General features: G+C 69.8%; 44 protein-coding genes and 2 pseudogenes. 27 read left to right on the top strand and 19 right to left on the bottom strand.

From position 1 onward, the window contains the following. The first annotated feature begins 168 nt into the window (after nucleotides 1–168). The 5 genes from fasR to JHN63_RS28040 all read left to right on the top strand — a co-directional run bounded on the left by fasR (nucleotide 169) and on the right by JHN63_RS28040 (nucleotide 5,116). Nucleotides 169–1,374, top strand: coding sequence for a fatty acid biosynthesis transcriptional regulator FasR (gene fasR, locus JHN63_RS28020; RefSeq protein ID WP_200685731.1), 1,206 nt, complete (start codon nucleotides 169–171; stop codon nucleotides 1,372–1,374). 89 nt (nucleotides 1,375–1,463) lie between these two features. After that, the gene (locus JHN63_RS28025) at nucleotides 1,464–2,381 is read left to right on the top strand and encodes an ACP S-malonyltransferase (protein ID WP_200685733.1); all 918 of its coding nucleotides are present in this window, start codon (nucleotides 1,464–1,466) and stop codon (nucleotides 2,379–2,381) included. A gap of 17 nt (nucleotides 2,382–2,398) precedes the next feature. Continuing rightward, on the top strand, nucleotides 2,399–3,397 hold the full coding sequence (locus JHN63_RS28030) for a ketoacyl-ACP synthase III (RefSeq protein ID WP_200685735.1): 999 nt from the start codon (nucleotides 2,399–2,401) through the stop codon (nucleotides 3,395–3,397). Nucleotides 3,398–3,480: 83 nt separating this feature from the next. After that, nucleotides 3,481–3,729, top strand: coding sequence for an acyl carrier protein (locus JHN63_RS28035; protein WP_019067091.1), 249 nt, complete (start codon nucleotides 3,481–3,483; stop codon nucleotides 3,727–3,729). Nucleotides 3,730–3,844: 115 nt separating this feature from the next. Further along, complete coding sequence (locus JHN63_RS28040; RefSeq protein WP_200685737.1) at nucleotides 3,845–5,116, top strand: beta-ketoacyl synthase; 1,272 nt, start codon at nucleotides 3,845–3,847, stop codon at nucleotides 5,114–5,116. Nucleotides 5,117–5,188: 72 nt separating this feature from the next. Here the strand turns inward: JHN63_RS28040 and JHN63_RS28045 are convergent, their stop codons facing one another. Continuing rightward, nucleotides 5,189–5,683, bottom strand: a complete 495-nt coding sequence (locus tag JHN63_RS28045) for a DUF3145 domain-containing protein (protein WP_200685739.1) — start codon at nucleotides 5,681–5,683, stop codon at nucleotides 5,189–5,191. A gap of 248 nt (nucleotides 5,684–5,931) precedes the next feature. Here JHN63_RS28045 and JHN63_RS28050 point away from each other — a divergent pair, with 248 nt between their 5' ends. Both JHN63_RS28050 and JHN63_RS28055 read left to right on the top strand, forming a co-directional pair. Further along, nucleotides 5,932–6,831, top strand: coding sequence for an SGNH/GDSL hydrolase family protein (locus tag JHN63_RS28050; RefSeq protein ID WP_200685741.1), 900 nt, complete (start codon nucleotides 5,932–5,934; stop codon nucleotides 6,829–6,831). A gap of 10 nt (nucleotides 6,832–6,841) precedes the next feature. After that, nucleotides 6,842–7,822: an aldose epimerase family protein gene (locus JHN63_RS28055; RefSeq protein ID WP_200685742.1), complete on the top strand. Its 981-nt coding sequence runs from the start codon at nucleotides 6,842–6,844 to the stop codon at nucleotides 7,820–7,822. An 88-nt stretch (nucleotides 7,823–7,910) separates the two neighbouring features. Here JHN63_RS28055 and JHN63_RS28060 read toward each other — a convergent pair whose 3' ends face one another. Then, nucleotides 7,911–10,334 carry a glycoside hydrolase family 3 C-terminal domain-containing protein gene (locus tag JHN63_RS28060; protein WP_200685745.1) on the bottom strand — a complete coding sequence of 808 codons (2,424 nt, stop codon included), beginning with the start codon at nucleotides 10,332–10,334 and terminating at the stop codon, nucleotides 7,911–7,913. A gap of 119 nt (nucleotides 10,335–10,453) precedes the next feature. Between JHN63_RS28060 and JHN63_RS28065 the strand changes: the two genes are divergently transcribed. Further along, on the top strand, nucleotides 10,454–11,053 hold the full coding sequence (locus tag JHN63_RS28065; RefSeq protein ID WP_200685747.1) for a TetR/AcrR family transcriptional regulator: 600 nt from the start codon (nucleotides 10,454–10,456) through the stop codon (nucleotides 11,051–11,053). 83 nt (nucleotides 11,054–11,136) lie between these two features. Here JHN63_RS28065 and JHN63_RS28070 read toward each other — a convergent pair whose 3' ends face one another. The 3 genes from JHN63_RS28070 to JHN63_RS28080 all read right to left on the bottom strand — a co-directional run bounded on the left by JHN63_RS28070 (nucleotide 11,137) and on the right by JHN63_RS28080 (nucleotide 13,206). Next, nucleotides 11,137–12,126, bottom strand: coding sequence for a CU044_5270 family protein (locus JHN63_RS28070; protein ID WP_200685749.1), 990 nt, complete (start codon nucleotides 12,124–12,126; stop codon nucleotides 11,137–11,139). Continuing rightward, entirely contained in the window at nucleotides 12,123–12,773 is a 651-nt protein-coding gene (locus JHN63_RS28075) for an RNA polymerase sigma factor (RefSeq protein ID WP_200685751.1), read from the bottom strand. Before JHN63_RS28075 ends, JHN63_RS28070 begins: the two co-directional genes overlap by 4 nt. A gap of 85 nt (nucleotides 12,774–12,858) precedes the next feature. Further along, a complete protein-coding gene (locus JHN63_RS28080; protein WP_307782001.1) occupies nucleotides 12,859–13,206 on the bottom strand; it encodes a YrdB family protein in 348 nt (115 codons plus the stop codon). A 167-nt stretch (nucleotides 13,207–13,373) separates the two neighbouring features. On the opposite strand from JHN63_RS28080, the gene JHN63_RS28085 reads away from it, so the two are divergent. After that, the gene (locus JHN63_RS28085) at nucleotides 13,374–14,672 is read left to right on the top strand and encodes a pyroglutamyl peptidase (RefSeq protein WP_200685753.1); all 1,299 of its coding nucleotides are present in this window, start codon (nucleotides 13,374–13,376) and stop codon (nucleotides 14,670–14,672) included. 73 nt (nucleotides 14,673–14,745) lie between these two features. On the opposite strand, the gene JHN63_RS28090 is transcribed toward JHN63_RS28085, so the two are convergent. Together JHN63_RS28090 and JHN63_RS28095 are read right to left on the bottom strand one after the other, a co-directional pair. Further along, nucleotides 14,746–15,540, bottom strand: a complete 795-nt coding sequence (locus JHN63_RS28090; protein WP_200685755.1) for an EI24 domain-containing protein — start codon at nucleotides 15,538–15,540, stop codon at nucleotides 14,746–14,748. Between the two features lie 68 nt (nucleotides 15,541–15,608). Continuing rightward, a complete protein-coding gene (locus JHN63_RS28095; protein ID WP_200685758.1) occupies nucleotides 15,609–16,478 on the bottom strand; it encodes a hypothetical protein in 870 nt (289 codons plus the stop codon). A 424-nt stretch (nucleotides 16,479–16,902) separates the two neighbouring features. Here JHN63_RS28095 and JHN63_RS28100 point away from each other — a divergent pair, with 424 nt between their 5' ends. Then, on the top strand, nucleotides 16,903–18,063 hold the full coding sequence (locus JHN63_RS28100; RefSeq protein ID WP_200685759.1) for a serine hydrolase domain-containing protein: 1,161 nt from the start codon (nucleotides 16,903–16,905) through the stop codon (nucleotides 18,061–18,063). 58 nt (nucleotides 18,064–18,121) lie between these two features. On the opposite strand, the gene JHN63_RS28105 is transcribed toward JHN63_RS28100, so the two are convergent. Beyond that, nucleotides 18,122–19,120 (bottom strand): NADP-dependent oxidoreductase, encoded by a 999-nt coding sequence (locus tag JHN63_RS28105; protein ID WP_200685762.1) that lies wholly within the window; start codon nucleotides 19,118–19,120, stop codon nucleotides 18,122–18,124. Between the two features lie 121 nt (nucleotides 19,121–19,241). Between JHN63_RS28105 and JHN63_RS28110 the strand changes: the two genes are divergently transcribed. Beyond that, nucleotides 19,242–19,679, top strand: a complete 438-nt coding sequence (locus tag JHN63_RS28110; protein ID WP_200685764.1) for a MarR family winged helix-turn-helix transcriptional regulator — start codon at nucleotides 19,242–19,244, stop codon at nucleotides 19,677–19,679. A 56-nt stretch (nucleotides 19,680–19,735) separates the two neighbouring features. Here the strand turns inward: JHN63_RS28110 and JHN63_RS28115 are convergent, their stop codons facing one another. Then, nucleotides 19,736–20,455 (bottom strand): hypothetical protein, encoded by a 720-nt coding sequence (locus JHN63_RS28115; protein ID WP_307782002.1) that lies wholly within the window; start codon nucleotides 20,453–20,455, stop codon nucleotides 19,736–19,738. A 356-nt stretch (nucleotides 20,456–20,811) separates the two neighbouring features. Between JHN63_RS28115 and JHN63_RS28120 the strand changes: the two genes are divergently transcribed. The 8 genes from JHN63_RS28120 to JHN63_RS28155 all read left to right on the top strand — a co-directional run bounded on the left by JHN63_RS28120 (nucleotide 20,812) and on the right by JHN63_RS28155 (nucleotide 31,307). After that, entirely contained in the window at nucleotides 20,812–21,972 is a 1,161-nt protein-coding gene (locus JHN63_RS28120; protein WP_200685768.1) for a mandelate racemase/muconate lactonizing enzyme family protein, read from the top strand. After that, complete coding sequence (locus JHN63_RS28125; protein ID WP_200685770.1) at nucleotides 21,969–22,973, top strand: zinc-binding dehydrogenase; 1,005 nt, start codon at nucleotides 21,969–21,971, stop codon at nucleotides 22,971–22,973. The genes JHN63_RS28120 and JHN63_RS28125 overlap by 4 nt, the downstream gene beginning before the upstream one ends. A gap of 121 nt (nucleotides 22,974–23,094) precedes the next feature. Continuing rightward, a complete protein-coding gene (locus JHN63_RS28130; RefSeq protein ID WP_200685772.1) occupies nucleotides 23,095–24,069 on the top strand; it encodes a hypothetical protein in 975 nt (324 codons plus the stop codon). Nucleotides 24,070–24,244: 175 nt separating this feature from the next. Then, nucleotides 24,245–25,354 (top strand): multiple monosaccharide ABC transporter substrate-binding protein, encoded by a 1,110-nt coding sequence (gene chvE, locus JHN63_RS28135; RefSeq protein WP_200685774.1) that lies wholly within the window; start codon nucleotides 24,245–24,247, stop codon nucleotides 25,352–25,354. A gap of 46 nt (nucleotides 25,355–25,400) precedes the next feature. Beyond that, the gene (gene mmsA / locus JHN63_RS28140) at nucleotides 25,401–26,951 is read left to right on the top strand and encodes a multiple monosaccharide ABC transporter ATP-binding protein (RefSeq protein ID WP_200685776.1); all 1,551 of its coding nucleotides are present in this window, start codon (nucleotides 25,401–25,403) and stop codon (nucleotides 26,949–26,951) included. After that, the gene (gene mmsB, locus JHN63_RS28145; protein WP_200685778.1) at nucleotides 26,948–28,192 is read left to right on the top strand and encodes a multiple monosaccharide ABC transporter permease; all 1,245 of its coding nucleotides are present in this window, start codon (nucleotides 26,948–26,950) and stop codon (nucleotides 28,190–28,192) included. The genes mmsA and mmsB overlap by 4 nt, the downstream gene beginning before the upstream one ends. A 73-nt stretch (nucleotides 28,193–28,265) precedes the next feature. Further along, nucleotides 28,266–29,420: an aldose epimerase family protein gene (locus JHN63_RS28150; RefSeq protein WP_200685780.1), complete on the top strand. Its 1,155-nt coding sequence runs from the start codon at nucleotides 28,266–28,268 to the stop codon at nucleotides 29,418–29,420. A gap of 180 nt (nucleotides 29,421–29,600) precedes the next feature. Further along, nucleotides 29,601–31,307 (top strand): histidinol-phosphate transaminase, encoded by a 1,707-nt coding sequence (locus JHN63_RS28155; RefSeq protein ID WP_200685782.1) that lies wholly within the window; start codon nucleotides 29,601–29,603, stop codon nucleotides 31,305–31,307. Between the two features lie 55 nt (nucleotides 31,308–31,362). Here JHN63_RS28155 and JHN63_RS28160 read toward each other — a convergent pair whose 3' ends face one another. The 4 genes and pseudogenes from JHN63_RS28160 to JHN63_RS28175 all read right to left on the bottom strand — a co-directional run. After that, entirely contained in the window at nucleotides 31,363–32,961 is a 1,599-nt protein-coding gene (locus JHN63_RS28160; RefSeq protein WP_200685784.1) for a methyltransferase, read from the bottom strand. Nucleotides 32,962–33,009: 48 nt separating this feature from the next. After that, a complete protein-coding gene (locus JHN63_RS28165; protein ID WP_307782003.1) occupies nucleotides 33,010–34,218 on the bottom strand; it encodes a 4-hydroxybenzoate 3-monooxygenase in 1,209 nt (402 codons plus the stop codon). Between the two features lie 109 nt (nucleotides 34,219–34,327). Continuing rightward, nucleotides 34,328–35,668: a DUF3500 domain-containing protein gene (locus JHN63_RS28170; RefSeq protein WP_200685786.1), complete on the bottom strand. Its 1,341-nt coding sequence runs from the start codon at nucleotides 35,666–35,668 to the stop codon at nucleotides 34,328–34,330. A gap of 62 nt (nucleotides 35,669–35,730) precedes the next feature. After that, nucleotides 35,731–36,186 (bottom strand): annotated as a pseudogene (locus tag JHN63_RS28175) (ATP-binding protein); the annotation flags it as partial. A gap of 130 nt (nucleotides 36,187–36,316) precedes the next feature. On the opposite strand from JHN63_RS28175, the gene JHN63_RS28180 reads away from it, so the two are divergent. Both JHN63_RS28180 and JHN63_RS28185 read left to right on the top strand, forming a co-directional pair. Next, nucleotides 36,317–37,141 carry a helix-turn-helix transcriptional regulator gene (locus JHN63_RS28180; RefSeq protein ID WP_200685790.1) on the top strand — a complete coding sequence of 275 codons (825 nt, stop codon included), beginning with the start codon at nucleotides 36,317–36,319 and terminating at the stop codon, nucleotides 37,139–37,141. Next, nucleotides 37,138–37,374 (top strand): DUF397 domain-containing protein, encoded by a 237-nt coding sequence (locus tag JHN63_RS28185; protein ID WP_200685792.1) that lies wholly within the window; start codon nucleotides 37,138–37,140, stop codon nucleotides 37,372–37,374. The genes JHN63_RS28180 and JHN63_RS28185 overlap by 4 nt, the downstream gene beginning before the upstream one ends. Here JHN63_RS28185 and JHN63_RS28190 read toward each other — a convergent pair. Further along, entirely contained in the window at nucleotides 37,364–37,957 is a 594-nt protein-coding gene (locus JHN63_RS28190) for a hypothetical protein (protein WP_307782004.1), read from the bottom strand. The two genes, JHN63_RS28185 and JHN63_RS28190, sit on opposite strands and share 11 nt — an antisense overlap. 514 nt (nucleotides 37,958–38,471) lie before the next feature. On the opposite strand from JHN63_RS28190, the gene JHN63_RS28195 reads away from it, so the two are divergent. Next, a complete protein-coding gene (locus JHN63_RS28195) occupies nucleotides 38,472–38,942 on the top strand; it encodes a hypothetical protein (protein WP_200685794.1) in 471 nt (156 codons plus the stop codon). A 97-nt stretch (nucleotides 38,943–39,039) separates the two neighbouring features. Here JHN63_RS28195 and JHN63_RS28200 read toward each other — a convergent pair whose 3' ends face one another. Next, nucleotides 39,040–40,032 carry a helix-turn-helix transcriptional regulator gene (locus JHN63_RS28200; protein WP_200685796.1) on the bottom strand — a complete coding sequence of 331 codons (993 nt, stop codon included), beginning with the start codon at nucleotides 40,030–40,032 and terminating at the stop codon, nucleotides 39,040–39,042. Between the two features lie 251 nt (nucleotides 40,033–40,283). Here JHN63_RS28200 and JHN63_RS28205 point away from each other — a divergent pair, with 251 nt between their 5' ends. Then, the gene (locus JHN63_RS28205; RefSeq protein ID WP_200685798.1) at nucleotides 40,284–41,066 is read left to right on the top strand and encodes an intradiol ring-cleavage dioxygenase; all 783 of its coding nucleotides are present in this window, start codon (nucleotides 40,284–40,286) and stop codon (nucleotides 41,064–41,066) included. Nucleotides 41,067–41,140: 74 nt separating this feature from the next. Here JHN63_RS28205 and JHN63_RS28210 read toward each other — a convergent pair whose 3' ends face one another. Continuing rightward, the gene (locus tag JHN63_RS28210) at nucleotides 41,141–41,797 is read right to left on the bottom strand and encodes a DUF4360 domain-containing protein (protein WP_200685800.1); all 657 of its coding nucleotides are present in this window, start codon (nucleotides 41,795–41,797) and stop codon (nucleotides 41,141–41,143) included. Between the two features lie 268 nt (nucleotides 41,798–42,065). On the opposite strand from JHN63_RS28210, the gene JHN63_RS28215 reads away from it, so the two are divergent. Further along, on the top strand, nucleotides 42,066–42,905 hold the full coding sequence (locus JHN63_RS28215; protein ID WP_200685802.1) for an intradiol ring-cleavage dioxygenase: 840 nt from the start codon (nucleotides 42,066–42,068) through the stop codon (nucleotides 42,903–42,905). Between the two features lie 158 nt (nucleotides 42,906–43,063). On the opposite strand, the gene JHN63_RS28220 is transcribed toward JHN63_RS28215, so the two are convergent. Then, nucleotides 43,064–43,621, bottom strand: coding sequence for a TlpA disulfide reductase family protein (locus JHN63_RS28220; RefSeq protein ID WP_200685804.1), 558 nt, complete (start codon nucleotides 43,619–43,621; stop codon nucleotides 43,064–43,066). Then, on the bottom strand, nucleotides 43,618–44,091 hold the full coding sequence (locus JHN63_RS28225) for an Rrf2 family transcriptional regulator (RefSeq protein WP_200685806.1): 474 nt from the start codon (nucleotides 44,089–44,091) through the stop codon (nucleotides 43,618–43,620). Before JHN63_RS28225 ends, JHN63_RS28220 begins: the two co-directional genes overlap by 4 nt. Before the next feature lie 118 nt (nucleotides 44,092–44,209). On the opposite strand from JHN63_RS28225, the gene JHN63_RS28230 reads away from it, so the two are divergent. Next, nucleotides 44,210–47,185, top strand: coding sequence for a beta-galactosidase (locus JHN63_RS28230; RefSeq protein WP_200685809.1), 2,976 nt, complete (start codon nucleotides 44,210–44,212; stop codon nucleotides 47,183–47,185). Nucleotides 47,186–47,190: 5 nt separating this feature from the next. On the opposite strand, the gene JHN63_RS28235 is transcribed toward JHN63_RS28230, so the two are convergent. Then, nucleotides 47,191–48,705, bottom strand: a complete 1,515-nt coding sequence (locus JHN63_RS28235; protein WP_200685811.1) for an alpha-N-arabinofuranosidase — start codon at nucleotides 48,703–48,705, stop codon at nucleotides 47,191–47,193. Between the two features lie 319 nt (nucleotides 48,706–49,024). Between JHN63_RS28235 and JHN63_RS28240 the strand changes: the two genes are divergently transcribed. Together JHN63_RS28240 and JHN63_RS28245 are read left to right on the top strand one after the other, a co-directional pair. Beyond that, nucleotides 49,025–50,251 carry a DUF6545 domain-containing protein gene (locus JHN63_RS28240; protein WP_200685819.1) on the top strand — a complete coding sequence of 409 codons (1,227 nt, stop codon included), beginning with the start codon at nucleotides 49,025–49,027 and terminating at the stop codon, nucleotides 50,249–50,251. Between the two features lie 47 nt (nucleotides 50,252–50,298). Further along, a pseudogene (locus JHN63_RS28245) lies at nucleotides 50,299–50,403 on the top strand (toxin); the annotation flags it as partial. Nucleotides 50,404–50,470: the final 67 nt, after the last annotated feature.

A 50,470-nucleotide genomic window follows, 5' to 3' on the forward strand; every position in this document is an offset into this window, starting at 1 on the left:
ACCCACCGAGTCGGGTGGTGGGTGGGCAAAGGCCGGGGGGCTGGGGGCGGAGCCCCCAGGGACGTCGGCCGTAACCCCGGCCACGCCGGCCACGCGCCCCACGCCGCAAAGGCCCGGCGCAGCCACCCGCACCGCACACCCCCGCCCGGATAAGGCAGTCTTGTCCCCGTGCCCGAACCCGAAACCAGCAGACCCGCAGGCCCCGCGCCCCGCGCCCACTCGCACCCGGCGACTCTGAAGCGGCTGGAGCAGTCGTCCGGGAGTCTCGCCGCCCAGGCCATCGCGCGCATGGACGAGACGCTGTCGTGGTACCGGGCGATGCCACCGGAGAACCGTTCCTGGATCGGACTGGTCGCACAGGCCGGTATCGCCGCCTTCACCGAGTGGTTCCGGCATCCGGACGCCCCGCAGGCCATCTCCACCGACGTGTTCGGGACCGCGCCCCGCGAACTGACCCGGGCCATCACGCTCCGCCAGACCGTCGAGATGGTGCGCACCACCATCGAGGTCATGGAGTCCGCCATCGACGAGGTGGCCGCCCCGGGTGACGAGTCCGTGCTGCGCGAGGCCCTGCTCGTGTACGCCCGGGAGATCGCGTTCGCGACCGCCCAGGTGTACGCGCAGGCCGCCGAGGCGCGGGGCGCGTGGGACGCCCGGCTGGAGTCGCTCGTCGTGAACGCCGTACTGAGCGGTGAGGCGGACGAGGGGGCGGTAAGCCGGGCCGCGGCCCTGGGGTGGAGTTCGCCCGAGCATGTGTGCGTGGTGCTGGGGACCGCGCCGGACGGCGACAGTGAACTGACCGTCGAGGCGATCCGACGGGCCGCCCGCCACGCCAAGCTCCAGGTGCTGACCGGGGTGCTCGGCGACCGGCTCGTCGTCATCGCCGGTGGCAACGACAACCCCCTCGCCGTCGCCAAGTCGCTGATCGGCCCTTATGCGGCCGGACCCGTGGTCGCCGGGCCGATCGTGCCCGACCTGCTGGCCGCCACCCGGTCCGCGCAGGCCGCCGCCGCCGGGCTCAAGGCGTGCTCCGCCTGGCAGGACGCCCCGCGCCCGGTACTGGCGGACGACCTCCTTCCGGAACGCGCGATGGCCGGTGACCCGGGCGCGCGGGACCAGTTGGTGGAGGAGATCTACAGACCGCTTGAGGAGGCCGGGTCCGCGCTCCTGGAGACACTCAGTGTCTATCTGGAGCAGGCGAGTAGCCTCGAAGGTGCCGCGCGGATGCTGTTCGTGCATCCCAACACCGTGCGCTACCGGCTTCGACGTGTGACTGACGTCACCGGCTGGTCGCCATCCGATGTACGGTCCGCGTTCACGCTGCGGATCGCGCTGATCCTGGGGCGTCTGGCCGATGGAGATCCCCAGAACTAGCCTTTTGTCGGGGCTCCACAAAACCCCTTCCCGTTCTTCGTCCCTGTCCCCACGGGCGTCCGTGCCCGTCCCCAAGAGAGAGTGTGAGAGTGCTCGTACTCGTCGCTCCCGGCCAGGGCGCCCAGACGCCCGGCTTCCTGACTCCCTGGCTCGACCTCCCCGGTGTCGAGGACCGTCTGCGTGCCCTCTCGGCCGCCGTCGACCTCGATCTGGTGCACTACGGCACGGACGCCGACGCGGACGAGATCCGTGACACCGCGGTCGCCCAGCCGCTCCTCGTCGCCGCCGGACTGGTCTCCGCCGCGGCACTCGGTGACGTGTCACCGGGCGCGGTCGCCGGTCACAGCGTCGGCGAGATCACCGCCGCCGTCCTCGCGGGCGTCCTGGACGACACGGCCGCCCTGACCCTCGTACGCAAGCGTGGTCTGGCGATGGCCGAGGCCGCCGCGATCACCGCGACCGGGATGTCCGCGCTGCTCGGCGGCGACCCGGACATCACGATCCCGCACCTGGAGAAGCTGGGCCTGACCCCGGCGAACGTGAACGGCGCGGGCCAGATCGTGGCCGCCGGCACGCTGGAGCAGCTCGCCGCCCTGGAGGCCGACAAGCCCGAGGGCGTACGGCGGGTCGTGGCGCTGAAGGTGGCCGGCGCGTTCCACACGCGGCACATGGCCCCGGCGGTCGACACGCTCGCCAAGGCCGCGCAGGAGCTGACCCCGGCCGACCCGACGATCACGTACGTCTCGAACAAGGACGGCAAGGCCGTCGCCACCGGTGCCGAGGTGCTGGAGCGGCTGGTCGGCCAGGTCGCCAACCCGGTCCGCTGGGACCTGTGCATGGAGACCTTCCAGGAGCTCGGCGTCACCGCGCTCCTGGAGGTGTGCCCCGGCGGCACCCTGACCGGCCTCGCCAAGCGCGCCCTGCCGGGCGTGCAGACGCTGGCCCTGAAGACCCCCGACGACCTCGACGCGGCCCGCGAGCTCATCGCCGAGCACGCCAACGCCTGAAGAAGGAGCCGTAGGAAATGTCGACGAAGATCAAGCCGAGCAAGGGCGCACCGTACGCGCGCATCCTCGGCGTGGGCGGCTACCGTCCGGTCCGGGTGGTGCCGAACGAGGTGATCCTGGAGACGATCGACTCGTCGGACGAGTGGATCCGCTCCCGTTCGGGCATCGAGACCCGGCACTGGGCGAACGACGAGGAGACCGTCGCCGCGATGTCCATCGAGGCGTCGGGCAAGGCGATCGCGGACGCGGGCATCTCCGTCGAGCAGATCGGCGGCGTGATCGTGTCCACGGTCTCGCACTTCAAGCAGACCCCGGCCGTCGCGACGGAGATCGCGGACAAGCTGGGCACGAACAAGGCCGCCGCGTTCGACATCTCGGCGGGCTGCGCGGGCTTCGGCTACGGCCTGACCCTCGCCAAGGGCATGGTCGTCGAGGGCAGCGCCGAGTACGTGCTGGTCATCGGCGTGGAGCGGCTGTCCGACCTGACCGACCTGGAGGACCGCGCGACGGCCTTCCTGTTCGGTGACGGCGCGGGCGCGGTCGTGGTGGGCCCCTCGACGGAGCCGCACATCGGCCCGACCGTGTGGGGTTCGGAGGGCGACAAGTCCGACACCATCAAGCAGACCGTGCCGTGGACCGAGTACGACTCCACGGGCAAGTTCCCTGCGATCACGCAGGAGGGCCAGGCGGTGTTCCGCTGGGCCGTGTTCGAGATGGCGAAGGTCGCCCAGCAGGCGCTGGACGCGGCCGGGATCACCCCGGACGACCTGGATGTCTTCATTCCCCACCAGGCCAACGAGCGGATCATCGACTCGATGGTGAAGACGCTGAAACTGCCGGAGCACGTCACGGTCGCGCGTGACGTACGCACCACCGGCAACACCTCGGCCGCCTCGATTCCGCTCGCTATGGAGCGGCTTCTGGCGACCGGCGAGGCGAAGAGCGGCGACACCGCGCTCGTCATCGGCTTCGGGGCGGGTCTTGTGTACGCCGCGACGGTCGTTACCCTCCCCTAGGCACTCCGTGCCGGATCATCATCGGATCCGGTGCCGGAGAAGCACTGCCACACCCTCTGGATCACAAAGAAGGAGCGCCTGACATGGCCGCCACTCAGGAAGAGATCGTCGCCGGTCTCGCCGACATCGTGAACGAGATCGCCGGCATCCCGGTTGAGGACGTCCAGCTGGACAAGTCCTTCACCGACGACCTGGACGTCGACTCGCTGTCCATGGTCGAGGTCGTCGTCGCCGCCGAAGAGCGCTTCGACGTCAAGATCCCCGACGAGGACGTCAAGAACCTCAAGACGGTCGGCGACGCGACCGACTACATCCTCAAGAACCAGGGCTGAGCCACCTCGTAGGCCCGGACCACCCGGTCCGAGCCACGTCGTAGGCCCGGCTGCATGGCCCCGCCACCCGGCGGTGGCGCCGCTTAATCCTCGTACCGTTGGAGAGAGAATTCCCGTGAGCCCGACCAATCGCACCGTGGTCGTCACCGGTATCGGCGCAACCACACCGCTGGGTGGCGACGCAGCCTCGACCTGGGAGGGTCTGATCGCCGGCAAGTCCGGTGTGAAGCCCCTGGAGCAGGAGTGGGCCGCCGAGCAGGCGGTCCGTATCGCCGCGCCGGCCGCCGTGGACCCCTCCGAGGTCATCCCGCGTCCGCAGGCCCGCCGGCTGGACCGCTCGGCGCAGTTCGCGCTGATCGCGGCCAAGGAGGCCTGGGCGGACGCCGGTTTCACCGACAAGGCCGGTGACGACGCCTCCGTCGACCCCGACCGGCTCGGCACCGTCATCGCCTCCGGCATCGGCGGTGTGACGACCCTGCTCGACCAGTACGACGTGCTGAAGGAGAAGGGCGTCCGCCGCGTCTCCCCGCACACCGTCCCCATGCTGATGCCGAACGGCCCGTCCGCCAACGTGGGGCTGCTCGTCGGCGCCCGCGCGGGTGTGCACACGCCGGTCTCCGCCTGCGCGTCGGGCGCCGAGGCCATCGGCTACGCCATCGAGATGATCCGCACCGGCCGCGCCGACGTCGTCGTCGCGGGTGGCACGGAGGCGGCCATCCACCCGCTGCCCATCGCCGCGTTCGGCAACATGATGGCGATGTCCAAGAACAACGACGACCCGCAAGGCGCCTCGCGTCCCTACGACACCGCCCGCGACGGCTTCGTCCTCGGCGAGGGCGCCGGTGTCCTGGTCCTGGAGTCCGCCGAGCACGCCGCGAAGCGCGGTGCCCGGGTGTACGCCGAGGCGGTCGGGCAGGGCATCTCCGCCGACGGCCACGACATCGTGCAGCCGGAGCCGGAGGGGCGCGGCATCTCGCAGGCCCTGCGGAACCTGATGGACAACACCGATCTGGACGCGGCGGAGATCGTGCACGTGAACGCGCACGCGACGTCGACGCCGGCGGGTGACGTGGCCGAACTGAAGGCGCTGCGCAAGGTGTTCGGCGACGACACGGACCACATGGCGGTCTCCGCGACCAAGTCGATGACCGGTCACCTGCTGGGTGGCGCGGGCGGCGTCGAGTCGGTCGCGACCGTCCTCGCGCTCTACAACCGCATCGCCCCGCCGACCATCAACGTCGAGAACCTCGACCCGGAGGCGGAGGCCAACGCGGACGTCGTCCGCGGCGAGGCCCGCAAGCTGCCGGTCGAGGGCCGTATCGCCGCCCTGAACGACTCGTTCGGGTTCGGTGGGCACAACGTGGTGCTGGCGTTCCGGACGGTCTGAGAATTGTCCGTACGACGCTGAAGGGCCCCCACCGGCTGGTGGGGGCCCTTCGCGTGTCCTCGGGTCCGGAACTCAGACCACCTGGTGCAGCCAGCGCACCGGCGCGCCCTCGCCCGCGTATCGGAACGGCTCCAGCTCGTCGTCCCACGGCTTGCCCAGGAGCTTGGCGATCTCCGACTCCAGGTCGGTCTCGCCCTGTTGAGACCTCGTCAGGGCCGCGCGGAGGCGGTCCTCCGGGATCAGGATGTCGCCGTGGATGCCGGTGACGGCGTGGAAGATGCCGAGTTCGGGGGTGCAGCTGTAGCGCTCGCCCTCGGCGGTGGGGCAGGGCTCCGCGGTGACCTCGAAGCGGAGGAGGTGCCAACCGCGCAGCGCGGACGCCAGTTTGGAGGCGGTGCCCACCTCGGCCTGCCAGGAGAATTCGGAGCGCCATGTTCCGGGCGCGGCGGGCTGTCGGATCCAGTCGAGGCTGACGCGTGTGCCGAGCACCCCGGCGACGGCCCACTCGACGTGCGGGCACAGCGCGCGCGGCGCGGAGTGCACGTACAGAACTCCACGTGTCGTCACCGGGACCTCCGGACAGAGCGGGGCATCTTGCAGACTGGCGAACGGCGGCGGCAGGGCAGCCACGTTGAGGGCGAGGCTACCGTGCGGCGGCGCGCGGAGTGTGACGTACCGTCCGTCCCGCCACCAGGAAACGCCGCCATTCACCCATGGGGACGCTTGTACGGGGGTGTGGCGTTGCATCGCACAGGTGCGGGAACCATGGCGCGTTGTTATGGGTTGAGACCGTTATGGAGGGGATGGGTCTCAACATGCGAATCCGACGTCTTCGTTCACGGGCCGCGCTCGCCGTCGTCACGGCGGCCGTGCTGGGCGCGGCCGGCTGCGACGGGGGCGGGGGTGCGTCCTCCGGCGCCCACAGCAAGAGCGGTACGGCGGCCAAGGCGAAGCCCGCCCCGCTGTGGGACTCCAGTCCGTCCTCGGTGGCGGCGGTCGGCGACTCCATCACCCGCGGTTTCGACGCCTGTACGGTCCTGTCGGACTGCCCGGAGGTGTCCTGGGCGACGGGCAGTTCGGCCGAGGTCGACAGTCTCGCCGTACGGCTGCTGGGGAGGACGGGCGCGGCGGAGCGCAGTTGGAACTACGCGGAGACCGGGGCGCGGATGGCCGACCTGCCCGCGCAGATGACTCAGGCGGCGGCCCGCAGGCCGCAGTTGGTCACGGTGATGGTCGGCGCCAACGACGCCTGCCGGGCCTCGGCCTCGGCGATGACCTCCGTGGCCGACTTCCGCACCGGGTTCGAGGAGTCGCTGAGGACACTGCGCCGGGCACTGCCGAAGACGCAGGTCTACGTCGCGAGCGTGCCGAACCTCAAGCGGCTCTGGTCGCAGGGGCGGACGAACCCGCTGGGCAAGGAGATCTGGAAGCTGGGCATCTGCCCCTCGATGCTGGCCGACGCGGACGCCCTGGACTCGGCGGCGACCGAGCGGCGGGACACGGTGCAGGACCGGGTCGAGGCGTACAACAAGGTGCTGGAGCAGGTGTGCGCGACGGACGAGCGGTGCCGCTTCGACGGCGGCGCGGTCTACGACTACCGCTTCGGCACGGACCAGTTGAGCCACTGGGACTGGTTCCACCCGAGCACGAACGGCCAGGCCCGGCTCGCCGAGATCGCCTACCGGCGCGTCGTCGCGCGCACGCCCGTGACCTAGGGTTTCCCTCATGAGCGAACTTTTCGGCACCCTTCCCGACGGCACGCCCGTGCACCGCTGGACCCTGGAGCGGGCCGGTGTGCGGGTGCGGGTGCTGTCGTACGGCGGGATCGTGCAGTCGGTGGAGGTGCCGGACCGGGCGGGGCACACGGCGGACGTGGTGCTCGGGTTCGCGGATCTGGACGGCTATCTCGCGCACCCGGAGCCGTATCTCGGCGCTCTGGTGGGGCGGTACGCGAACCGGATCGCGGGCGGCCGTTTCCCGCTGGAGGGCGTCACGTACGCGTTGGCGCGGAACAACGAACCGAACTCGCTGCACGGCGGCGAGCGCGGTTTCGACAAGCGGGTGTGGGACGTCGAGCCGGTCGAGCACGGGCTGCGGCTGAGCCGGGTCAGCGCGCACGGCGAGGAGGGTTTTCCGGGGCGGCTGGTTGTGTCGGCGACGTACACGCTGGACGCGTCGGGCGCGCTGCACATCGCCTACGAGGCGACGACGGACGCGCCGACCGTCGTGAACCTCACCAACCACAGCTACTTCGACCTGAGCGGCGCGGGCAGCTCCGGCGGCCCGGGCGGTCATGAACTGCGTCTCGCCGCCTCGCGGTTCACCCCCGTCGACGCCGACCTGATCCCGACCGGCACGCTCGACGAGGTGACGGGCACGCGCTTCGACTTCCGCGAGGCGCGGAAGGTGGGCTCCGGCTACGACCACAACTTCGTGCTCGACAAGGGCCTGACCCCGGCCCCGGTCGAGATCGCCGAGCTGTACGACCCGGCGTCCGGGCGGGTGCTGACGGTGGCGACGACCGAGCCCGGCATCCAGCTCTACACCGGTGAGCATCTGGGCGAGCCGTTCGGCCCGGGGGCCGGGATCGCCCTGGAGACCCAGCACTTCCCGGACTCCCCGAACCGCCCGGAGTTCCCGAGCACGGAGCTGCGCCCGGGCGCGAGCTACCGCTCGGAGACGGTGTACGGCTTCTCGGCCCGCTGAGCCGATCGTGCTGACGCGGGCATGAATGAGCCCCGGTCCAGGGGTCAGGTCCCGGACCGGGGCTGTCTGAGGGGGACGGCATCCCGGATCAGACGTTAATCGTCGTCGAGACCCTGCGGTCGGTGATCGAGCGCCCGGCCTGGATCTCGTACGAACCCTTTACAAATGCCCACGCGTTCGCCGTCTCATCCCACATCTCGAAAGATCGGCGCGGAAGTTCGACGAGCACGTCGACGCTCTCGCCGGGTCCGGCCTCGACCCCGGCGAATCCGGCCAGCCAGCGGGCCGGACGCTCCGGGTCGAGCTCGGTCGGGGCGAGATAGACCTGGACGACCTCACGACCGTGCCGGGCACCGGAGTTGGTGACACGGACGGTGACGAACGAACCATCCGCCTTGATCTCGTCGTAGGTCCAGTCCGTGTAGCCGAGGCCGTGCCCGAAGGGGTACGACGGGCTGCGGCCCTCCTTCTCCCAGGCGCGGTAGCCGATGAACACGCCCTCGGTGTACGGGAGTTCGCCGTTCTCGGGGACGACCTGGGTGACCGGGGCGTCGGTGAGGGAGCCCCAGGTGGTGGGGAGCCGGCCGCCGGGTTCCTGGGCGCCGGTGAGGACGTCGGCGAGGGCGGCGCCGCCCTCCTGGCCGGGGAACCAGCTCAGCAGGACGGCCGCGACCTCGTCGCGCCACGGCAGTTCGACCGGCGAGCCGGAGTTGACGATCACGACGGTGTTCGGGTTGGCGGCGGCGACGGCGTGCACCAAGTCGTCCTGGCGGCCGGGGAGTCGGAGGTCTTTGCGGTCGTAGCCCTCCGACTCGACGCGCTCGGTGGTGGCGACCACGACGACGGCGGTGTCGGCCGTACGGGCCGACTGGACCGCTTCGGCGATGAGTTCGTCGGGGTCGCGCTGCGGTTCCTGGTGGACGAGTGTGAAGCCGATGACCTTGAGGTCGCCGTTCTCGGAGAAGTTCACGACGTAGGTCAGGGACACCTCGACCGGGGTGCCGGCGGTGAGTTCGACGCGGGCGCGGGGTTCGGGGGCGCCGAAGAAGGAGCTGAACGGGTCGTCCTTGACCGGGCGTTGGACGTCGTCGTAGTACGTCGTGCCGCCGACGGTGAGGGTGAAGGCGCCAAGTCCCTTGATGCCGAAGGTGTGGTGGCCGGTGTCGCGCGGGGTGAAGGTGCCGGCGAGTTCGACGGTGCGGAGGGTGTCGTGGGTGACGCCCTCGGGGAGGTCCGCGTCCATCCACCGGAGCTGTCCGCTGGGTACGGAGGCGCTGCCGATGACGGCGCCCTCGGCGTCCCGGCAGATCGCGCGCAGCTCGAACCCCTTGTCGGCGGCGGCGAGTTCGGTGTTCGGGTCGGCGCCGACGGCGTAGGTCAGGGTGCCGTCGGGGAGGGCGGCGGTGAGGCCGTCGAGCGGGGAGACGACGTGGGGCGGGAAGACGATGGCGGAGCCGCCGCCGAGGACACGGGCGTCGCGGGCGGCGGCGCCGATGAGTGCGACGGTGCCGTTCGGCCTCAGCGGAAGGGCGTTGTTCTCGTTCCGTACGAGGACGAAGGAGCGGCGGGCGATCTCGCGGGCGAGCGCCTCGCCGTCGACGGGGGCCGGGAGTCGGTCCTGCGCCACGACGGGTTCGGCGCCGTCCAGGATGCCGACGCGGGCGGCGAGCCGCAGCACGTTCCGTACGGCGGCGTCGACGGTGGCCTCGGCGACCTCGCCCGCGCGCACGGCCCGGGCGAGGGCCTCGCCGTAGACGGTCTTCGGGCCGGGCATGGCGACGTCGAGGCCGCCCTCGATGGCGCCGACGGTGGAGCGGGCGGCGGTCCAGTCGGAGACGTTGAAGCCGTCGAAGCCCCATTCGCCGCGCAGGATCTCGTTCACGAGGAGGCGGTGCTCGGTCATCGTGGTGCCGTTGACCGTGTTGTAGGCGGTCATGACGCCCCAGGGGCGGGCCTGTTCGACGATGAGTTCGAAGGGGGCCAAGTACAGCTCGCGCAGGGCGCGTTCGGAGATGAGGTTGTCGACGGTGAAGCGGTCGGTCTCGGCGTCGTTGGCGACGAAGTGCTTGACCGTGGTGCCGACTCCCCCTTCCTGTACGCCCGTCACGTATCCCGCGCCGATCCGTCCGGTGAGACAGGGGTCCTCGCTGTACGCCTCGAAGTGCCGTCCGCCGAGCGGGGAGCGGTGCAGGTTGACGGTCGGGGCGAGGAGCACGTGGACGCCCTTGCGGCGGGCCTCCTGGGCGAGCAACGTGCCCGCACGGTGGGCGAGTTCGGGGTCCCAGGTGGCGGCGAGGGCGGTGGGGGACGGCAGGGCGACGGACGGGTCGTCGGCGGTCCAGCGCGCACCCCGGACGCCGATCGGACCGTCGGACATGACGAGCGACCGCAGGCCGATCTCCGGGAGCGCGGGCAGCGACCACATGTCCTGACCGGCGAGCAGCCGCGCCTTGGCGTCCAGGTCGAGCCTGCCGAGTGCCGCCTCGACGACCGCTTCACAGGGTCCCGCCATCGCGATGCCTCCTCGTTGAGTCCGTGTGGTGCCTCCAGGTGGTGCGCGCCTCCATCGTGCATCGATCGCCTGTGAAGCGGTAGGTTTCGTAACCTTGCTGTTATGTGAACTGTCGCGGGGTGTCGTACGGTGACGCCATGGACGCCACGAACGCGAGGACCCGGCGCGAGGAGCGGCGCGCCGAGATCGTGCGGGCGGCGCTGGAGGTGATCGCCGAGCGCGGCTACCGGGGCGCGAGCCTGGCGGCGGTGGCCGAGCGGGTCGGGCTGACCCAGCAGGGCCTGCTGCACTACTTCCCGACGAAGGACGCGCTGCTCGTCGCCGTCCTGGAGGAGCGGGACCAGTGGGACGCCGTGCCGAACAGCGGGTGGCGGGTCGATCTGCTGGCCTCGCTGGTCGAGTACAACGCGATGCGGCCCGCGATCATCCAGACCTTCTCCGCGCTCCTCGGCGAGAGCGTCACGGAGGGGCATCCGGCGCGGGGCTACTTCACCGAGCGGTACGCCCGGGTGCGGGCGAACATGGCGGGGGTGCTGCGCGCCGAGTACGGCGACCGGCTGCCGAGCGGGCTGACGCCGGAGCGGGCGGCTCCGCTGCTGGTCGCGGTGATGGACGGGTTGCAGTACCAGTGGCTGCTGGATCCGGAGTCGGTGGACATGCCGGGGGCGTTCCGGGACTTCCTGGCGTTGTTGGGCGAGGGCTCGGGTTCGGGTTCGTGAGGTTCTCGAAGGGTGCGGAGCTGCCGGCCCTGACGTGTGAGAAGGGGCGCCCGCTGTAGCGGACGCCCCTCCGGCCGGTTCGGTCAGGATGCGCTGTTCGGCACCTCACCCGACTTGTCCGCGACGCCAACTCCGAGGAGGGCGGCGTCGGTTGTGCCGAGGTAGTTGAGGCTCGACGCGTCGAAGACCCAGGCGTAGTTCTTCGGGGCGCCGGTGAAGGTGAGGCCGACGCCGTCGCGTCCGGCGGCGTCCTTGACGTGGTCCACGACGCGTACGCCCGGGAGTTGGGCCAGGGCGCGGTAGATCGCGGCGCTGAGGTCGGGCAGCAGGGTGGCGTCGTCGATGATGGCGCCGAGGTTCTCGACGACGACTTCCGTACGGCGGGCGGGCTTTACGTCGCCGGTGTCGGCGGTGAGCTTCTTCAGCAGGGCGTCGGGGTCGGTGGGCAGGGCCTGGAGCTGCTGGAAGGTGAGGTATCCGGCACCGCTCATGGTCATGGTCATCTTCTTGGCGGGGTCGGCGAGCGCGGCGCCCGTGCGCAGCCCGTCCGCCTTCCCGTCCACGGAGTCCCACTGCTCCTGCCGGACGGCTCCCGGGTACGCCTTCACCGGGCTGGGCCCCTTGTTCTTCGCGAGCTCTTCGGGGGTACGGAAGTCGACGCCCAACTCGGCGGCGGATCCCTGGGACTTGGTGTAGATGAACTGGTCGCCGCGGGCCGTGACGACCGGCCGGGAGGCCGCGGCCAGGGCGATGCGGTCCAGCAGCTTCGTGGCCTTCTGCTGGTCGGCGGCGGCGGAAGTGCCGTGCTTGCCGTCCGGTCCGTTGCCGACCGCGACCACGCCCAGGCCGACGACGGCGGCGAGGGCGAGCGGCGCGGCGACGAGAACGAGGCGTCGGCGCGTGGGACGCCCGGGTGCGGTGGTCGTCGTGACGGACTGCTCGTGGGCGGTCTCGTGCTCGTGGGTGATGTGCTGCATCAGGTGTTCCCTCAGTACGCGGTGGCGGTCCCGCGAGAGCACCGGACGGCCCGGGGCGGGCAGCAACTCGGCCAGTTCCTGGGGGTCGGTGTTCATCGCTTCTCCTGCGTGGACGTGTGGGTGGACCGAGCCGCCTGGTGGCGGCTACCCGGTGACTGTCCGACCGCGACCGGGCGTTGCGTTCCCTCTTTGAGTTCGCGTTCGAGTTCGCGCTCGGTGAGCTTGCGCAGGCGTTTGCGCGCACGCGAGAGGCGGGAGCGTACGGTGCCGACGGCGACCCCCAGGGCCTCGGCGGCCGTGGCGGCGTCCAGCCCCTCCCACACGCACAGCGTGAACACCTCGCGCTCGCCGCGCCGCATCAGACTCAACGCCCGCTGCGCGGCGGCCAGTTCCGCGTTGTCGGCGAGGCGCTGGGTCACCTCGTCGGCGAAATCCGGCACCGGGTCGGGAGGCGGAATCCTGGAGAGCGCGGCCTGATGTCTTCGCGCGGCCCGCGCCGTGTTGCGGGCGACATTCGTCGCGATCCCCAGCAGCCACGGCCGCAGACCGTCCTCCCCCGGCAGCACCCGCTCACGCAGCCGCCACGCCTCCAGGAAGGTCAGCGACACGATGTCGTCGGCGAGGACCCAGTTGCCGGTCATCCGCACGGCATGCCGGTGGACCACCGAGGCATGCTCGTCGAAAAGGTGCCGGAACGCGTCCGGGTCGCCGTCCCGCACACGGGCGCGCAGTGAATTCTCCACACCCGTCCCTGTCCGCGGCGCGGACAGCGCTGCGGTGATTCACCTCACACAACTGGGGTCAGCCGATGGCCCGTCACTGCTACCGCTACTGCCGCCAGACGACGGCGAGCGTCTTGCTCACCGCGCACACGAGGGCGAGGACGAGGGCCCAGTCGTAGGCCCCGGCGAACCCCAGCGCGACGACCCCGGCGCCGAACCACACCACCTCGAACCCGACCCGGCCGGCACCCCGCACCTTGCACTTGGCCTTCGGCGAACCGCACACCCCCCACAGCACGGCGAGCACGGCGGGCCCACCGAGCCCGAGCAGCCAGGTCAGCGGCGTGGCGAGATCCCGCGTGAACCCCCAGTAGCCGACGGCCACGAGGACGCCGAGCTCGATGGCGAAGAGAACGCCGAGGTTCGCTGCCTTCGCTGTCTTCATTGCCGTCATGGGCGGCAGTATCACCCGCGGGGGGTCACTCCGTCCCCGGCGGCTCACGCACCACCTGGCCGTGCTGCCGTACGGACGATGGCGTATCTCCCGGCCGTCGAGCGATACTGCGGCCGTCCGGTACCCGCCAGTCACGCTCCCCACAGCGACGGAAGGTCCCAACTGCCTTGAAATCCATACGTGTTCGCATCGGTCTCCTCGGACTCACTCTGCTGGCGGGGCTCTCGACCCCCGCGACCACCGCCGCGGCGACCAGTGCCTCCGCCGCCACGCCGACCGTCGAGGAGCAGCGGCTCGGCAAGGCCGTTCCGCAGGAGATTCTCAAGCGGTCCGGATTCGACGTCGTGGCACCGGAGTTCGGCCGGGCGCTGGCGGCCGCGCGCAGTTACGCGCAGGCCCGCCGGGTCGTCGTACGCGAAGGGACCGCGTTGTGGCGGCGGGCGGTCGACCGGGCGCAGGGGCGGGGGCCGGTCGGTGGGGATCTGAGTCGGGACGACGATCGGCCGTTGTACTGGGCGCGGTTGGGGATGACTCGGGAAGTGCGGGGCTGGGAGCCCGAGTTCGGGGTCACGGACTGTCAACGGGCCGCGCTGCTGTCCGAGTTGGAGCGGACCTCGCGTGGGCAGAGCAGCATCCGGTATCCGCAGAGGAAGGGGATCAAGCGGATCCTGGTGACCGGATTCGACCCGTTCACGCTGGACCAGGACATCAGGATCTCCAATCCGTCCGGGGCCACCGCGCTCGCCCTCGACGGCACGGTGATCCAGACCGCGGACGGTCCGGCGCGGATCGAGACGGCCCTGTTCCCGGTGCGCTGGGCCGACTTCGCTGGGGGCACCTCCCAGGCTTTTCGCACTGGGGGAGGGACCGTGGAGCGGACGCTGCGGCCGTATCTGCCGAAGGTGGACCTGTTCACGACCGTGAGCCAGGGACGGGTCGGCCGGTTCGACGTCGAGCGGACCAACGGGGCCTGGCGGGGCGGATATCCGGACAACGACACGGTGTCGCGGACGGAGACGATCCCCGTCGCCGACCCGGCCTCGCAGCCCCAGTGGACGTCGACGACCTTGCCGTACGCGGCGATTGTGGCCGCCACCACCGGGCGTTTCCCGGTCTACGACCACACCGACGTGACGGAGATCCCGGCGGGCGGCACCACTCCCGTCGTACGGCCGGACGGGCCGACCGAGGGGTCCACGGCCCGGGCCGGGGGCGGCGGCAACTACCTCTCCAACGAGATCGCCTACCGCGCCACGCTGCTGCGCGACCGGCTCGGTCTGCACGACTCACTGCCCGGCGGTCATATCCACACGCCGGTACTGCAGTTCGGGACCGGCAACACGGACCCGGCGACGGGCACGATCACCGATCCGGAGTTCATACGGAACAGGGTGGACATCATCGCGCAGGTCAGGGCGATGGTGACGGTAGCGATGGATGCGGCGAGTGGCTCTGCGGGTTCGTAGGAGCGCGGTGTCGACGCGGGCGTCCCTGGGGGCTGCGCCCCCAGACCCCGCTTCGGCCTGAACGGCCTCGTCCTCAAACGCCGGACGGGCTGGGGTCCTCACCCTCTTGAAGCTCCCTCTCGGTCTCCTCCCCCAACAGGTCCCGCGCCATCATCGTCGCCCCCGCCACCGCCCCCGGCATCAGGAACACCGCGACGAACGGGATCAGGAAGGAGAGGCCGAGGGGGGTGCCGAAGCCCCAGATGAGGGTCTTGCGGGAGCGGAGGAGGGTGAGGCGGGCGCGGAGGTCGATGCCTCGGCGCTGGAGGGCCACGGCTGTCAGCTCCTCGGTGAGGAAGAAGCCCGTGACGAAGAAGCCGATCACCGGGATGACCGTCTGGCCGATGAACGGGAGGAAGCCCAGGGCGAAGAGGAGGACGCCCCACAGCAGTGCGCGGACCAGGATGCGGAGGCTGTCGCGGGCCGAGATCCACAGTTCGCGCCAGAGGGGGAGGCCCGATTCGGGGGCCGTGCCGTCCGGGGAGACGTCCCGGTCGACCTTCTCGGAGAGGGTCTCGTAGAAGGGCTGCCCTATCAGCAGCGTGACGGCGGTGAAGGTCAACACCGAGAGCAGCAGGGCCAACACGAACAGGACCGCCGTGAGGAAGCCGCGGAACAGCCCCTGCCACGGGCTCGACCAGTCGTCCGCGAAGGGCGTCGCCCAGCTGACGAAGTCACCGCCCCACATGGCCAGTGCCACCAGCACCGCCACGTACAGCACCAGCGTGATCAGTCCGGGAATCAGCCCGAAGCCGTACTGGCGCCCGTGCCGGGCCATCCAGCGCTGGCCCTTCAGGAGATAGCCGAATCCCGTCCCAAGATCACGCATGGGGCAAACCATACGGTGCGCCTCACGCAGGGTCGACACCCGTCACGGACCCGTGTTCGACACGGCACTCAGACGCTCGCGGTGGACACGGCCACCACGACCCCCCGGTCCGCCGCCGGCGCCACCGCCGCCGTCACCCGTACCGCGGTCGCCCGGGCCACCCGGCCCGCGCGGGAGGTCGCCGCGAGGAGGGCGGGCTGGAGGGATTCCAGGGCGGAGACCAGGAGTTCCTCGCCCGCGACCAGCATCGGACCGGCCGCCTTCGTGGTCGCCGCCGCGGCCTCCGTGAGATCGGCGAGCGGCGGCAGGGTGGCCCGTACGACGCCCACGCCCGCCACCGCGGCCCGTTGCGCGAGGGCCACCTGGAACGGCAGCAGCGGAGCCAGCGCGGCCGTCAACGCCTCGGCGATACGCCGGAGTTCGGGCGACGCGTCGGCCAGGGCGTCGGCGAGCGCCCGGATCAGCGGGGTGAGGGCGAGCACCGTGCCCGCGACGACGCCCGCCGCCGCGGGCAGCAGCGGGGCCGCCGCCTCGATCAAGTCGCCGAGCGCCGCGGCGAATTCCTCGACCGCCGGTTCCACCGCGTCCAGCACGGGCAGCAGGCTGTCGCCGAGGACGGTCAGGAGCGCCTGCGCCGGTGCGCTCACCGGATGCACGGCCAGCGGCGCGCCGGTCGTGCCGAGCCGGGTCAGGGTGTCGACGATGCGGTAGAACGCCTCCTGGGCCTGCGGCGACGCGCTCGCCTCGGCCAGTTCGGCGGTGGTCTCGCGCAGCACCCGCAGCGCCTCCGCCCCCGAACCGTCGCGTGGATCAAGGGTGTTGATCGCGATCCTGGTGATGTTCCCGGCCGTGTCCAGGAGTTGGCCGGTGATGTCGGTGGTGCTGCGCGCCATGCGCAGCATCTCGTCCCTGCTGGGGAGCGAAGGGATCGTTGCCATGGGAACTCCTCGCCGTGCGCGGTCGTGCGCAGTAGTGCCCTGTGCTCAGCATGCCCCTTCCGCCGCCCCGCGAATGCGCCATCCGGGGCATCGGCGCACCGACAACTTCCTGTTCACCGTTGAGTCGAACAGGTGCGGCTCGCCGTACCGATCTCTGGAACCAAAGAGGAGGTACGCGTGCGCACCATTGCCAGAGCCGTCCCCCCGAGACCCGTTCTGATCACCGGCGTCGCCCTGACCACCGGCGCCGGTCCACTCCTGCTCCAGCCTCCCGGCCACCGAATGTCCCCGCGCCCACACCATTGGGGCCGATGCGGCGGGGCGACCCCCGACGGGGGAACTCCCGCAGGTCGGACAGGCGTTGTTCACCATGGCACACACACGTGACGGCACACGCGAGCAGCGGATCAGTGGAGGAGAGCAGATGACCCAGGAGATCCACGGCACCGTAGCCGACGGCTTCGAGCCGGTGCGGGAGGAGTTCGCCGCGTTCGTGGCGAGGGAACGCACGGACTACGAGGGCCAGTTGTGTGCATACGTACATGGCCGAAGGGTCGTCGACCTGTGGGCCGCACCACCTGGCGACGACGGCGACGGCGACTCCCTGTATGGCGTGTTCTCGTCCACGAAGGGCGCCGCGCACCTGGTGGTGGCGCTGCTCGTGCAGGACGGCACGCTGGAGCTGGACCGCAAAGTGACCTACTACTGGCCGGAGTTCGCGTCCGAGGGCAAAGGCGCGCTGACTCTACGCGAGTTGCTCGCGCACCGCGCGGGCCTCGTCGGCACGGACACCGGTTTCACCTCCGACGAGCTGGCCGACGACCGCGCGGTGGCCGAACGCCTCGCCGACCAGCGCCCGTTCTGGCGCCCTGGCACGGCCTTCGGCTATCACGCCCTGGTGATCGGCGCGTTGACCGGCGAGATCGTACGGCGGGCCACGGGCCGTTCGCTCCAGGACGTGTACGAGGAGAGAGTGCGCGCACCGTACGGCCTGGACTTCTACCTCGGCCTCCCGGCAGCACACGAACCCCGGTTCCGCACCGTCCAGCCTTGGTTGCTCACCCCGGAGCAGCAGACGGAGCAAGCCGCGGAACCACCCGCCCCGCACAGCCTCTCCGCGATCGCGTACAACGAACACGCGGCCCAACCGACCGACTTGATGTCACTGCCGAACGAGCGGGCGATCCGCGCGAAGGGCCCGGCGTCGTTCGGTGGAGTGGCGTCGGCACGCGGTCTGGCCGCCCTCTACGCGGCGACGATCAGCGTGGTCGAGGACCGGGCACCCTTGCTCAAGCCGGACACGGTGGCGGAGTTCGGCCAACTCCACTCGGTCGGCTACGACGTGGTGGCCGACACCCACAAGGCGTACGGCCTGGGTTTCCAGGCAACGGCGGCCGCCTGGTACCCCTTCCTGGGCGCCGGCACCATCGGCCACAGCGGCGCGGCAGGCTCCCAGGCCTTCGCCGACCCCCGCAGCGGCCTGGCCTACGGCTACACCAGGCGCCGCTTCGCCTACCCCGGCGGAGCGGCCCCCGAGAACACCCGCCTGGTACAAGCCCTCCACAAGTCAACCCTGGCCAACTAGCCCAAGGGCGTGGGCCCTCACAAACGGCGAGGGCCCACCAACTCCACCACTGCTCAGCTCAAAGCTTCACGATCATCTTCCCCGTGTTGTCCCCCCGCAACTGCCCAAGGAACGCCTCCAGGTTGTTCTCGATCCCCTCGACAACGGTCTCCCGGTACTTCAACTCCCCGGAAGCCACCCACGCCCCGACCTCCCGCACGAACTCCGGCTGAAGGTCGTAGTGGTCACCGACGAGGAACCCCTCGATCCGCCCGCGGGTCTGGATGAGGCGACCCAGGTTCTTCGGCCCGGCGACCGGCTCCGTGCTGTTGTAGACCGAGATCATGCCGCAAATGGCAATGCGCCCACGCTCGTTGAGCGACCCGATCGCGGCCTCCAGGTGGTCGCCGCCGACATTGTCGAAGTAGACATCGACACCGTCCGGAGCGGCATCACGGAGCTGCCGACTGACCGGCCCGTTCTTGTAGTTGAAGGCAGCGTCGAACCCGTACTCCTCCACCAGCAGCTTGACCTTCTCGTCGGACCCGGCGGAGCCGATGACCCGGGACGCGCCCTTGAGCTTGGCGATCTGCCCGACCTGGCTGCCGACCGCACCCGCCGCGCCGGAGACGAAGACCGAGTCGCCCTCCTTGAAGGACGCGGTGCGCAGCAGCCCGGCGTAGGCGGTGAGGCCGGTCATGCCGAGGACGCCGAGGTAGGTGGAGAGCGGGGCGAGGTCGGGGTCGACCTTGACGGCGCCCTTGGTGTCGATGGTCGCGTACTCGCGCCAGCCGCCGAAGTGCAGGACGTGGTCGCCGACCGCGAAGCCCTCGGCGTTCGACTCGACGATCTCGCCGACCGCGCCGCCCTGCATGACCTTGCCGAGCTCGAAGGGGGCGACGTACGACTTGGCGGCGCTCATGCGGCCGCGCATGTACGGGTCGACGGACAGGTACTTGTTCCGCACCAGCACCTGCCCCTCGCCCGGGGTCCGGGTCTCGGTCTCCACCAGGGCGAAGTCCTCGGGCTTCGGCCAGCCGACGGGACGGCTGAGCAGGTGCCATTCGCGGTTGATCATCACAAGCGCCTTTCCGGATGCGGGTTCGTACCAAGCTTCACGGTGCCAAATACTTCAGTACCTGAAACAACAATGCGCCTGAATATTTCATGATGTCAAGTAACGGGGTACGCTTCAGTCCATGGCCACACCCGAAAAGACGCGCCGCCTCGACCCCGTGACCATGGAGGTCGTCGAGCTGATCGGCGATGTCGTGTCGCGGTTCTACGCGGACTACGAGGAGGCGGCGTCCGACCACGCGCTGACCGGGGCGCAGGCCAGGCTGCTCAGCCTGCTGTCCCTGGAGCCGCTGCCGATGCGCAAGCTGGCGCGCAGGCTGAAGTGCGAGCCGTCGAACGTCACGGGGATCGTGGACCGGCTGGAGGCCCGTGGCCTGGTGGAGCGCCGCCCCGACCCCGCCGACCGCCGCGTGAAGCTGGCGGCGGCGACGGACGAGGGCCGCCGGGTGGCCCGTAGCCTGCGCGATTCCCTCCGCTTCGCCCGCGAGCCGCTCGCGGGACTGTCGGACGAGGAACGGCTGGCGTTGCGGGGGTTGTTGCAGCGGATGCTGGAGGACTGAGCGGGACGGCTCAGCGGAACCACCACAAGTCCAAGCCACTCACAGGGCGCGGCGGCTCAGGAACACCACCAGAGAATCTGCTTGCACGTCTCCGAAGCCGACGGTGTCGGGCTCGGGTCCGAGGTCGTCGGGTCCGAGGTGGGGGTGTCCGTCGAGGTCGTGGCCGTAGGGGAAGAGGACGTGTTCACGCCCGAGCCCGTGGTCGCCGACCGACCCGACTTGCCGAGGTCGCCGTCACCGTCGCCGTCACCGGAGGACTTCGACGCCGAGGGAGAGGGAGAAGTCGACGAGGACGCCGAGGGGTCCGGTGACGCCGTACCCGCGCCGGTGCCCGTGCCGACGGTCTTCGTGACGTCCAGCGGCTCCGCCGTCTTGCTCGCCTCCGCGTCCGCCCCGCCCTCCGCCGACGCGCCCGGCGACGCGGACCTCGGGAGCGAGAACGGCGCGTCCGTCCCCAGTTCGGCCAGACTCAGGCCGCCCGCCGCCAGTAGAAAACCGGCCGTTATGAGGAGCACCCGGCGCCGCCGCCGGCGGTGTGCCGCGGCCTTGCGATCGCGACGGCTCGCACTCGCCGTACCGTCCGGGCTCTCGATGTCGTCGGTGTCGCTCTCGCTGTCACCGTCGACCCCACCGCGTCCGCGGTTCCGCCGCCGTGCCGCGCGGCCCTGGGGCTCGCCGTGCCCGGCCCCTTCCTCAGGTACGTCCTCGGGTACGTCGGCGGGCGCGCCCTCAGGTGTGTGCGCGCCCTCGTGCGGGTGCGCGTGGGTCCCGCCCACGTCGGCGTGCGTCGGCTCGGCTGGTGTGCCGCACCCCGGGCACGCGAGGGCGCCGTTCAGGTGTCGGCCGCAGGGGTGGCAGTAGTCCATGACGCGGGAAGACTAAGTTCCTCACACGTGACGTTCCTAGTCACGCCTGTGAAAGTTGTGTAGGGACGTGGCGGGAAACGACAAGAACCGACACGAACCGACGCGGCCGATCGGTACGTCGAGCGGTACGCCGGTCGCATCCCCGCCGAAACCGTTACGCGTTCGACCCATTGACACCCCCGCCCCGCCGTCCTTACTGTCTGCCCAGCATTTCGAACGTGAGCCGAGATTTCGAACAGCATCGAAGAGCACAGGGGGCAGCTGCCGTGCGCATCACGGGAATCAGTACGCACGTGGTCGGGACGCCATGGCGCAATCTGACGTACGTCCAAGTGCACACCGACGAGGGCGTCACCGGCGTCGGCGAGACCCGGATGCTGGGCCACACCGATGCGCTCATCGGTTACCTGCGCGAGGCCGAGGCAAACCACATTCTCGGTTCGGACCCGTTCGCCGCGGAAGACCTCGTACGCCGGATGAAGTACGGCGACTACGGCCGTGCGGGCGAAATCGTGATGTCCGGCATCGCCGTGATCGAGATGGCCTGCTGGGACATCAAGGGCAAGGCCCTCGGCGTGCCCGTGTGGCAGCTGCTCGGCGGCAAGGTCACCGACAAGGTGAAGGCGTACGCGAACGGCTGGTACACCACCGAGCGGACCCCGGAGGCCTATCACAAGGCCGCCCAGGGGGTCATGGAGCGCGGCTACAAGGCGCTGAAGATCGACCCCTTCGGCACCGGGCACTTCGAACTCGACCACGAGCAGACCCTGTACGCCGTCTCCCTCATCGAGGCCGTGCGGGACGCGATCGGTCCGGACGCCGAGCTGATGCTGGAGATGCACGGCCGGTTCTCGCCGTCGACCGCGGTACGACTCGCCCGTGAACTCGCGCCGTTCAAGCCCGCGTGGCTGGAGGAGCCGGTCCCGCCGGAGAACCTGAAGGCGCTGGAGAAGGTCGCCGCGAAGGTGGACATGCCGATCGCCACGGGTGAGCGCATCCACGACCGGATCGAGTTCCGCGAGCTGTTCGAGAGCCAGGCCGTCGACATCATCCAGCCGGACGTCGGCCACATCGGCGGCATCTGGGAGACCCGCAAGCTCGCCGCGACCGCCGAGGCGCACTACGTCCTGATCGCCCCGCACAACGTCGGCGGGCCGGTGCTGACCGCCGCCTCGCTCCAAGTCGGCTTCTCCACCCCGAACTTCAAGATCCTGGAGCACTTCAACGACTTCGCGGACGCCGACATCAAGAAGGTCGTCAAGGGCGCCCCGCAGGTGATCGACGGCTACTTCCACCTCTCCGACGCGCCCGGTCTCGGCGTCGAGCTGGACACCGACGCGGCGGCCGAATTCCCGCAGCAGCAGGCCCGGTTCGACCTGTGGGCGGACGGCTGGGAACAGCGCAAGCCGAAGGGCACCCAGCAGTGAGCACCGCCGTGGTCATCGCGGCGCCGGGCGAGCACCGGCTCACCCCGCACGAGCCCCGGCGGCCGGACGCGGGCGAGGCGCTGGTGCGCGTCCACGCGGTCGGCATCTGCGGCAGCGACCGCGAGGTGTACCAGGGCAACAGGCCCGAGGGATACGTCCGTTACCCCCTCACCCCGGGCCACGAGTGGTCCGGCACGGTGGAGGCCGTCGGCGCCGGGGTGCCGTCGACTCTGGTCGGCCGCAAGGTGGTTGGCGAGGGCTTCCGCAACTGCCAGGTCTGCGACCGGTGTCACGCGGGTGAGACAACGCTGTGCTCGGCGGGCTACGAGGAGACCGGGTTCACCCAGCCCGGCGCGATGGCCGGCACCCTCACCCTCCCGGCCCGGTTGCTCCATGTCCTCCCGGACGAGGCCGACTTGACGGCGGCGGCGCTGCTGGAACCGGCGGCCTGCATCGCGGCGGCGGCGCTCAGGGCGAACCCGCGGCCGGGAGAGAGAACGGCTGTCGTCGGCACCGGAACGCTCGGCATGTTCGCGATCCAGTTCCTCAGGGCGAACTCCCCCGCCGAACTCCTGGTGGTGGGTTCGCGCCCGGACCGCGCGGCCCTCGCGGAGCAGTTCGGCGCCACGGACTTCCGTACCAAGGACGAACCCCTCCCGGACGACTTCGACGTGGTGATCGAGACCGCCGGCTCGGCGGACGCGGCCCGTACGGCCACGTCCCTGCTCCGGCGCGGTGGCCGCCTGGTCCTCACCGGTATCCCGGCGCCGGGCGCGGCCGGTCTCGACCCGACCGACCTGGTCGTACGGCAACTGGAGGTGCACACCGTCTTCGGGGCGCCGCCGGACGCCTGGGCGTACACGGTGCGGGTGTTCGGGGCCGGGTTGCTCGATCCGCTCGCCCTGGTCACCCATGAGCTGCCGCTCTCCGAGTTCCCGCAGGCCATCGAGCTGGTGGGGTCTGGCGATCCCAAGGTGGGCAAGGTGCTGCTGCGGCCGTAGGGAACCCAAGCCGTACGTCGGCACGGGGTGTCCTGACCACCCCGTGCCGACGTACCACCACCGTCTCTCCTTACCCCGAGCCGCGAACCTCGTCCGAAATACCGAACGCGAAGGACAGCAAGTGACCGACACCGCCAAGGCAGCCCGCCGGCCCGGGGAGCAGGCCCTCTCCGCGCTCGGCCTGGGCGCGCCCGCCCTCGACCCGGCCGACGCCTCGGCCCACACGTTCCCCGGCGGCGGTCGCTGGCGTACCGAGATCCCCTCCTGCGAGGGGCCCGAGGCGCTGGCGGTCATCCTCAAGGAGTCCTCGCGCCTCGACGTGCCGATCCACCGGATCAGCCAGGGCAGTGGCGTGTGGATGCTGACCGACTCCGAGATCACCGAGATGGTCGAGGCGTCCGCTGCACGGGACATCGAGCTGTGCCTGTTCACCGGTCCGCGCGGGACATGGGACATCGGCGGTTCCGTACGGTCCGACTCGCGCGGTGGAGGCCTGCGCGCCCGGGGTCATGACGCGGTCGCCGGGTGTATCGAAGACGCCTTGCGGGCAACGGAGTTGGGCGTCAAGTGCCTGCTCGTCGCCGACGAGGGGGTGCTGTGGACGCTGCACCGGGCGCGGGTGGCGGGGATCATCCCGGCCGATACGACGCTCAAGGTGTCGGCGCTGATCGGTCCGGTCAACCCGGCTGCGTACGCGGTCTACGAGCAACTGGGCGCCGACTCGCTGAACGTGCCCAGTGATCTGACGCTGGATCACCTCACCGAGATCCGGCGGGTGTCGGCGGCTCCGATGGACATGTACATCGAGGCGCCGGACGACCTGGGCGGCTACATCCGGATGTACGAGGTCGCGGAACTCATCCGGCGCGGCGCCCCCCTGTACCTGAAGTTCGGCCTCTCCAAGGCCCCCGGCATCTACCCGTGGGGCACCCACCTCCGTGACGTCACCCTCGACACGGCACGCGAACGGGTCCGCCGGGGCCGTCTCGCCCTCGATCTCCTCGCCCGCCACGGCGCGGACGGCGACATGGCTCCGCTGGGGTCCAGGTTGCCGGGCACGCTGAACCGCTTTCCCACCGAGACCGCCACCGGATGAGCGCCGGGGCTGCGGGTCGGTCGAGGACCGGCCGCGCAGTCCCCCGCACCACACAACACCGCCCGCACCACCCCGCTCCACAACACACCCGCACACAGCACCACCGCACCGCATCCCGAACCACCCCCACCCACTCGCTGCACTCTCAACGACGAGAAGAATGAGGCCAGTTCACATGCGCATCCGCAGAAGCGCCCTTCCCCTGATAGCCGGCGCCGCCACCCTCGCACTGACCCTGTCCGCATGCGGGCAGAGCGGTTCGGGCGGCAGCAAGGAGAAGGAGAGCAGCGCCAAGGGCGGCACGATCGGCATCGCGATGCCGACGAAGTCCTCCGCACGCTGGATCTCCGACGGCGACAACATGGTCAAGGACCTCAAGACCAAGGGCTACAAGACCAAGCTGGTCTACGGCGAGGACGACCCGGACACCCAGGTCTCGCAGATCGAGAACATGATCACCCAGGGCGTCAAGGGCCTGATCATCGCGGCGATCGACAACAAGTCCCTGAACAACGTGCTCCAGGAGGCCGCGGACGCGAAGATCCCGGTCATCGCCTACGACCGCCTCATCCTCGGCACGAAGAACGTCGACTACTACGCGTCCTTCGACAACACCAAGGTCGGTGTCCTCCAGGCCACCTACATCGTCGAGAAGCTCGGTCTGAACAGCGGCAAGAAGGGCCCGTTCAACATCGAGCTGTTCGCCGGCTCGAACGACGACAACAACACCAAGTACTTCTTCAACGGCGCGATGAGCGTGCTCCAGCCGTACATCGACAAGAAGGTACTGGTCGTCAAGTCCGGGCAGACCGCGCTGAACAAGGTGACCACCCTGCGCTGGGACGGCACCAAGGCGCAGAACCGCATGGAGGACATCCTCACCGGCTCCTACAAGAGCGGCCGGGTCGACGCGGTGCTCTCGCCCTACGACGGCATCTCCATCGGCATCCTGTCCGCGCTGAAGTCGGACGGCTACGGCTCCGCGAGCAAGCCGCTGCCGGTCATCACCGGTCAGGACGCCGAGCTGGCCTCGGTGAAGTCGATCATCGCCGGTGAGCAGACGCAGACCGTCTACAAGGACACCCGCGAGCTCGCCAAGGTCGCGGACACCATGATCGACGACGTCCTCAACAAGAAGACGCCGCAGACCAACGACACGAAGACCTACGACAACGGCACCAAGGTCGTCCCCGCCTACCTGCTCCAGCCGGTCAGCGTGGACAAGACCAACTACGAGGACGTGCTGGTCAAGGGCGGGTACTACACGGACGCCCAACTCAAGTAAGCACGCGTCCAGTTACCCGACTCAACACTGATTGGTAGGCACGACCATGGCGGGACCCGTCCTGGAAATGCGCTCGATCGTCAAGACCTTTCCCGGTGTCAAAGCGCTGTCGGACGTCACACTGACGGTCCGTCAGGGCGAGGTCCACGCCATCTGCGGTGAGAACGGCGCCGGGAAGTCCACCTTGATGAAGGTGCTCTCCGGCGTCCATCCGCACGGCAGTTACTCGGGCGACATCCTCTTCGAAGGAGAGGAGTGCCGCTTCCGCGACATCCGGGCCAGCGAGCAGCGCGGCATCGTCATCATCCACCAGGAACTGGCACTCGTGCCGTTCCTCTCCATCGCGGAGAACATCTTCCTCGGCAACGAGCACGCCACGCGCGGGCTCATCAACTGGAACGAGACCCTGCGGCACGGCACCGAACTGCTGCGCCGGGTGGGCCTGAGCGACCACCCGGAGACCCGGGTCGCCGACATCGGCGTGGGCAAGCAGCAGCTCGTGGAGATCGCGAAGGCGCTGTCGAAGAAGGTGAAGCTGCTCATCCTGGATGAGCCGACGGCGGCCCTGAACGACGAGGACAGCGGCAAACTCCTGGATCTCATCCTGGAGTTGAAGAAGCAGGGCATCACCTGCATCATCATTTCGCACAAGCTGAACGAGATCCGCAGGGTCGCCGACTCGGTGACGATCCTGCGCGACGGCCGCTCCATCGAGACCCTCGACGTGAAGGCGCCGGAGACGACCGAGGAGCGGATCATCTCCGGCATGGTCGGCCGCGACCTCGACCACCGCTTCCCCGAACGCACCCCGTACGAGGGCGAGTCCGAGGCGGCGCCCGCGCTGGAGATCCGCGACTGGACCGTGTTCCACCCGATCGACCAGCAGCGCAAGGTAGTTGACGATGTGTCAATAAATGTGCGCAGGGGCGAGATCGTCGGCATCGCCGGACTCATGGGCGCCGGCCGCACCGAACTCGCGATGAGCGTCTTCGGGCGTTCCTACGGCCGCTACGCCGGCGGCACGGTCCTCAAGGACGGCCAGGAGATCCGTACCAAGTCCGTCGCGGAGGCGGTGAAACACGGCATCGCCTATGTCACCGAGGACCGCAAGCACTACGGCCTCAACCTCATCGACACGATCAACCGGAACATCTCGCTGGCCGCCCTGAACAAGGTCTCCCAGCGCGGTGTGGTCGACGAGCAGGAGGAGCGGCAGGTCGCCGAGCGGTTCCGCAAGTCCATGAACATCAAGGCGCCGACGGTGTTCGAGCCGGTGGGCAAGCTGTCCGGCGGCAACCAGCAGAAGGTCGTCCTCAGCAAGTGGATCTTCGCGGGTCCCGAGGTGCTGATCCTGGACGAGCCCACACGCGGCATCGACGTGGGCGCCAAGTACGAGATCTACACGGTCATCGACCAACTCGCCGCCGAGGGCAAGGCGGTGGTGTTCATCTCCTCCGAACTGCCGGAGCTGCTCGGCATGTGCGACCGCATCTACACGATGGCGGCGGGCCGGCTGACCGGTGAGGTGCCCCGGGCCGAGGCCACGCAGGAAGTGCTGATGCGCCAGATGACGAAGGACAAAGAGGTAACCCGATGAGCACGGACGTGACCGCCAAGAGCCCGGCCCCCGCGCCGCCGGGCAAGAGCGGATCGGCCGCGGGCGGCGGCCTGTTGCAGTTGATACTCGGCGGCCTGCGCCGCAACATGCGGCAGTACGGCATGCTGATCGCCCTCGGTCTGATCGTGATCTTCTTCGAGATCTGGACCGGCGGGGACCTGCTGCTGCCGCGCAACGTCTCCAACCTGGTGCTGCAGAACAGCTACATCCTGATCCTCGCGATCGGCATGATGCTGGTCATCATCGCCGGGCACATCGACCTGTCGGTCGGTTCGCTGACCGCGTTCGTGGGCGCCTTCGCGGCGGTCCTGATGGTCAACCACCATGTGGCGTGGCCAGTGGCGTTGGTGCTGTGCCTGCTGATGGGCGCCGTGGCGGGCTCGGTACAGGGGCTGTTGATCGCCTACGCGGGCATACCGTCCTTCATCGTCACGCTCGCGGGGATGCTGCTCTTCCGCGGCCTCACGGAGATCCTCCTCCAGGGCCAGACGCTGGGCCCCTTCCCCAACGGCCTGCAGAAGATCGGCAACGGCTTCCTGCCCGCGGTCGGCCCGAACACCAACTACCACAACATCACGCTGCTGCTCGGCTTCGTGATGATCGCCGCGGTGGTGTGGCAGGAGGTGCGCGACCGGCGCCGGCAGCAGGAGTTCTTGCTCGACGTGCCGCCCACGAAGCTGTTCCTGCTCAAGCTCGTCGCGATCATCGCGGCGATCCTCTGGCTCACCCTGCTGCTCGCCAGCTACGACGGTGCGCCGATCATCCTGATCATCCTCGGTGTCCTGGTGGCCGGTTACGGCTATGTGATGCGCAACACCGTCTTCGGCCGCCACATCTACGCGATCGGCGGCAATCTGCCGGCCGCGAAGCTGTCCGGCGTCAAGGACAAGCGCGTCACCTTCCAGGTGTTCCTGAACATGGGCGTGCTCGCGGCCCTGGCGGGTCTGGTGGTCACCTCCCGCCTCAACGCGGCCTCGCCGAAGGCGGGCGACGGCTTCGAACTGGAGGCCATCGCCTCCTCGTTCATCGGTGGCGCGTCCATGAGCGGCGGTGTCGGCACCGTCCTCGGCGCCATCATCGGCGGTCTCGTCCTCGGCGTGCTGAACAACGGCATGAACCTCCTCAGTGTCGGCACCGACTGGCAGCAGGTCATCAAGGGCCTCGCCCTGCTGACCGCGGTCGGCTTCGACGTGTGGAACAAGCGCAAGTCCGGTTCGTAAGTCCAGCTCGGGCCCCGCACGTCTGTCCTTCGCACAGCACGGCGGGGCCCCTTCCATGTGCAGGAGCCGCTCAATGGAACTGAACAGACGCACGGTCATTGCAGGAGCCGCGGCAGCGGGTATCGCCGCGAGCGCACTCGGTACAGGTACGGCGCAGGCGGCATCCGGAGGCAGAAAGCCCGTGAAGGAACTCTTCGGCACCCTCGCCGACGGCAGCAAGGTCCACCGCTGGTCGCTGGAGAACGGCGGCACCCGGCTCAAGGTGCTGTCGTGGGGCGGGGTCGTCCAGTCCCTGGAACTCCCGGACCGGCACGGCAAGTACGCCAACGTGTCGCTCGGCTTCGACAACATCGCCGACTACGTGGCGAAGACCCCGTACTTCGGCGCGCTCATCGGCCGCTACGGAAACCGCATCGCCAAGGGCCAGTTCACCCTCGACGGCAAGAGCTACCAGCTCTCCGTCAACGACGGGGTCAACAGCCTGCACGGCGGTACCCAGGGCTTCGACAAGCACATCTGGGACGTGGAGGGCTTCACCTCCGGCTCCGACGTCGGCCTGCACCTCCACTACACCAGCATCGACGGGGAGATGGGCTACCCGGGCACGCTCAAGGTGAAGGTGACGTACACGCTCAACAAGCACGGCGACTGGCGCATCGACTACGAGGCCACCACCGACAAGGCCACGGTCGTCAACCTGACCAGCCACGTCTACTGGAACCTCGCCGGCGAGGGCAGCGGCACGATCGAGAACCACCAGCTCACGATCCCCGCCTCCCGCTACACGCCGACCGACTCGGGGCTGATCCCCACGGGCGAGCTGGCCAAGGTCTCCGCCACCCCGTTCGACTTCCGCAAGACCAAGCCGATCGGCCGCGACATCCGGGCCGGCCACGTCCAGCAGGTGCAGGCCAAGGGCTACGACCACAACTGGGCCCTCGACAAGGGCATCACCGCGAAGCCCGAGCACGCCGCGACCCTGCACGACCCGCACTCCGGCCGCACCCTGAAGATCGCCACCGACCAGCCGGGGCTGCAGTTCTACAGCGGCAACTTCCTCGACGGCACGCTGACCGGCACCGGCGGCCACACCTACCGCCAGGGCGACGCCCTGTGCCTGGAGACCCAGCACTTCCCGGACTCGCCGAACCACGCGAACTTCCCGTCGACGGTGCTGCGGCCAGGTCAGACGTACAAGACGTCGACGATCCACACCTTCAGCTCCTGAAGCCTCACAGCTGACGCGTAGTTCGGGCCCGGGGTTCCCGAACTCACACCATTTTCACATCCGTTGAACAGCGCCACACCCGTCTCCGTATTGATGGGTGGCCCGTGCTCCCCCGCGCGGGCCACCCAAGACGACGGGCCCGGTCGTCCCCGCCGGGCCCGCCTTCATACGGAGGTTCCATTGGCCGACTCCAACGTCACCTCGCTGTTCCGCAGTACGGCGGCGCACAGCCCGTCGATGGCAGCGCTGGCGCGTGAGAGCGACGGCACCGGCCCCGTGGACTTCTGTATCCCGTGCAACCCGTACTTCCCCACCCCCGCCATGTTCGACGAGATGGCGGCGCGGTTGCGCGAGATCATCACGTACTACCCGAGCAGCGCCGACACCATCACGGCCGAGCTGTGCAATCTGCTCCAACTCCCGCCGAGCTGCGTCGCGATGGGCAACGGTTCCACCGAACTGATCACCTGGATCGACCACTTGATGGTCCGCGAGTCCCTCGCCATCCCCGTCCCCACCTTCGGCCGCTGGACCGACCAGCCCATGGAGACCGGCAAGCGGGTCGACATGTTCCCGCTCCAGGAGTCCAACGGCTTCGTCCTGGACCTCACGCAGTACGCCGAGTTCATCCGCAAGCGCAACACCAAGGTCGCGGTCATCTGCAACCCGAACAACCCCGACGGCGGCTTCCTGCACAAGCAGGCGCTCGTCCAGTTCATGGACGCGATGGCCGACCTGGACCTCGTCATCATCGACGAGTCGTTCCTCGAGTTCGCCGACGCGGAGGTCGAACCCAGCGTCGTACAAGAGGCGATGCTCCGCCCCAACGTCGTCGTCCTGCGCAGCCTCGGCAAGAACTTCGGCCTGCACGGCATACGGTTCGGCTACCTCGTCGCGAACCCGGCCCTCGCCGGCCGTATCCGCTCGATGCTGCCCAAGTGGAACCTCAACGCCTTTGCCGAGCATGTGGTGTTCATCCTCAAGGAGCACGGCGCGGAGTACGCGCAGAGCCTCCAGCAGGTGCGCCGCGACCGGCTCGACATGGCGAGCCATCTCTCCGCGCTGCCCGGTCTGACGGTCTATCCGTCGCAGGGCAACTTCCTCTTCGTACGCCTCCCCGTGGGCGCCGAGGGGACCGTGGTCCGGGACCGGATGCTCACCGAGCACCGCATCCTGGTCCGCGAGTGCGGCAACAAGATCGGTTCGTCCAGCCGCTTCCTGCGGCTCGTGGTGCGCCCCCAGACGGACGTGCGTCGCCTGGTGTCCGGCATGGAACAGGTGCTCTACGGGACCAGGAGGGGAGCCGCCGTGCCCGAGCTGGGTACAGGGACCAACTACAGCTCGGGTACGGCGGCCGTGGACCGCCTCGTCGGCGCGACCAACGGGGCCGGGATGCAGAACCTCGCCGCGCAGGCGCTCCTCGGCACCGGGACCTCGGGCGTCGGCATGCCGATGCAGGTGCCGATGCCCGCGGCGGCTCAGATGCAGCCCCAGCCGGTGCCCATGCAGGTGCCCCAGCCTCAACCGCCGCAGCCCCAGCCGCAGTTCCAGCCGATGCCGATGACCGCGATGGTCGACCAGTCGAACGGGGCGGGGATGCCGATGCAGGCCGTCGCGCAGATGCCGCAGCAGCTGGCCCAGGTGCCGCAGCAGATGCCTCAGCAGATGCCCCAACAGCAGCAGCCCTACGGCGTGCCCGCGCCGGCGCCGATGCCCCCGCAGGGGCCGACGCCGACCGGTGTGCCCGCCCGCAATGGGCTTACGGCCGCGCAGGTTCGGGGGGCCACCAGTCCCAACGGGATGCAGAACCTGGCGCCGGCGCCGGCTACTGGGTGGCCCAATGCTCAGAGTTGGCCCAATGCTGCGGGGATGGGGCAAGCGGGTTAGGGCTTGTTGTCGGGTGCGGGTGGGTGGGGTGCTGGTCGCGCAGTTCCCCGCGCCCCTAAATTCTCACGGCGTTGAGTAGTGACGCCCCTAGCGGCAGCGCGTCACAACCCTGTACCTCGAAGCCTGCCTTCTCCAGCAGGCGCCGGTAGTGGTCCTCGTCTCGTTCTTGGCCGCCTACGTTGCACAGCATGTGGACGTCCCATGCCACCGCCGTCGGGGCCGGCAACAGGCGTTCCACCACGAGGAGTTGGGAGCCCGGGCGCATCGCCTCCGCGCACCTGCCGAGGATCGTGAGGCAGCGGTCGTCGTCCCAGTCGTGAAGGACCCGGGAGAGGAGGTAGACGTCTCCGCCCTCCGGTACGGACTGGGTGAAGTCACCCGCGACGAAGGTGCAGCGGTCGGGGAGTTGGGTGCGGGCCGCCTCCAGGGCGCCGGGGCGTTCGAAGAGGACGCCCTCCAAGTGGGCGTGGGCCCGCAGGAGTCGGGCGAGCAGCGCGCCGTTTCCGCCGCCCACGTCGACCACGCGCCGTACGGCCGAGAAGTCGATCAGGGTCGGTACCGGCGTGAACATCTCGGCGCTGGCCGCCATCGCCCGGTGGAACAGGCTTCCCAGTTCCGGGTGTTGGGCGAAATACGCGAAGTGGTGCTGCCCGTGGCGGTGGGCGAAGGCCTCCTCGCCGGTGCGTACGGCGTGGGTCAGGCCGGTGAAGGAGTCGTAGAACGGGCCGCCGTAGAGCTGTGCCAGCGGGTGGAGGGAGAACTCCGTTCCGGTGCGCAGGGGTTGGCCGGTGGCGGTGAGGTGGTAGGTGCCGGCGGCGGAGGTCAGCAGGCCCAGGGTGGTGAGGTAGCGGAGCAGGCGGCGCAGTGCGTCGGGGTGGGTGGCGGTGAGGTCGGCGAGGGTGTCGGCGTCGAGGCCCGGGTGCTCGGCCAGGTGGTCGGCGATGTTCAACTCGGCCATGGTGGCGACCGCTTGGGTGGCCCAGGCACCGGTCATGACGCCGAGCAGCGCAGCCGTGGGGTCGGGCAGCGGCTCGTGGCGGCCGGGGAGGCGGAGTTCGAAGCGGCGGTGGGTGGTGGTGCGGTGGTAGAGGACGGTGACGTTCTCGTGGCCGTTGTAGCCGCCGCCGTCGGGGACCGCGCCGCCGCGTTCCTGGAGGAGGAGCCGGAGGCCGGCCGGGACCACCGGGCCGGGGGCGGTGACCGCGAAGGCGTGGTGCGACTCGTGTTCCGCCTCGCGTTCGTCGGCGGCCACGGCCTCCAGCGCCGAGTCGGGGGCCACGGGCAGCGCGAAGATCTCCACGCTGCGGGTGCCGACCGCCACGTGCACGATGCCCACCGGGATGTCGGCGAGTGCCGGGCCGTAGCGGCGGGTGAGGCGGTCGCGGACGACCACGCTCGGGGTGATGTCGCCCGGTTCGAGGCCGAGGCGGCGGAGTTCCTCGCAGAGGCCGTCGAGGGAGTCGGGGAAGACGAGGACGGCGGTGTGGTCGAAGACCAAGTGCCGTGCCACGTCCGCCCGTTCGGCGGGGGTCAGGCCCGGGAGCAGCTCGGCGAGGACGTCGTCCGTGTCGTGGGCTTCGACGTAGACCGCCGCGCGCTGGATGCGGGCTACGTCGGCTGCGGCGAGGCGCGCCTGTACGACGGGGAAGTTCATGAGGGGGTTCCCGGTGATCGTGGGTGGGACGGGAGACGGGAAACGGACTCAGATGCCGGTGTAGTTCTCGGCGAAGAAGTCCTGGTGCGCGCGGGAGGTGCGCAGGCTGTCGAGACGGGCGTACTGGAGCGCGCGGCCGTAGCGGACGCGGGCGTCGACGGTGTGCTCGGTGTCCTCGGCGGTCGGGCCGTGCAGCAGGCCGCTCATCCAGTGCGAGAACTCGTGGGCCCGCCAGACGCGAGGCAGACAGTCGGCGGCGTACCGGGCGAGGTCGCTCTCGTCGTCGCGGGTGAGTGCCGACACCAGTGCGCGGGCGAGGCGTTCGGCCTGGAGTACGGCGAGATTGGCGCCCTTCGCGGCGGAGGGGCTGATGAGTCCGGCCGCGTCGCCCGCCAGCCAGAGGCGTCCGGCGCCGGGGCTGTCCAGCACGTCGGAGCGCAGGTCGACGACCGCCTTCTCCAGTACGGGACCGTCCTTGAGCACGCCGAACTCGTCCGTGCGGAACCGGTTCGCCAGCTCGGTCCAGATCCGGTCCGCGCTCCAGTCGGCGGGATCGGTGCCGCGCGGGCACTGGAGGTAGTAGCGGGTGACGGTCGCCGTACGGGCCATGTGGCCGGCGAATCCCCGTTCGTGCAGGGCGTATCCGACGGCTTCGAGGCTGGGCGGGGCCTCGACCAGGACCGCGAGCCAGCTCACGCCGTGGTCCCAGCGGGCGGTGCGGGTGCCGTGCGCGGCCATGGTCGCGCGGGCGACTCCCCGGTGTCCGTCGCACCCGGCGACGAAACGTCCGGCCACCTCCGCACCGTCGGCGACCCGGACCCGGCCGTCCTCGGTGATCTCCTCGACCTCGGTGTCGAAGCGGACGTCGCCGCCGCGCCGGAGGTACTCGGCGAGCAGGTCCCGCACCAACTCCTGCTGGGGGTAGACGGTATGGACCTCGCCGCGCCCCAACGCGCCGTAGTCGAGGGTGAATTCACCCCGCTCGCTACGGAAGAGACAGGTCTGGTGGGTCCATCCCCGGGCCGACAGCCCGTCCGCGAGCCCGTGTCGGGTGAGGACGCGGACGGAGTGGGCGGCCAGGAAGCCGGCTCTGGCCCGCCCTTCCACCGCCTCGCGTCCGCGCCGTTCCAGGATCACGCAGTCGATGCCACGGTCCAGCAGCAGGTTCCCCAGGACGAGCCCCGCCGGGCCTGCCCCGACGATCACCACCCCGGTCCGCGTCTCGGTCCGCGCTCCGGAGTCGAATCGTTTCCCCACAAACACCCCTGATCTTGCTTTTTCGGCCAAGGGGTTTCATATCAGCCCGAACGCGGTGATGAGGAATTCATAACGACTAAATAGCGCTTAAGGCCCAATCAGGCATATGTCAGTGGTCGTTGTCCAGGTGCAGCTTCAGCAGGTCCGCGCCGTAGTCGCCGCCGTTGGGGGTGCGGATGATGGTGTGGATGTGCTGCTGGGTCGGGGTGCCGTTGGGACCGCCCATGCCACCCCCCTTCGTGCCGTACGCGAGCGGCGACTGGGCGTCGTACTCGATGAGGACGACCGGGCTGTGCACGCGGTAGTAGAAGGCGGAGGAGTCCTTGGTCTCGCCGATCCAGTAGAAGTAGGTCGCGTCGAGGTGGTCCTCGACCTCCGTCATCCGCACTTCGGCGTGGCCGTCGTTCATGTTGCCGACGTAGACGCGCACCAGGTCGAGCAGGTTCTGCTTCTGCGCGCTGCTGAAGTCCTTGGCGACGAGCCCCTGATAGGCGAGCTTGGCGTTGTCCTGCCCGGCGCCCGCCTTCATGTTGTCGCCGGCCTTCTTGTCGCCGGAGATGACCTTGGCGCGCTGGGCGGCGGTGAGCGAGCGAAGCAGGGTGAGACCGGCCGTGGTCTCGGTCTTGAAGAGGGTGATCTTCTCGCCCTTGTAGGTGGCGGAGGTCGGTTCGGAGCCCATGAAGGTCGGAGTCATCACGACCTGGTCGCCGAGCACGAAGAAGTTGATGGCCACGTGGTGGCCCTCGTACTGGAAGCCCCACGGCTTGGTGGTCGACGGCGTGCCCATGAAGGTGAAGAAGTACGCGCCCTCGGTGAGCGTGTCCCGGTTCCCGCCGCTGTAGTCGCCGAGGAAGGCGTTCAGCTTCATGATGTTGCGGGTCCGGGTGAGCCCGTCGGCGGAGAGCGCGGCGCCGAGCAGCGCGTAGCCCAACTCCCGCTTCTTGGCGGTGACATCACCCATCCGCACGCCCTTGCGCTGGTACCCGTCGACGTTGCTCCAGGCCAGCCACTCGTCGTTGTCGACGTCGAAGGTGCAGGACGTGCGCTCCTTGGCGCTGAGCCCGTCGAGGAAGGCCTGCGCGGCCTTGACGATCCCGTCCGTGGACACGTCCGTGGAGTGGATCGAGTAGAGCCCGTCGGTGACCTTCCCGTCGGTGGTCAGCCCCTTGAAGTCGGCGTACTTGACCTCGCTCTGCCCCGGCCCCATGCCGTTGCCCCCTCCCCCGGGCCCGCCGGACGGCATCGCGCCGGTGGGCATACCGCTGCCGCCGGGGCCGCCCGAAGGCATGCCGTTCGGGGCGCCGGAGGACGCGGTGGCGGTGTCGGAGGCGTCCGAGGAGCAGCCGGTCATGGTCGCCATGGCGGCGACTCCGCCGGCGAGCAGCGCCTTGTTCATGAACCAGCGGCGGCTGCGGTCGGCTTCGGGGGTGCGGGGGCGGTGTCCGTGCATACCGGCCAACCTCCCGCACCAACCTGAGCGGAACCTGAAGCCCCGTCCAGCCGCTCGTCCAGCCGCCTGACCAGCGCCAACCATCGCGGTACGTCGATTTCCACCCGTACGGTCCTGCCCGGCGGCGGCATCCGTTCCACCACTTCCCACCGGTCCGCGAGCGCGTCTACGAGCACGAGCCCGCGCCCGGTCTCGTCCAGCGGGTCCGGCTGTCGTACGGCACCGGGTGCGGGGGGACACGGTCCGGTACGGGTGTCGGTGACCTCGATCCGGACACTTCCGGTGACGAGGGAGAGCCGGAGTTCGAAGTCCCGGCCCGGTACGCGCCCGTGGGTCACGGCGTTGGCGGCGAGTTCGGCGACGATCGCGGCGGCGGTGTCGGAGGTGTCGCTGCCGTGGGGGATGCCCCAGTCGTGGAGCTGATGCAGGGCGAGATGACGGGCGAGGCGGGCGCCTCGGGGGGTGGGGCTGAGGCGCTGGACGAACGTACGCACGGTGACGGGGGGTTGGGTGGTCATGGGCCCAATGTGGCGGGGGTGCGCGGCAGTTCACCAGGTTCTGGGCCCGTACGCTGCGCGAGCGTACGGGGTCACCCGCTGGACAGTACGCGCTACGTTCCGTGACCATGTGCGCGGGAGGTGGGTGACCATGGTCGAGGGCAGCGGCGAGCCGGAGGCGTCCGACAGCCTGCGGACGTTCGGGGGGATGTTGCAGGCGTTACGCGAGCACGCAGGGCTGAGCAGGGAGCAGTTCGGTCGGCAGGTCGGATATTCCAAACACACGGTGGAGTCAGTGGAGTTGGGCAGGCGGATGCCAGACGACGACTTCGTCGAGGCGTCGGAGCCGGTGCTCGGCAATACGGGCGCAGTGCGGAAGGCTGCGGAACATCTGGAGCGGCGCCCGGGGTTGGCGTCTTGGTTCCGGCAATGGGCGCGAAAGGAGAAGGCGGCGATCAGCCTCTGCACCTACGAGTGCCGGATGATTCCTGGCCTGTTGCAGACAGAGGCGTACGTACGAGCCCTGTCCGCCGATCAACTGCCACCGCTGGACGACACCGAGGTCGAGGAGTTGTGGTCCGCCCGATCCGATCGCCAGAAGATTCTGCGAGAGCGACCGCACACTGCGTTCAGCTTCATCCTCGAAGAGCACCTGTTCCGCAGGCGCACAGGCGGGGTGGAGGTCACGCGGGGTCTCATCGACCACATGCTGAACATCGCCTCGTTGCGGAACATCGAGATCCAACTCATGCCTCTGGTACAGGAGTCGCACGCCGGACTGCAAGGCACCATCCACCTGTTGGAGACCGCCAAGCTCAAGTGGCTGGCGTACAACGAAGGCCAGGAGAGCGGCCAGTTGATCAGTGACCCGAAAGTGGTCAGCGTTCTCCAGAGCCGATATGCCAGGATGCGTTCGCAGGCTCTCACCATCCAAGACTCCCTGAGCCTGTTGAAACGGATGCGAGGGGATCTATGAGCACCTCCGAACTGACCTGGTTCAAGAGCAGTTACAGCAGCGGTTCCGGCGACAACTGCATCGAAGTCGCCCTCACCTGGCACAAGTCGAGCTACAGCAGCAGCGCTTCCGGAGATTGCGTAGAGATCGCCACCTCCCCCTCCACCATCCACATCCGCGACTCCAAGCACACCGAGGGCCCCCAACTCGCCCTCTCCCCCAGCACCTGGACCAAGTTCGTCGTCACCCTGTGATCGGGGAGCGCTGCATCTGGGCGAGCAGCCCTGCCTGTTCGAGCTTCAGTGCCTCGAAGGAGCTCCGCAGGTAGGCGTCCAACTCCGCCCGCGGGAAATTGCCCGCGACCGACACGTGATCGTCGACCTGGACGGAGTCGAACCCGTCTTCCTGCCAGCGGGCGACGACGGGCTCATAGCAGGCCACATGCGCGCACAGCTCTTTCAGGGGCTCGGGAATGGTGTCCTCGCGCAGCAGATCCGCATGGGAGACGACCGTCTCGACCATGCGCCGGTTGAGCGGCATGAAGACTGTCGACATCCACAGACGCCAGGTCGCGGCCTGCTCCGTGGTGGCAGGGGTCGACCCGGCCCATACAACTCCGTACCGGGCGACAAACTTTCGCCATGCCCGGTCCACGGCCTCCGACTGCGCGTAGAGCGGACCGTACAGCTCGCTGAGCTGGCGGTTGATCCGATCCAGATGATCCTTGCGGCGTGCCAGACGAAGGTTCGTCAGATAGGTCGCCCCGTAACCGGAGGCGGCCACGAACACCGTGACCACCAAAGGGACCACAACATTCAACTGCACGAGCCACGACACTACCCATGGTTGAGCAGGCCCGCAGGCGAAATGTCTTCCCAGGCCATGATCCCCAGGGGTTCATCGATCCGGTCGAGGCGTTGAGGAAGGCGGGTGCGGAGGGGAAGTTCGCCACGCCCGCCGGGGGACTCACCAACTCGTCGCCCTGCGTTCGCTGTTCACCCGGGGAAGAGGAACAGCAGGGTGCGCGCACCACCGGCCGGCGCAGGGCGAACTCGGGCACGTCGTACCCGGCGTCGTAACCGTCAGCAAGGCGCTCGCGAAGACACGGAAGGCCAACTACGTATCCCTGCAAGACGAGTTCACCCGCCTCGCCCTCACCGACGCCCACACCGACGGCCTCACCGCGCACGTCCTCATCGGCCACCTCGGCCCCTTGATTGCGTATCCGTCGAATGTCCCGTCCGCCCGATGCCGACCGCCCCACCATGGGGCGCGAGGCGAACGGCCGTTCGCCTCGCGGAGCGGAACCAGGACACGGAGGACAGCAATGCACTTACTCCGGACACAACCGTTGACCAGAAAGCTGGCGGGACTCGTCGCGGGGGCGGGTCTGGTGCTCACCATGCTGCTCGGCGCGGCACCGGCGCACGCGGCGCAGACGTCCGACTCGGCTTCCCCTGCGGTCGGTTCCACCGCGCAGTACGCGCCGGCGAGTGCGCTGGCGAACTCCCCGGGCATCTCACCGGCCGCCGAACGCATTCGGTACGTCGACACCGACACCTACGACTGCCCGTACGAGCGGCTGTGTGCCCGCGTGTGGGACCCGAACGTCGGCAGGTACAAGGTGTTCGACCTGTACACCTGCCACACCTACTCGCTGTCCTACTGGGAGGGCTCCGGCGGCTTCTACAACAACCAGACCACCGGCACGGTGGCCCGCTTCTACAACGGGAGCGGCGTGGACGTCCACGACTCGACCGCGTACAGCGTCGCCCCCGCGGGCTGGAACTGGTCCCCGATCTGGAAGATCAAGAACTGCTGACGCACGGCACCACGCACCTCACGTCACCGCAGGACACCGCGCCCGCCGCACGGCCGTACCCCGGCCCGCGGCGGGCGCTCCCGTGCCGCCGCCTCTCTCACACCCCCCAGTTCCCGTTCAGCAACGCCTCCCCCAGCCCGGTCCGCCGATGCAGCATCCGGTGCCCGTCCCGGAACGAACCGACCAGACCCGCCTCCCGCAGCACCGTGGCATGACGGCTGGCGTTGGCCGGTGAGAGGTGGAGGGCGGCGGCGATGCCGCTGGTGGACATCGGGCGGCCGAGCAGTTCCAGCACACGGGCCCGGGTGGGGCCCAGCAGCCGGTGCAGGCCGGGTGCGCAGTCGGACTCGGCCACCGTGAGGCAGCCCGGCGCGAGCGCGAGCGGATACACCAGGACGGGCGAGAGTTCGCGGGCGGTGAGCGCGACCGGCTGCCGGACGCAGAAGAAGGACGGGATCAGGGTCAGCGGGCGGCCGTTCAGCTCCAGGCCCCGGTCGAAGGGGTAGCCGCACTCGATATGACCGTCCCGCCAGGACAGCAGGTCCGGCTGGTAGCTGCCCAGCAGCCCTTCCGCGCCCGCCGCCAGCGCCGAGTCGGCACGTCTGGCCAGGTCCGTGCCGACGGCCCGGTCGATGACCGTCCGGTACGGCGCCACGGCCACCTCGTGATAGGCGCGCAGCGCCGTCCCCAGCCGGTGCAGGGCCTCGCTCCCGCCCTCCGCGAGCCGTCGGGCGGCCGAGGGCATCGGCCGGTCCGGGTAGAGCCGGGCGAGTTCGTCCCGTAGGCGGCTGCGGGGTGTGGAGAGGACCGCGTCCAGTCCGGTGTCCGGGTCGGAGGTACCGCGGCCGGGGGTGAGGAAGTCCGGGAAGTAGGAGGCGCACGGGTTCACCTCGATCAGCGCCCGGGTCGTCCGGATCAGCCCCGCGCGCGCGAGGTCCTCGCGCACCTGTCTGCGCCAGGGGTCGAAGACCAGGGCCGCGTGCCGGTTCTGGAGCAGGTGGAGGCTGAGGACCACCTCCCACATGAAGTCGCTGCCCGTGGCCACCCGCAGCCGACTGAGGTCGTCCGTACCGAAGTCGATACGCAGCATGTCCCCACGCTCCCCGTGGTACGTCCGCCCCCAGCACATACCGTTGGGGCAGACGGACAGGCGAGGGCAGGCGGTTCCGGGGGCGGCGAGAGTTGTCCGAATAGCTGCGGCCCCGACGCGCGCCGCACCCGGCCCGGCTCTCCCCGATCGACACGCACCCCAACTCGCCTGGCTCGCAATTAACTTGACGGACCGTCACTTTGCCGTTCGCACAGGCGGGCAACAGCTTCCGTTCCTAAGGTGCCGTGTCCATGACAGACTCCACGAACGACCCAACCGGAGCCACCCCCGCAGCGGTCGGACGCCGTACCGTCCTGATCGCCACCGGCACCACGGCCGCCGTACTGGCCGTGGGCGCCGCCGCCCACTCCCCCACGACCACCACCACGGCGGACGCAACTCCCGCCGCGGCGGCGGCAGTCTGCACCCTCACCACCGAGATGACCGAGGGCCCCTACTACCTCGACGGCGCCCTGGTCCGCACCGACGTCACCGAGGGCAAGGCCGGCATCCCGCTCAAACTCGCCCTCACGGTCGTGAACAACAGCACCTGTGCCGTCATCCCGAACGCGCTCGTCGAGATCTGGCACAGCGACGCGCTCGGCGAGTACTCCGGCTACGTCGGCAACAACGGCCACAGCGAACCGGACGACGGCACCTTCCTGCGCGGCGGTGTCCTCACCAACGCGAGCGGGCTCGCCAACATCACGACGATCTACCCCGGTTGGTACCGAGGCCGCTGCATCCACATCCATGTGAAGGTCCACACCGGCGTCACACTGACCTCGGACGGCTCGTTCACCGGCGGCAGCGAACTGCACACGGGCCAGCTCTTCATCGACGAGACCATCACCACGGCCGTCGCCAAGCTCTCCCCGTACTCGACCAACACGGTCACCCGCACCACCCTCGCGCAGGACTCGGTCTACGACGACGGCGGCGCCGCGTCCGGCCTCATGACCCTTACGGCGCTGGGGAGTTCGACCTCGTCCGGCTACACGGGCACCCTCACGCTCGGCGTCCGGCAGAGCTGAGCCGACGTTCCCCACGAACGAAAAGGGGTGGCCCGCGGTGCGACACGGGCCACCCCTCCCCGTCCTACCTCAGGTCAGGCGCTCGGGCAGTGCTGCCACGCCATGTGGTAGACCGTGCTGATGTCGCCGTCCGTCGAGTCCATCGTCATGAAGCTGACGGCACTCGACGACGAGGAGCCGGCGGCGACCCGCAGCTCCGTGTTGATGTTGAAGTTGCGCTGAACTCCACAGGGCGCCCAGACCAGTTGGGCCCAGTCCGTGCTGTCGGTGGCCTGCCAGTTGTCGTCGTAGGGGCCGCTGAAGGGGTGGTTCTTGGCGACGGTCGCCGACGAACCCTGGAAGTAGTACGAGGCCTTCTGCGCACCGCTCGCGCCGCGCTGGAGCGAGGCGAAGCCCCGGTAGTCGGCGCTCGCGATGGCGTACGTGAAGCCCGACGGGACATGCACGACCAGGTTGAGCTGGCAGTTCTTGCGGAACGCCGTGGGGTCGGAGTTGCCGCCGACCTGGGCGAGGTAGGCGCTGTAGGTCACCGTGAAGGCGGTGTTGTCCTCGGAGACGGCGACCGCGGTGGTGCCCTGCGGGCAGCCGGAGCCGTTCACCGTGGCGACGTTGATGACGATCTTGTCCGGGGGCGGGTCGTCGAACACGGGTGAGGACGAGTGCTGCGCGGACGGCAGCGCGGTGGCGAGCAGTGCGGCGACCGCACCACTCAGGAGGAGCCCACCAGGCATGGTTTCTCCTTGGGGTTGGGGGGTGGCTGCGCCCCAAGTCTTTGAAGAAACAATGAAGTTCCTGTGAAGACCGACGGCGCGCTCGCATCGTAGGAAGCGGCACAGGAAACGGTCAGGGTGAACTCAAGCCATTCACAGACGCGCCTTTCACACTCTCCCCACAGTGTGTGAACTCTGTTGAAATAAAGGCCTGTTGACGGATCCGTCCCCAGGTGCTTCACAGCCGCACATTAAGGAATCCTTCAGGTACGGCCGTAGCTTCCTCGGCATGACGGGACACACACAGAACGACCAGCCGCACGACCAACAGCCCGCCCGGCACCGCCGGGACAAGGGCGTCCAGCGTCGCCGGGTTCTGATCGGCGGCGGCACCGCGGCCCTGGCGGGTGGTCTCGCGGCCGCCGGTTTCGCCTCGGCCGACACCCCCGGCACCTCCACCGGGACCTCGACGACCACGGTCACCGCCGACGCGTCCGCCTCGGCCACGAGCGGCGTCTGCACCCTCACCGCCGAGGTCACGGAAGGCCCGTACTCGCTCGACGGCGCCCTGATCCGCGAGGACATCCGGGAGACCAAGGAGGGCGTCGAGGTCCAGTACACCTTCACCGTCGTCGACCAGGACAACGACTGCGCGCCGCTCGCCGACGCCCTCGTCGAGCTCTGGCACTGCGACGCGCTCGGCGAGTACTCCGGGTACGTCGGCAAGAACGGCCACACCGAGGACGACGACGGCACGTTCCTGCGCGGCGGCCAGATGACCGACTCGAACGGCCAGGCCACGCTCATCTCGATCTGGCCGGGGCACTACGTCTCCCGCGCCGTCCACGTCCATATGCGGGTGCACACGGACGTGACGCTCGCCGACGGCACGTACACCGGCGGCACGGTCGTCCACACCGGCCAGTTGTTCTTCGACGCGGACCTCAACGAGGAGGTACAGGCCAGTTCGCCGTACTCGGACAACACCACCGCCGAGACGGTCCTCGCCGACGACTCGGTCTACGACGACAACAGCGCCGCGTCCGGCCTGCTCACCCTGACCGCGCTCGGCACGAGCGTCTCCGACGGCTACACGGCCACCCTGACCGTGGGCGTCAGCACGAGTTGATCTGGAGGCAGATGAATCGGACGTACTGACCGGCTGCCGCCCCTCGGCGGACTCGGACTCGGTCCGCGCCCCCACCGCCCTCTCCCGGCGCCGGGCGCGGACCGAGTACGCCCGGGCGGCAGCCCCTGTCCCGCACGGGACGCCGTGGACCGGATTCCCTACGCCGGCAGCAGCGGCTCGACGATCTTCGCGAGCTGGTTGCGCGTCACCGCGCCCATCCGCGTCGCCGCCACCCGCCCCGCCGGGTCGAGCACGATCGTGTAAGGCAGCGCCTGTGTGTTCACCAGGCCGCGCGGCAGCCGGAGCGCCTGCTTCGCCGCGGGATCGTGCAGCGACGGATAGGCGAGCCGGTGGTCCTTCTGGAAGGCGAGCCCGGCGGAGCGGTTCCCGTCGTTGTCGAGCCCCAGCACCTGGAGCCCGCGCCCGCCCCAGGTCTCCTGCACCAGCCGCAGCTCGGGCGCCTCCGCCCGGCACGGCCCGCACCAGGACGCCCAGGCGTTGATCACCACCACTTTGCCGCGATACCCGGACAGCCGGATCGCGTCCCCGTCCAACGACGTCCCCGCCAGATCCGCGACGGCCGGCCGCTCGCCCTCCGCGAAGGTCCGGGTGAACGGATCCCCGGGGCTCGCGGTACTGGTCGGTGCCGGGGCGGAACAGCCGGCGAGCACCGCGCAGACGGCCACCGCCGCCGCGCCGGTACGTCGAGTCGTCACGGGTTCTCCCACGCCGCCGGTTCCGCCGCCAACCGCCGTACCGGATCCGGCAGTTCGTCCGCCGCGATGTCCGCGAGCGTGACGCCCTCCAGGATCTTACGGACGTTGGCGCGCAGGGCGATCCACAGGGGGAGGAGGGGCTCGGCGGAGCCTGTGTAGGTGAGGCCGGTGGGGCGTTCGCCGCGGACCGAGACGATCGGGCCGTCCACCGCGCGGATGACGTCCGCGACGGTGATCGCGGTCGCGGCGCGCGCCAGCCGGTAGCCGCCGCCCCCGCCGCGCCGGCTGTCGACGATCCCGGCGCGCCGGAGGTCGCCGAGAATTCCCTCCAGAAATTTGTGCGGGATGTCCTGCGCGGTGGCGATGGTCTCGGCCTTCACCGGGCCGTCCGCCGCAGGGCCGTCGGCACCCCGTACGGCGAGCTCCAGTACCGCCCGTACCGCGTAATCCGCCCGTGCCGAGATCCTCATGCGTCCATTGTGGGCCGTTCCGGCATAGAGAATGACCCCGCACGACGGCCTCCTTGGATCACCACGGAAAATGGCTTCGCACGTGCCGCCGACGGACCGCACCCGAAAGGAGCTTCCAGTGGAGCTGAGCAGGCGTACCTTCAGCACTCTCGCGGGCACGGCCGCGCTCGGACTCGCGCTGGGCGGTGGCAGCGCCGGTTCCCCGGACGCCTACGCCGCGCACGTCGTACCGACCGGCCCGCCGCCCGCCCCGCCGACCGCGGACGGTCAGCCGCACACGATCGGCTACGACCGCCACTCCCTGATCGTCGACGGCCGACGCCTGGTCCTGTGGTCGGGCGAGATGCACCCCTTCCGACTGCCGAGCCCGTCCCTGTGGCGGGACGTCCTCCAGAAGATGCGCGCCTTCGGCTACAACGCGGTGAGCATCTACGTCTCGTGGAACTACCACTCCCCCGCCCAGGGCCACTACGACTTCACGGGCGTCCGCGACCTCGACCTGTTCCTGCGCACGGCCGCCGAGACCGGGCTGTACGTCATCCTGCGCCCGGGCCCGTACATCAACGCCGAGATCGACGCGGGCGGCTTCCCCGGCTGGCTGACCGCCACCAAGGGCACCGCGAGAACGGCCGACGCGACGTACCTCTCGCACGTCGACGAGTGGCTGACGCAGGTCAACTCGATCGTCTCCAAGCACCTGTTCACCCAGGGCACGGGCACGGTCCTGCTCTACCAGATCGAGAACGAGTACGACGGCCAGCTCACCCATCCGTCCGGCGCCGCCTACATGTCCCACCTGTACAAGAAGGTGCGCGCCGACGGCATCGACGTCCCGCTGTTCCACAACGACAAGGGCCGCAACGGCTATTGGACCCCGGGGTCCTTCGACATCGGCACCGACACGGGCGGTTGGCTGTACGGCTTCGACGGGTATCCCTCGCCGTCCCAACTCCCGCCGGACTGGGGGACCTTCGGGATCGGCGGGGCGAAGGGCGGGGCCACCGCGAGCCCCAAGACCCCTGGTTTCGTACCGGAGTTCGGCGGCGGCTGGTTCGACCCGTGGGGCGGGTCCTGGTTCGAGGGCAAGGGGTACGCGGAGTCGCGCCGGACGCGGGACGCGGCGTACGAGCGGCGTTTCTATCTCACCAACCTCGCCAACGGACTCACCCTGCACAACGTCTACATGACCTTCGGCGGCACCTCGTGGGGCTGGCTGCCGGCGCCGGTCGTCTACACGTCGTACGACTACGGCGCCGCCTTCGACGAGGGCCGCAACGCGACCGCGAAGCTGGTGCCGATGCACCAACTCGGCCATCTGCTGCGGACGGTGCCCGACTTCGCCAAGCTGGACCGGGCGGCGGACGTCACGGCGGACGGCCTGAAGGTGTACCACCTCAGCAACGCCGACACCGGCGCCCATGTCTACGTCCTGCGCAACGACGGTACGGAGCAGGTCACTTCGACGCTGCCGACCGCGAGCGACGACATCGAGGTCACCGTCCCGGCTCAGGACGCCCGCCTCCTCGTCACCCAACTCGCGCTCGGCGGGCGCAAGTTGAGGTACTCGACCGTCTCCCCGATGATGTCCCTCACCACCGGCCGGCAGGACCTCGCCGTGTTCGCCGGAGCGCGCGGCGAGATGGCCCACGTGGTGCTGGAGTGCCCGGAGGAGCCGGTGGTGACCCGGCTCGACGCGCAGGCCGCCTGGGTGTGGGACCGCGGTCTCCTGCACGTCACCGTCCCGCTCGGCATCGGCGGCCTGACCCGGGTCCTCGTCCAGGCCGGCGGCGTCGACAACCCCCTCCTGCTGATGTTCGCCGACGAGGCCACGTCCGTACGCCTGTGGCCGTACGAGACCGGAGCGGGCACCGCGCTGGTCTACGGCCCGGCGCTGCTGCGCGAGGCCACGATCAGCGGGACGACGGCCCGTCTCACCGGCGACACCATCGGCGAGACCGGCCTGGAGGTGTGGGGTCCGCGCGGCCTCACCGACATGACCTGGAACGGGCAGGCGGTGCCCGCGACCGTCACCACCGCGGGCAGCCTGCGCTCGAACCCGGACGCGCTGCTACCGGGGGTGCCCGCGGTACCGCTCCCCGCGCTCGACGGCTGGCGGCGGAAGGTCGAGAACCAGGAGGCCGCGGTCGCCTTCGACGACTCCAAGTGGACTGCGGCGACCAAGACTTCGACGTTCAGCACGACGGCCGTGCCCACCGGGCAGCCCGTGCTCTTCGCCGACGACTACGGCTTCCACTACGGCGACGTCTGGTACCGGGGCCGCTTCACCACGACCACCACCGACAGCGCGGAATCGGTGACCCTCGCCTACAGCACCGGCACCCAGGGGCTGCTGATGGCCTGGCTCGACGGGGTGCCGCTGGGTACGCACCGGATGCCGGTACCGACCACCAGCAGTGTGCGGCAGGGCAGTTGGACCGCGAAGGCGACCTTCACCGTCCCGGAGAAGCAGCGCGCGTCTGGCGCCCACGTCCTGTCCGTGCTGGTGCGGCGGATGCAGCACGACCAGGACGGCAAGGCCCTCGACACCCACAAGGTGGCCCGCGGCCTGACCGCGGCGACCTTCAAGGGCGCCTCCCCGAAGGTGAGTTGGCGCATCCAGGGCACGGCGGCCCTCGATCCGGTGCGCGGGCCGCAGAACAACGGCGGCCTGTACGGCGAACGCGAGGGCTGGCATCTGCCGGACTTCCCGGACTCCGGCTGGGACGCCGTCACCCTCCCCCGCGCCGACCAGCGGCAGGGTGTGGCCTGGTACCGGACCACCTTCAAGCTCGCCGTGGACAGCGGTATCGACGCCTCGATCGGCCTCGTCCTCGACGACGACCCGGCGCGCGCCTACCGCGTCCAGATCTTCCTGAACGGCTGGAACATGGGCCAGTACATCAACGACGTGGGCCCCCAGCACACCTTCGCCCTGCCGAACGGGATCCTGCGCACCCGGGGCACCAACACCCTCGCCCTGGCCGTCCTGTCCGACGGCACCACACCGGCGGGCCCGAAGGACGTACGGCTGACGCTGCTGGGGAGCGCGGCCGGAGGAGTACCGGTGACACCGGTGGCCTCCCCCGGCCGCTGACCACCTCAGGCCAGCCGGATCACGTTCCAGGACAGCGGCTCCAGTACGGCGGTCAGGGTGCCGTCCTGGAGGGCGGTGCCCTCGACCGGGTGCGGGGCCACCCGCTCCGGGTCGGCCAGGGTGTTGCGGGCGTCCGGGTCGGCGTCCGCGAGCGCGCTGTGCTCGACGACCGAGGTCAGGTCCAGGCCGTTCAGGGCGACTTGGAGCGGGAGGGACTCGGTGCGGCTGCGGTTGACGGCGAACACCGTGACCGAGCCGTCGTCGCCGCGCACCGCGGTGGCGTGCAGGAGGTCGGTCTCGCCGTACTGCTTCGTCTCGTGGGTCGGGGAGTCGACGCGGACGTCGAGGACCTGGCCGCGGCCGTACTTCGAGGCCTGGGCGAAGGGGAAGAAGGTCGTCTGCCGCCAGGCCGGGCCGCCCGGTTCGGTCATGATCGGGGCGATGACGTTGACGAGCTGGGCGAGGCAGGCGACGGTGACGCGGTCGGCGTGCCGGAGCAGGGCGATCATGAGCGAGCCGAAGACGACCGCGTCCATGACGCTGTAGTTGTCCTCCAGGAGGCGCGGGGCCTCCGGCCAGTCGGCCGGGTCCGCGTTCTTGGTGTGCTCCTCCCAGTCGGCCGTGTACCAGACGTTCCACTCGTCGAAGGAGAGGTTGATCTTCTTCTTCGACTTGAGGCGGGCGCCCACGTGGTCGGCGGTCGCGACCACGTTGTCGATGAACGACTCCATGTCGACGGCGGAGGCGACGAAGGAGTCGAGGTCGCCGTCGAGCGGCTGGTAATAGGCGTGCAGGGAGATGTAGTCGACCAGGTCGTAGGTCTCCTGGAGGACGGTCGCCTCCCACTCGGCGAAGGTCGGCATGGCCTGGGCGGAGGAGCCGCAGGCGACGAGTTCGACGTCGGCGTCGATCTGGCGCATCGCGCGGGCCGTCTCGGCGGCGATCCTGCCGTACTCCTCGGCGGTCTTGTGGCCGGTCTGCCAGGGGCCGTCCATCTCGTTGCCGAGACACCAGACCCTGATGCCGAAGGGGTCCTTGTCGCCGTGCGCGATGCGCTGCTCGGCGAGGGCGGTGCCGGCGGGGTGGTTGGCGTACTCCTGGAGTTCCAGGGCCTCGGCGACGCCCCGGGTGCCGAGGTTGATCGCCATCATCGGCTCGGCCTGGGGGCCGATCTTCTTGAGGAACGCGATGTACTCGGAGAGGCCGAAGCGGTTCGTCTCCGTCGAGCGCCAGGCCAGGTCGAGGCGGCGGGGGCGGTCCTCGGCGGGGCCCACCGAGTCCTCCCACTTGTAGCCGGAGACGAAGTTGCCGCCGGGATAGCGGATGGCGGTGACGCCGAGTTCGCGGACGAGGTCGAGGACGTCCTGGCGGATGCCGTCCTCGTCCGCGGTGGGGTGGCCGGGTTCGAAGATGCCGGTGTAGACGCAGCGGCCCAGGTGTTCCACGAAGGAGCCGAAGAGGCGGGGGTTGACCTCGCCGACGGTGAAGGCGGGGTCGAGGGTGAAGCGGGCGGTACGCATGTGCGCCTTTCGAGGTTGAAGGGCCGGCCGGTGTTCGCTGTTCACTATCCACTGTTCGACATACCGGATCGCGCTCGTAACTTCGAACGAAACGGTCACCTGCGACCGTAAAAGGCAAGCGCTTTCAGCGTCAATGGGCCGGCCACTGTGCACGTTTCATTCTCGGGGGCGATTTCCGGACACAGCGGTCGTTCCCGGTCCCACAACGGCCACCGAACGACATGACGTCGGCAGTTGTGGGCGCGTAACCTCGGACCGGCTCTGCAGCGGACGGCGGGAAGGGGGAGCGTACGACGTGGTGACGACCTTCCTCGGCGAGATGTACACGTCCTTCGTGTGGATCCCCACCACGGTCCTCGCCGCCGCCCTCGCGCTGAAGCTGCCGGCCATCATCCGGCTCTGGCGGGACCCGCTGCTGCGGTCGGTCGGCGGGCTGCTGCTGCTCGCCTGCGTGCTGTTCGTGTTCGTGACGCCCTCGGTCATCGGCTGGACCAACCGGGTCACCGGAGTGCCCAACTTCTCGGCGCCGTGGGTGTATTCGCTGCTCATGGCGTTCAGCGGGGCCGGGTTACTGCTCCTCGTCGCCTGGCGCAACGGCCTGTCCGACCGTTCGAACGCGACCCGGCGCGCCAGACGGTGGGTCATCTCCGTCTACTCCGGCGTGATCGTGGCGCTGTGGGTGCTGTTCGCCCTCGCCGACGTGCCCGTGGAGCGGGTGCGGGACCTGGACACGTACTACGCGAACACGCCATTCATGCGCGAGGAGATCCTGCTCTATCTGCTCGCGCACACCGCGGCCGTACTGATCACCGTGCGGCTCATCTGGAACTGGGTGCGCGCGGACGGACTGCACGGCTGGCTGCGCTGGGGACTGATGTTCCTGGGCGCCGGTTACGCGCTGGACCTCGTCTACGATCTCGCCAAACTCACGGCGGTGACGGCCCGTTGGACCGGCCACGACCTCGACGCGCTCAGCACCGACATCGCCCCGTGCGCGGCCTGCCTCGCCGCCGTCCTGACCGCCGTCGGCTTCATCCTGCCGCACACCGGCCAGTACCTGCACGACCGGCTGCGCGTCCGCCTCGCCCACCACCGCCTGCGGCCGCTCTACGTCCTGATGCGCACCGTCGACGGCGACGGCGTCCCCTTCCTGCTGTGCGCCGCGCCCGAACTGCGCCTGACCCGACGGGAGACGTACATCCGCGATGTCCTCCTCCCCCTCGCCCGCCATCTCGACGAGGACCTCCGCACCCGCGCCCAGCAGGCCGCGCTCCGCCTCGGCTGCACACCGCCCCGCGCGAAGGCCCTCGCGGCGGCGGTGGCGATCCTGGACGCCGTCGACTCCACCGGGCTGCCCGCGCGGCACGCCACCAGGACCGGTCACCCCGACACCGCCGACCTCCTCCAGGAGATCGGCCCGGTCTCCCGGGCCCTGCGCCACCACGACACGATCGCCGCGATACGGACGATGGTGCGGGGCGAGGGCACGGGGGCCGGTGCGGCGGAGCGGGCCGGTACCGCCCGCGCCAACCCGGCGGGTGGCTGAGGCGGCGAATGTCCTGGCATATTGCAGCGGTGCGCACGAAGAAGGAGATGCGCCGGTTCGCCGGTACCCTCATCGATCCCATGCGCGTCCCGGTCCCCGCCGATCCCGAGGCCCTGTTCGACGCGCTGGTCGACTCCGTCACGCGCTGGCGGTGTGCGGCGGGAACACCTCGCGGCGGACCACGACTTCACGCCCCCGCCAGCGCGTGACGGAGTCGAC

The organism is Streptomyces sp. MBT65, from assembly GCF_016612545.1.
Lineage (GTDB): Bacteria > Actinomycetota > Actinomycetes > Streptomycetales > Streptomycetaceae > Streptomyces.

Coding starts and splice junctions, on each gene's coding strand:
- JHN63_RS28105 (WP_200685762.1), bottom strand. CDS start 19,120: ATGATCAACCGCGAATGGCACCTGCTCAGCCGTCCCGTCGGCTGGCCG.
- JHN63_RS28150 (WP_200685780.1), top strand. CDS start 28,266: ATGGAACTGAACAGACGCACGGTCATTGCAGGAGCCGCGGCAGCGGGT.
- JHN63_RS28235 (WP_200685811.1), bottom strand. CDS start 48,705: ATGCGTACCGCCCGCTTCACCCTCGACCCCGCCTTCACCGTCGGCGAG.
- JHN63_RS28200 (WP_200685796.1), bottom strand. CDS start 40,032: ATGCTGCGTATCGACTTCGGTACGGACGACCTCAGTCGGCTGCGGGTG.
- mmsB (WP_200685778.1), top strand. CDS start 26,948: ATGAGCACGGACGTGACCGCCAAGAGCCCGGCCCCCGCGCCGCCGGGC.
- JHN63_RS28030 (WP_200685735.1), top strand. CDS start 2,399: ATGTCGACGAAGATCAAGCCGAGCAAGGGCGCACCGTACGCGCGCATC.
- JHN63_RS28035 (WP_019067091.1), top strand. CDS start 3,481: ATGGCCGCCACTCAGGAAGAGATCGTCGCCGGTCTCGCCGACATCGTG.
- mmsA (WP_200685776.1), top strand. CDS start 25,401: ATGGCGGGACCCGTCCTGGAAATGCGCTCGATCGTCAAGACCTTTCCC.
- JHN63_RS28110 (WP_200685764.1), top strand. CDS start 19,242: ATGGCCACACCCGAAAAGACGCGCCGCCTCGACCCCGTGACCATGGAG.
- JHN63_RS28050 (WP_200685741.1), top strand. CDS start 5,932: ATGCGAATCCGACGTCTTCGTTCACGGGCCGCGCTCGCCGTCGTCACG.
- JHN63_RS28225 (WP_200685806.1), bottom strand. CDS start 44,091: ATGAGGATCTCGGCACGGGCGGATTACGCGGTACGGGCGGTACTGGAG.
- JHN63_RS28215 (WP_200685802.1), top strand. CDS start 42,066: ATGACGGGACACACACAGAACGACCAGCCGCACGACCAACAGCCCGCC.
- JHN63_RS28080 (WP_307782001.1), bottom strand. CDS start 13,206: ATGACGGCAATGAAGACAGCGAAGGCAGCGAACCTCGGCGTTCTCTTC.
- JHN63_RS28170 (WP_200685786.1), bottom strand. CDS start 35,668: ATGCACGGACACCGCCCCCGCACCCCCGAAGCCGACCGCAGCCGCCGC.
- JHN63_RS28160 (WP_200685784.1), bottom strand. CDS start 32,961: ATGAACTTCCCCGTCGTACAGGCGCGCCTCGCCGCAGCCGACGTAGCC.
- JHN63_RS28095 (WP_200685758.1), bottom strand. CDS start 16,478: ATGGCAACGATCCCTTCGCTCCCCAGCAGGGACGAGATGCTGCGCATG.
- JHN63_RS28060 (WP_200685745.1), bottom strand. CDS start 10,334: ATGGCGGGACCCTGTGAAGCGGTCGTCGAGGCGGCACTCGGCAGGCTC.
- JHN63_RS28180 (WP_200685790.1), top strand. CDS start 36,317: ATGGTCGAGGGCAGCGGCGAGCCGGAGGCGTCCGACAGCCTGCGGACG.
- JHN63_RS28210 (WP_200685800.1), bottom strand. CDS start 41,797: ATGCCTGGTGGGCTCCTCCTGAGTGGTGCGGTCGCCGCACTGCTCGCC.
- JHN63_RS28070 (WP_200685749.1), bottom strand. CDS start 12,126: ATGAACACCGACCCCCAGGAACTGGCCGAGTTGCTGCCCGCCCCGGGC.
- JHN63_RS28205 (WP_200685798.1), top strand. CDS start 40,284: ATGACAGACTCCACGAACGACCCAACCGGAGCCACCCCCGCAGCGGTC.
- JHN63_RS28090 (WP_200685755.1), bottom strand. CDS start 15,540: ATGCGTGATCTTGGGACGGGATTCGGCTATCTCCTGAAGGGCCAGCGC.
- JHN63_RS28055 (WP_200685742.1), top strand. CDS start 6,842: ATGAGCGAACTTTTCGGCACCCTTCCCGACGGCACGCCCGTGCACCGC.
- chvE (WP_200685774.1), top strand. CDS start 24,245: ATGCGCATCCGCAGAAGCGCCCTTCCCCTGATAGCCGGCGCCGCCACC.
- JHN63_RS28240 (WP_200685819.1), top strand. CDS start 49,025: ATGTACACGTCCTTCGTGTGGATCCCCACCACGGTCCTCGCCGCCGCC.
- JHN63_RS28100 (WP_200685759.1), top strand. CDS start 16,903: ATGACCCAGGAGATCCACGGCACCGTAGCCGACGGCTTCGAGCCGGTG.
- JHN63_RS28185 (WP_200685792.1), top strand. CDS start 37,138: ATGAGCACCTCCGAACTGACCTGGTTCAAGAGCAGTTACAGCAGCGGT.